Here is a 57,671-nt window from a genome sequence, read left to right as displayed (position 1 = left end):
GGAAATGGCACCATGGGATTCAGCAAAAAATACACTGAACCGCTCGGTGTGTGATGTCATTGCTTCCATGACAGACCGGTACGCACTTAAACTGTACGCGCGTCTGTTTTTCCCCAACCCACTGGTTTAAAAAGCGCCCGCCAACGACTGCCATGACACATATCCCGGAACATTTTTCACCCCTGATCCAGCTTTACCATGATATGGATAACGCATGGAATCAGGTTGCAGCACGATATGGATTTCAGTGCAACGGCTGTGAAGACAACTGCTGCCTGTCTCTTTTTTTTCACCACACCCATGCAGAAGCATCTTTTCTGCAATTCGGATTACAGACATTGCCCCGCATAGACCAGAAGCATGTGTTAACGCTTAGCCGGGATTATTGTCGTCAAACCTTTTCTGAAACTGCGGAAAACCCGGCCCAGCCGGTATCCCAAAAAATCCCCTGCCCCCTGCTCAAAACGGACAGATGCAGCCTTTACTACTTTCGTCCGATGATCTGCCGGTTGCACGGACTGCCCCATGAGCTTCACAAACCCGGATTTAATGTAATAAAAGGACCGGGTTGTGGTGCCGGAAAATTTGACAGCCGTACATATATTCCTTTTGACCGGACCCCGTTTTATAAGCAGATGGCTGTTATAGAAATGAATTTCAGGCAGCTGACAGGTAAAACCGGAAAAATAAAAAAACCCATTGCCCAGATTCTTCTGACACCATAAACCAAAACTGGATTGCCTACCGTGTTTGGACGAAAAGTTACCCAGATGCAAGGCGCAGGAAAATTTGTAACCGGAGCAACCTGGAAGGTTGTGAGGATTACAAATTTTTCTGCAACGCCGCAAGTGGGTGACTTATCATTCAAACACCATGTTAGTGGGCGTGGACCTGGTTTTCATATACAGCCTTGTAACGCTCTTTTGTATAATGAATAAATTCCTGAAGAACCGATGAGAAATATTTATCCTTATGCCAGATGGTGTAAAAGGAACGGGAAAATTTAAAATCTTTGATTTTGAGACGAAACAACTGCCCGGACAGAAGCTCGTTCATTACCGAAATTCTGGACAGGCAACTTACCGCCCCCTTGTTTCTAAGCACCGATTTCACAGCTTCTGTATGGCCCACTTCCAGGAAGGGTTTAAACCGTTTTTTGTACTTTTCTATATGATAAAGAAAGACATCCCGGGTACCGGATCCCTCCTCCCGGAAAATCCAGCGTTTTGACAAAAGCTCGTCTATACGGTAATCTTCGTTGCGAACAAGGTCCGGATCACCTGTCACCACATAAAGCTCATCAAGGCCAAGCACCTCCCGCTCGATCTCAATGCTGTTGTAGTCTGCCTCAACAAAACCGATATCCACGACACCATCTTCAATAAGCTTGCCGATCTCTATAGTATTGCCGGTTATTTTTTCCACACGGACCCCTTCATACAGTTCTGCAAACTCATAAATAATCTGGGGCAGGATATAGTTGGCAATGGATGAACTGGCACCCACTTTGATATCCCCCACCAGATCCTGATCCCTGAACATGGACTCGCTTTCCCGCAGGCCAAAAACAAGGGGTTCCACCATCCTGAAAAAATAGCGCCCGTTTTCATTGACCACCAGCCTTTTGTGGATGCGGTCGAACAATAATTTTCCTAAGGTTTCTTCAAGGGATTTTATGGCCATGGATACCGCCGACTGGGTCAGACCGAAATCCTTGGCCACCTGACTTAAAAGGGGTGTCTTCACAAGCGCAAGAAATAACTCAAGTTGCCTTAATGTCAATCGCATACCTCCACATAAATACTCAAACAATGCCCCGGGGTATCGCCGGCACAGGGGCTCCGCCCAGGGCAAACCCACCGTCTATACGCAGGGTGGCACCGGTCATATATGGGGCATCCCTGATAATAAAATTAACCGCTTTGACAACATCACAAATCCGGCCGGTCCGCCCTGCCAGGGTATGGTCTATCAGGGACTGTTTTTCCGCATCCGTCAGCACCTCCCGCCACCCACGGGTCCCCTGGGCATGGCGGGTTTCAAATATTCCCAGCATCAATTCGTTCACCCGCACAAAAGGCGCCCCCATCCGGGCCCATGTTTCGGTAAGCACACGAACCCCCCGGTTGGCGGCTGAATACCCCTCGTTGAAAACCAGGGCAGCGGGGCCGGATCTTCCGGTTATGGCCGCAACAGAAGATATATTAATGACAACGGCTTCGTCGCTGGCCTTAAGCAACGGAAACACCGCTTCAAAAACCCAGCGTTTGGCCTTAAGTGTGGTTTCAATCTCCAGATCCCACTGTTCTTCAACATAGACCCCGTGAACCGTAGGCCATCCGCCGCGTTCAATATTGTTCACCAGGATGTCCAGGCGTCCATACCGGTCTTTTATAAATTCTGCCAGACCGGATATATCAGCGGTTTTGCGCAAATCTGCATTTATTATGTGGTGCCGGGCCCCTGTCTTCTCAAATTCTGCTTCCATATCACAGAAGGCATCCGGCCAGTCATAGCGGGTAAGGACCAGACATGCCCCCTGCCGGGCAAGGTCCAGCCCAATGCCTTTGCCTATTCCCTTGACCGCCCCGAGAACCAGGGCCACCTTTCCCTTAATTTCCATGATCTTCAGCCTTCATTTCCATGATCTTCAACCTTCCAACGTCTTGCCAAACAGCTGGTATTTTACCCAGGCAATGCCGAAATCAAGCAGGCTTAGATCATCGGCCACAATCGTTTTCATATATTCCCCTGGCAGGTCCATTGACGCCAGCAGGCCTTTTTCTGTAATCTGAACCTTGAAATCATCCAGATCATATAAGGCCATATAAAAAAGATCTTCTTCGGTGGCTTCGAGTTTTCCGGGCCGAATCTGATTTTTAAGACTGATCAGTTCAAGAATTTTATCATTTTCTGTGTTGTGACAGGCCACATCCTGGGCGTTGAGCCACTGGGCCACGGTTCTTCCGCTCTGAACGCCAAAGCCCTTGCAATGCGCCTCTTCAATCAAAGCAAAATACTCGGCAATTTTCCCGGTGGCCCTGTCCTTTGCAATGGCCCGGGCCAGGGGGTACATGCGGCATGATGCGGGGCGGTCATTATATATGGAACATCCGGAATCCGTGACAAAGGGGCAGGCATGGCCGGTGGCGGGATTGGCCTTGAAGGTCAGCACCGGCAGTCCCGAGCCGGGTCCGGTATGCCGGGATGTATATTCCCGCAAAAACGTTTTGGATGATAAACTTACTGCATTCTTCATTCTCAAAATATCATAGGGCGTCAGTGCCTGATTCAAATCCCTGCAGCACTGATTAAAACAAGGGTTGTCCGGACTGCAGTTGAATTGCATGGGATCATCCAAGGCCACAGGCAGCATCTCATCGCTCATTTTTTTTCCTTTATTTTTTCTTAAGTCTCTGTTTCTTAAGTTTCTAAAGTTCAGCTAAAAACCGGTTTATTTAAAACAGGCTGGTAAACTACCAGGATCCGAATCGTTTTTCCAGATGATTTTAATGAATGAATTCACAAGATATGGTACTTTTCTCAATAAAAATGCATACATATTGTCAGGACGATAATCGTTCAAAAAAATTGAAGAACTCATTAAATCATTTTTTTTGAATTTTCTTGACACAGACCTTGTCAGGGTGTTATTCCCATATCATTTGTTCGGGGTAAAGAAGGCTTGCTGGATGAAATTTGAAACGGCTTCATCCTATCATCCCTAAAGCCCAACTGGTTTAAATTACAGGCCTTTCGAAAAGTATCGACCGGCCTTAATCTAGATAGATACAAATTGTCGCACAACGGTATTTGTGCAATTTTGATTAACCTACATTTTATGGAGGTATTTTAAATGCCATCTTTTGTAATCGCAGAAAAATGTGACGGCTGTAAAGGCGGGGACAAAACCGCATGCATGTACATCTGCCCCAATGACCTGATGGTTCTGGATGCCAATGCAATGAAAGCTTACAACCAAGAACCGGATCAGTGCTGGGAATGCTACTCTTGCGTAAAAATCTGCCCCTCCCAGGCCATCGAAGTAAGAGGTTACTCTGACTTCGTGCCCATGGGCGCTTCTGTACAGCCCATGATGGGTACTGAGGACATTATGTGGACCTGTAAGTTCAGAAACGGCGTTGTAAAACGCTTCAAGTTCCCCATCAGAACCACTCCCGAAGGCGAAGCCAACGCTTATGAAGCTCTGAAGGGTAAAGACCTGGCGTCAGGCCTGCTTTCCACTGAGGAAGCCGACGGTATGACACTGGTTGCGCCTACCGAACTGGCATAGGTTGCTTAAATTTAATTTCTGATACTTATAAAATTTTTGGAGGTATATAATGGCATTACCTAACAAACCTGCTGGTGAAATTAAAACCGTTAGAGAGCCAGAGGTAGAAAAAAGAGACGTTGATGTTCTGATCATCGGCGGTGGCATGGCTGCCTGCGGTACTGCATTTGAGATCAAAAAATGGGCTGATGACGACACCAAAATCCTGCTGGTCGATAAAGCTGCTCTTGAAAGATCCGGCGCTGTTGCCCAGGGTCTGTCCGCCATCAACACCTATATCGGTTCCAACAAACCTGAAGACTATGTCCGCATGGTCCGTAACGACCTGATGGGTATTGTTCGTGAAGACTTGATCTTTGACCTTGGCCGTCACGTTGACGATTCCGTACATCTGTTCGAAGAATGGGGACTTCCCATCTGGAAAAAAACCGACGACGGTAAAAACCTCGACGGTAAAAAAGGCATGAAATCCGGCACGCTTAAAGCCGGTGCTACACCGGTTCGTACCGGTAAATGGCAGATCATGATCAACGGTGAATCCTACAAGAGAATCGTTGCTGAAGCCGGTAAAAAAGCCCTTGGCGACGAAAACATCCTCGAAAGAGTTTTCATCGTTGAAATCCTCAACGACAAGAATGATCCCAAAAGAGCTGCCGGTGCGGTTGGTTTCTCCGTACGTGAGAACAAAATTTATATCATCAGCGCAAAAGTTATGATGGTTGCCTGCGGTGGCGCGGTTAACATTTACCAGCCCCGTTCCGTTGCCGAAGGTAAAGGCCGTGCCTGGTATCCCGTATGGAATGCCGGTTCCACCTACACCATGGCTCTTAGAGCCGGTGCTGAACTTTCCATGATGGAAAACCGTTTCACCCCGGCCCGTTTTAAAGACGGTTACGGCCCTGTTGGTGCCTGGTTCCTGCTGTTCAAAGCAAAAACCGTTAACGGCCTTGGTGAAAACTATGCCGGTTCCGATGATGCCAAAGCTGAGCTTGCAAAATATGCACCTTACGGAACTGCCGCCGTAACACCGACCTGTCTGCGTAACCACCTGATGATGAAAGAATACAAAGAAGGCCGCGGTCCTATCATCATGGAAACCACCAAAGCCCTTGCTGCTCTTGGCGAAACCATGGACAAAAAAGAGCTGAAACACCTTGAGTCAGAAGCTTGGGAAGATTTCCTTGACATGTCCGTTGGCCAGGCAGGCCTGTGGTGTGCAACCAACACCGAGCCCGAGAAAAAAGACTCAGAAATTATGCCCACCGAACCGTACCTGCTGGGTTCTCACTCCGGCTGCTGCGGCATCTGGTGCTCAGGCCCCGAAGAAGACTGGGTACCGGCTTCCTACAAATGGGGTTACAACAGAATGACCACCGTTAAAGGTCTGTTCACTGCTGGTGACGGCGTTGGCTGTTCAGGTCATAAATTCTCTTCTGGTTCCCACGCAGAAGGCCGTATCATTGCCAAGTCCATGATCCAGTACCTGAAAGCCGAAGGCGACAAAGTTTCCGGTTTTGCTGAAACCGATAAGGAACTGGTGGATATGGTTTACTATCCGGTATACAACTACCTGGATAACTGCGCATACACCACAGCAGAAAACGTGAACCCCAACTACTGCAAACCTGCCGGCATGGCCATGCGTCTGATGAAGATGACCAATGAGTATGGTGCTGGTACCGGTACTTTCTACATGACCAACGGCAAATCCCTTGAAGTTCTCATGGACCTGTTCGAAATGTTCCGTGAAGACCTTGAAAAAATTGCTGCTGGCGATCTGCATGAACTGCTCAGAGCATGGGAAATTATTCATCGTCTCTACACTGTTCAGGCCCACACCCGTCACATCCAGTTCCGTGAAGAATCCCGCTTCCCCGGTTTCTACTACAGAGGCGACTTCATGGGTCAGAATGACGCAGAATGGTTCTGCTTTGTCAACTCCTCATATGACAAAAAGACCAACGAGTGGACCCTGAAAAAAGAACCCTACGTTAAAATTATCTCCGACTAGTGCGGTAAGACGTTTTAACCTAAGGATGTCTTGATATGAACCTCCAGGTGCCGGCTTACCGGTGCCTGGGGGTTTTTTCAGATTATGCCTGCCCGGTCCTGTCTCCTTTTTTGCAAGCTTGCAAGTAAACGGTTTATAGGTTAATTTGCAATCTTGCGAATAAGGAGATCAGGATGCCGCCCCGGACTTAACCGGATATATTGGTTTTGCCGGGATCCGGCATACAAAGATTTGGAACTTATACACAACACAACTACACAACTTAAATGCACGGAGGGACAGCATGACTACAGAAAATTCAGCCCCGGTAAGTGGAAGCATTATGGTGGTTGGTGGTGGAATCAGCGGCCTGACAACCGCTTTGGAAGCTGCCGAAGTGGGCTACGAAGTCTTCCTGATTGAAAAGGAAGCTTCCCTTGGTGGAAGAGTCACCCAGCTCAAGCACTACTTCCCCAAACTCTGCCCGCCTACCTGCGGTCTTGAAATCAATTACAGACGCCTCAAAGACAACAAGAACATTAAGGTGTACACGCTTTCCGAGGTACAGAAGGTTGACGGCACGCCCGGAGATTACACCGTCTCTGTAAAAACCGCACCCCGGTATGTAAACAGCAGCTGCACCTGCTGTGGTGAATGTGAAAAAGTGTGCGAAACTGAAATCAGCAATGAATTCAATTTTGGCATGGATCGCCGCAAAGCCGCATATCTGCCCCACAACATGGCCTTCCCCCAGAGGTATGTCATGGATCCGGCCATGGGAAAGGATGACCGGGACAAGGTTAAAGAAGCCTGCAAATATAACGCCATTGACTTCAGCATGGAAGAAAGCACATTTGACCTGAAAGTCGGTGCCGTTGTATTCACCACCGGATGGCAGCCCTATGATGCCACCCGCATTGACAATCTTGGTTTTGGCCGGTATCCGAACATCATCACCAACATGATGCTGGAACGGTTAGCCTCTTCCAACGGCCCCACCCAAGGTAAAATCGTCCGTCCGTCCGACGACAAGGCACCGGAAACCATTGCCTTTGCCCAGTGTGCAGGGTCCAGGGACGAGAACCATCTGCCCTATTGCTCATATATCTGCTGCCTGGCATCCTTAAAACATGCCACATATATCAGGGCCCAGTATCCGGATGCAAAAATTTACATCTACTACATTGATCTGCGGACCCCCGGCAGAAAATACGAAAACTTCTATGCCAAACTCAAGGCAGACGAAAACGTATTTTTTATAAAAGGAAAGGTGGCCGAAGTCAGTGAAGAGAGCGGCACCGGCAACATCAATCTTGTGGCCGAAGACACCATCTCCGGAGAAAAAATCAGACAGACCGTTGATATGCTGGTGCTGGCCACCGGAATGCAGCCCACCTGCGCCATTGATAAGCCTGCAGCGGATCTGACCTTTGATGACGAAGGCTTTATTATCAATGACTTTTCCAAAGGCGGCCTGTTTGCAGCAGGATGTGCCAATAAACCGGCCGATGTTGTGACATCCAACCAGAATGCAACCGGCATGGCCCTTAAAGCCATTCAGACTCTGAGGAGGTAACGAACCATGGATAAAAAATACGGCGTATATATCTGTACAGGCTGTGGTATCGGCGACACACTTGACATGGAAGCGTTAACCGGTGTCCCCGGCGATGAGGGCATCAACTGCACCACCCACCCCTTCCTGTGCTCCAAAGCAGGTGTTGAACTTATTAAAAAGGATATTGACGAGGGCAAGGTAAACGCCATGGTTATCGGCGCCTGCTCCCGCCGGGTGAACTTTGATGTATTTAACTTCCCCGGGTGCATTATTGAACGGGCCAATTTAAGGGAAGGCGTAGTATGGCCCCATTCCCGGGAGACCTATCCGGCCCTGACCGAAGAGCAGAAAGATGATGGAGAAAGTTTTGACCGGATCCAGATGAAGGCTCAGGATTATATCAAAATGGGCATGATCCGCCTGGAAAAGGTTAAACTGCCCGAGCCTTACCAGACACAATCCTTTTCTAAAAAAGTCCTGGTCATCGGTGGCGGCGTAACCGGTATGTCCGCAGCCCTTGATGCTGCCAAAGCAGGTTATGAGGCGACCATCGTAGAAAAAGCAGCAACCCTTGGCGGGTATGCAGCCAAACTGCGCAGCCAGATGCCTGTTCAATCTCCTTTTGAAACCCTCCAGGCGCCGGTGGTGGACGCCCTGATCCAGGAAGTGGAAGGCAACGCCAACATTGATGTGCGCACGAACACCCTTGTGGCACGTATTGCGGGCCAGCCCGGAGAGTTCACCGTAACCATGAAAAAACCCGGTGAAAAGATCCCCTTTGACGTACCCTATCCCCTGCCTCCTGAAGAGCTGGTGGATGAAAACGGCAAGGAACTGGATGCCGACGCGGCCCATGAAAAATACCTGAAATACAATGAAGGCAAAGAAGACATCCTCAGTCTTGACCCCAACGGAGAGCTTTACGGCGCAGTTGTTCTGGCAGCCGGCTGGCGGCCCGATGTCCTTAAAGGCGAAACATACGCCCACCTGGCTGTGGACAATCCCGATGTGGTCACCAATGACGAATTTGAAATGATCGCGGCCAAGGGTAAAATCCTGCGTCCATCCAACGGCAAACCTGCCAAAAATGTGATATTTATCCAGTCTGCCGGCAAAGATGAAGATGACAGGGATTTTGAATATACCGGCGCCGTGACCTCCATGGTTGCCTTGAAACAAGCCCGTTATGTCCGGGAAGACTATGCTGACGGCAAGGCCTATGTCATTTACCAGCACATGAGAACCCCGGGCCTGCAGGAATATTTCTACAAAGCCATGCAGCAGGATGATGGCATTTTCCTGACCAAGGGTGCGGTTACCGATGTTACGGCCATGAGTTCAGAACTGATGGTGACAGCCAAAAACACACTGCTGGGTGACAGCATAGTGCTTAAAGCAGACATGGTTGTTGTGGCAAGCGGCATGGTTCCGGCCACCAAGGACAATCCGGTCATCAACCTGGCCTACCGCCAGGGTCCAGGCTTCCGGGACAATGATATTTTCGGCCAGTATGCGGATTCAAACTATATCTGCTTCCCCTATGAAACCCAGAGAACCGGTATTTACGCCGCCGGTACTGTCCGGCGGGCCATGACCATTGAAGAGTCCATGGAAGACGCCGCCGGCGCTGCACTGAAAGCCATCCAGTGTATTGAAAGCGCCAACCGCGGCATGGCGGTCCACCCCCGTTCCGGCGACATGACTTTCCCGGACTTCTTCTTCCAGAGATGCACCCAGTGCAAACGCTGCACGGTTGAATGCCCCTTCGGCGCCCTGGATGATGATGCCAGAGGAACCCCAAAAGCCAATCCCACCCGCTGCCGCCGCTGCGGTACCTGCATGGGTGCCTGCCCGGAACGTATTATCTCCTTTGCCGATTATACCATTGACAGTATCGGTTCCCAGGTCAAGGCCATCAGCGTTCCGTCCGAGGAAGATTATAGTGAACCGCCCCTGCGCTTTCTGGCCCTGGTATGTGAAAACGATGCATTCCCTGCATTGGATATGGTGGGGATGAACCGCGTGGATTATTCACCTGATGTCCGGATGATTCCGGTTCGCTGCCTGGGTTCTGTCAATACCATCTGGATCAAGGACGCTCTGGCCCAGGGCATTGACGGTGTTATTCTCATCGGCTGCAAGCATGGCGATGATTACCAGTGCCATTTTGTCAAAGGTTCCGAACTTGCTGAAATCCGGGTCAAAAAGATCGGCGATGCGCTTGCTTCACTGGCCCTTGAAAATGAGCGTGTAGCATTTGCGGAAGTCGCCATTGACGAATATGACAAACTGCCCCAGATCATCAACGATTTTGTTGAAGAAGTGGACGCACTTGGCCCGAACCCGTTCAAAGGTTTCTAACTGCGGCATATAAACTTAATGGAGGTATCTACTACTATGAGTGCCAATTATATCCCCCAACCAGATCTGGGATTCATTACCGAGATTAAAGGTCTTGGCGGAGAAACCCTGAAAAAATGTTACCAATGCGCCACATGTTCCGTGGCCTGCCCCATTGCACCTGAAGACAGCCCTTTCCCCAGAAAGGAAATGATCGCTGCCTCCTGGGGGCTTAAAGATAAACTGATCGGGAACGCAGATATCTGGTTGTGCCACCAATGCGGAGACTGCACAGATATGTGCCCCCGGGGCGCAGCCCCCGGTGATGTACTGGCAGCGATCCGTTCCGCAGCCATCACTGAATACGCAACCCCGAAATCCCTTGCCAAGGCCATAAATGATCCGTCCAAACTGCCGCTTCTGCTGGGTATCCCGGCAGCCTGGTTTGCGCTGCTTGCCATTATCACCACTGCCTTCGGCGGCATCATGGAAAAAATTTTCCATGCCCTGTTCGGCGATGCCCTTGGCGGCCGCCTTCACTGGTCCCATGCCCATGAAGGCGCAGAACATGTGATTGCCCATTCCAACTTTGTATCCACCTGGTTTGTGGATATGACCTTTGTTCCCACGGCTATTTTTGCAACGGTTGTTTTCTTTCTTGCCCTGAAGCGCTTCATTGTCGATATCCATGACAATGCGGTTCTCGAAGGCAAAACAGAGAATACCAGTCTGGATTACAAAGCCCTTTTACTGTCTATTAAAAATATCATCCCCATGGTATTGAAACATGACAAATTCAACCAGTGCGAAGCCAATAAAAATCGTTCCACCCCGCATATGATGGTGCTTTTTGCCTTTATCGGCCTGTTCATTGTCACTGCAGTATGCGGCATCATGCTCTATGTGGGCGGTTATGCCGGCCCCTATCCCCAGCTCAATCCCATCAAATGGCTGGCCAATATTGCAGGTGTTTCCCTGGTCATTGGTTCAGGCATGATGATCAAGAACAGACTGACCAACAAGAACCAGGTCACTGCGTATAAAGACTGGTTCATTCTTGGTGTTGTCTTCGCCCTGGGGCTTTCCGGCATGCTCACGGAAATGGCCCGCCTGGCTGAAATCGCATGGCTTTCCTACTTCTTTTACTGGATTCATCTGATTGCCATTTTTGAACTGTTTGCATTCCTGCCGTTTTCAAAAATGGCCCACATTGTTTACCGTACGGTTGCCATGGGCTATGCAGATTACGCCAACAGAAAATAGTTTTTAAGCTGCACAATTGGTGGAAAGGGGCTGGTTAAACCAGCCCCTTTTTTTTTATGTTCCTGTTCTTGTCTTATACTAAATATTCCAGTATAGATAAATTAAATTTATTATTTATAAACTCACAGGAGGCAAAAACATTGAACAAAATTGCTGTACTTGCCGGAGATGGTATTGGTCCGGAGGTCATGAGACAGGCAGTCAGGGTGCTTGATACGGCTGCTGATATTTTTGATTTTAAACTATCCTTCGAATACGCGGATGTAGGCGGTGCAGCCATTGATAATCATGGCAAAGCACTGCCGGACTCGACCCTGGCATTGTGCGAACAAAACGATGCCATTTTGTTTGGTTCTGTTGGCGGTCCTAAATGGGAAAAACTGCCACCGGAGGAACAGCCTGAACGTGCTTCGCTTCTGCGGTTACGCAAACACTTTGGCTTATACTGCAACCTAAGACCGGCCAAAGTATTCTCCTCCCTTGCATCAGCGTCTCCCCTGAAGCCGGAAATTGTAAAAAACGGATTTGACATTTTATGTGTCAGAGAACTGACTGGCGGGATCTATTTTGGCCAGCCCAGGGGGCGACGAGGCAGCGGCCCGGATGAAACCGCATTTGATACCATGGTCTACTCCCGATTCGAGATTGAGCGTATTGCCAGAATGGCTTTTGAGGCTGCCAGGAAAAGGCGCAGCATTGTAACGTCTGTGGACAAGGCCAATGTACTGACCTCCATGGTGCTGTGGCGGGAAACCGTCACAGAAATCGCTAAATCATATCCCGATGTCACCTTGAATCATATATACGTTGACAATGCCGCTATGCAGCTTGTCCGAGACCCCCACCAGTTTGATGTCCTTTTATGCGGAAATATGTTTGGAGATATCATATCTGACGAATGTGCCATGATCACAGGATCAATGGGACTGTTGCCCTCGGCAAGCCTGAATGAAAAAAAATTCGGCCTTTATGAGCCGGCTGGCGGCTCAGCACCGGATATTGCGGGCAAAGGCATAGCCAACCCCATTGCCCAGATCCTGTCCGCAGCCATGATGCTGAAATACACCTTTGAACAAACCCAGGCCGCTGATGCCATTGAGGCAGCAATTTCCAATGTTATTGACAGGGGAATTCTCACAGCAGACCTGACCGAAAAAAAAGAGAATGCAGTCAGTACCGAAGAAATGGGAACTACGATTATTAATGCCCTGAGAAACTAAAAGAACAAAGGGCTTTTGAGGTAACTCAAAAGCCCTTTTGTTTTATTGTGGCGGGAGTGACGAGACTTGAACTCGCGGCCTCTAGCGTGACAGGCTAGCGTTCTAACCAACTGAACTACACCCCCGTATCTTGCTTTTATGGTGGGCGATGCAGGGATCGAACCTGCGACTTCAAGCTTGTAAGGCTTGCACTCTCCCAGCTGAGTTAATCGCCCGAGACAGCGGCTTTATACCAAGTCCCCATATGGGTGTCAAGCAAAATTATTCTTTTTTTATTTTTTCTAAGCCTTCGCTTAGGATTTTAATCAAATCCTTGCAAAATCATGGAGACATTGTTATAGTTATTTCCTTTAATATATATACAGTTAAAATAATTTAATGCACAATCTTATCACCTCTTTTCCTGACAATGATCAAAATAAAACAGGGGACACCCCAAGACCAAAACCCCTGATTTATAATGTCAGCAACAAAAGTAAAATTTAGGAGTCGATAATGGAACCTGTTCAGGGATACCTGGAAATCATGGACAAGGGCTTTGGTTTTCTAAGGAATATTGAAGAAAATTTCCATCCCAAGCCTGAAAATCCATATGTACCCAACAGCTTGATACGCAAGCTCAATCTCAGAGAAGGCAGCTTTATTCAGGGTTATGGAGAAAAAAAGAGCCCGCAGAATGTAAATGCTGCACTCATACGCATTGAGACCATCAACAACCTTCCCTTTGACGAATTCATAAAAACGCCAATGCTTCAGGAACAGGTCAGCATCAACCCCTTTGAAAGATACCATCTTGCCCAGGGGCCTGATGACCTTACAGGAAAAGCTTTAGATCTGATTGTTCCCATCGGCATGGGGCAGCGTGGTCTGATCATCGCCCCGCCAAAATCCGGAAAAACGACAATTTTAAGACACATGGCCAATTCTGTGGTCACCAACCACCCTGATGCCAAAATATTTGTCCTGCTTGTGGATGAACGGCCTGAGGAGGTTACCGATTTCCAAAGAGGACTGACAGGGGCCCATGTGCTGTATTCCTCTGCTGACCAGCAAATTGGCCAGCACATGAGGATGACCCGCCTTGCGATGCACACGGCCATCCGATGCACGGAAATCGGTCAGGATGCCGTCGTTTTCATCGACTCTTTAACCCGGATGACCCGGGCGTTTAATAATGACACGGATTCCTATGGCAAAACCATGAGTGGCGGTCTTGGTGCAAACGCAATGGAGTTTCCCAGAAAAATTTTCGGAGGTGCCCGCAAGCTTGAGAACGGCGGTTCCCTGACAATCATTGCCACGATTCTGGTCGAGACAGGCAGCCGCATGGATGATGTTATTTTCCAGGAGTTCAAAGGTACCGGCAACATGGATCTTTACCTGTCCAGGGCGTGTGCCGAACAACGAATCTGGCCGGCCATTAATATCAACAAATCCGGGACCCGGAAAGAAGATCTGCTCATGGAAACTGAAGAGTATGAAAACATGGTTAATATTCGCCGCAGCATTGCGTCGTTAGATGAAGTCACGGCCATGTCACAGTTTTTGTCCATAGTCCAAGACAATTTTTAGAAGACAACTTATAAAATAACACGCCGGTTTTATTTTACAATAAGGATCTGAAGATCACATACATTGGTGTTGGTGGGGCCGGTTTTGAACAGATGTCCTGCCGCATCAAAGTAGGTGTATGAATCATTCCTGGCCAGGTATTCACTGATATTTATACCTGCCTTTTTTCCTGCCTCCAGAACAGCCCCGGATGCAAATGCCCCGGCCGCATCCGTGGGGCCGTCATTGCCGTCCGTGGCACCTGAAAGAAAAAATATATTTTCAATCCCGACAGGGTTGATGTCAAGCTCCTGAAGAAAGGACAGGGCCATTTCCTGGTTCCGTCCACCTTTACCGTTCCCCTGAATGGTGACCGTGGTTTCTCCACCGGCAAGTACGCAGGCTGGACGTTGTGGAGGCAGGTTGCCAAGGGCAATATCCCGGGCCATACCGGAAAAGACCCTGGCAATTTCCCGGGCTTCGCCGGTGATCCGGGAACTTAGCACCAGGGTGTTATATCCAAGACTTTCCGCCTTTTGCCGGGCCGCATTCAGGGCAGACAGGTTATTGCCTAAAAGAATGTTGTGAACCTTTGAAAAAATCTTGTCACCACTGACTTCGTCTTTATCTGTCTTTTGCAGCGCACCGGATTCCAGCATTTTTACCACCCTTGCCGGCAGTCTGGATGACAATTCGTATTTTTTTATAATGCCAAGGGCCTGGGTAAAGGTGGTAAAATCCTGTGCTGTGGGACCGGAGGCAATGGCACCAAGGTCATCGCCCACCACATCGGAAAGGATCAGGTTCACAGATGTGCCAGGGTACATGTGCCGGGCAAGTTTTCCGCCCTTGATGCCGGACAGCTGTTTTCGTACACTATTGATTTCATTGATTCCAGCCCCGCAGGCCAGCAGGAGTTCAGTGGTTTTCTGTTTGTCTGCAAGGGTAATGGATGTCCCCCCGCATTCCCCCGGACAAGTCAGAAGGGCGGAACCGCCCCCGGAAATCAAATTGATGAACAGGGTCATTTCACCCCCTTTTACCGCAATATCAATGATCTGCTTCGCTGCAAAAACGCTGTGCTTGTCCGGGACCGGGTGGCCTGCTTCGATGATTTCAATTTTTTCTAAAATGTCTGTGTGCCCTTTTTTGACTGAAATGAGTCCTCCAGAAAGTTTCGGCCCGAGAATCTCTTCCATTGCCCTTGCCATGGGCGCTGTGGCCTTTCCTGCGCCAAGCACATATATGTTTTCAAATTTGTCCAAAGACAGGCGATTCTCCTGGTTTTCAAGACGGATGTTAAGGGTGTTGCTGTCCAGGGTTACCCTTGACTGCACCATGGCGTAGGGATCCACCCGTTTGATTGCCGCCTGGTATATGGCTTTCAGATCAGAAAATGGTTGTGACGGGTTCATGATTTTTCCCTGAAACACTGGCTGATGGGTTAAGCGAATCTGTTGTTTATAACGCGATAGGTCAGGGTCTCAGACCGATGCCCTAGTTTTTTCCAGCAGATCATTCAGTAGCTGCCCTGCTTTTTCAATATAAGATCCAGGTAAAAGGTCTTTCATGGCCTTGTGATCTGCAAAGCGCATAAGCATGGCCTGGGCAAAAGACTTGTTGGTCATCAGAAACTGGGTGAAATGGGGGACCCGGGGCCTGGGCTTGGAAATGACATAGGTATCAAAAAATATCCGGTAAAATTCCCTTTGGGGCCGGTAATGGACGGCAAAGGCCTGGAGCCGTTTACTGATTTCGGGAATGGCGTCCCTGGGAAATACCTTTTTGCCGGCATATTCTTCAAGGATAAAAAAACTTTTTTCCATAAGTGCGGACCGTATCCTGATCATGATCTCCCGGTCCTTGTCATGGGTCACTTCACAGATCATGTCACAAAGACTCAAAACCGATTCTAAGGATTCAAAATCGGTTTTAAGAATCAATGCGATATACGCGATTTTTACATCTTCTTTTTCATCCGTAAGCCGGGACTCATCCGGATCAAGGTTTTCAATGGCCCGCCGGATTCCAAACAATGCCCTTTCCACCCGTCCCAGGCCGGCACTGCTGTTGCCCTCTTCCATAGACACCCGGTTAATTTTGTCTGCAAGCGCCTTGAACATCAGCTGGAAAAGATCATTCACCGGGGCCTGGAATGCCGGGTTATGGGTAAATTCCCGGCAGAACCGTGTAATGTGCGGTACGCTGAACAGGATATTCATCCTGTACCGCAGGGCGGAAACAGCAGTCTGGTGTGGCATTCCCCCCTGTTCAAGCGCTTTGGGCCATACATCGAAAAACAGCCACAGCATATTTTGCCTGAGTTTGGAAAATGTATCGCCGATGATGGATCTGGAAGGAAGGTCCAGAATCTGATGCAGCCGGTACGCCATGGTCAGGAATTGGTCTATTTTTTTTAACACACCATAGATGGCTGTATCCAGCCTTTCCATGGACTTTAAGTACTCTTTTTTGTTTTCCTGGCTGGATACGGTCCGGGCACGGGTATGAAGCAGCTTGGTGAATATATCATTGTAGCCGGCGATCTCCTGCCGGGATTTACTGGTGATGGAGCCCAGGGTTGTTTTTTCCATGCTCGGCAGTCTGGCGCCGGCCAGCCGGCAGATCAGGTATGCGTCATTGATATCCTGGAGGTATTCAAACCAGGGCTTGTCCTGGGCCAGGCTGAAAATAAGCCCTTTCAGGGTGTTGGATACAAGGCCTTTATAATCCCTGCCCGCTGTGCTTTGTTTGATAATGAACTGCATATCAGGGTTAAGCAGCCTGTCGTCCTGGTTTCCTATATTGGTTTTTGCCAGGTGAAAATAGGTAATGATGATATTGGTGGTGAGCAGTTCAATGATGGTTTTATTGTCTGCTTCCTGGATGTCATTCTGAGAAATGCTGACCCCCAGATCAAATGAGACAGCCGGCAGATCCAGGATCAATACCTTAAACAATGTAGAAAGTTCCTCGATATACTGGTCCGGCAGCACAAATTGGGCTTTTCCCATCTCTCCAAGAAAAAAACGGGTAATCCTTTTAATGGGGACCAGGGGATAGCCGCGCTCGTCTTCAGGGTATTTTTTTACAGGCGTCAGGCCTTCACCACCTTGGCGCATGATTTCCGGCATGTCATTGGTATACAGCCTGTCCCGGAAGGTTAGGATTTTATTTTCGGTCAGTATTGTCAACGATATCTATTCCCAAGGCAGTGTCACCATCTATGGTGAAACGGGTCTGAAAGATTTTTACATTATTTCTGATCTCAAGGATTTCCATTGATGCATCCGGACCGTTTATCATGGTTCCCGGGGTGACCCGGCCTGAGACAACGGCCTGGGCCACCCCCGGGTTGCATTGCTGCCACTGGGTAAAATTGCCCTGTTCGCTTCTCAGGTTTTCAAGGGTATTTTCCAGCTGGATCACTTCGGCCTTGAATTTTTCTCTCTGGCTTTTTTTCTCTTCAATGCGGTCAAGCATCTGGTTCAGCTCTCTGTCTAAACGCACCAGCAAGCGGTTGTTCACCTGGATCTGGGATTTAAGTCCGCGTGCAAAGGGATCTCCCGGGCTTTTTGACAACAAAAAGTTTTCCTGTCTTGCGTGATCAATTTTGTGAACCAGCCCCAATGTATTTGTTGTGTCACGAAAAATTTCTTTAGACAGGGAATCCAGCTCTTCATGGATCTCTTCCTGTCTTCCCATGCTGTGTTCAATTCGGTCCTGGATACGTTTCAGTTCCCGGTCAGTGAAAATGTCGACACCAAAGGTAACGGTGTTAGGTACGGATTTTTCAGTACCCAGGTGCTGAACAAAAAGCCCTTTGTTGCAGGTGACGTCAGACGAGATGATTTCTCCGTTTTTGATGATTACCGCGCCGGAGGTGACGATCCGGCTGTCCAGGATCTCTTTGTCCACGAAGAGGTTTCCCAGGCAGCAAATCGTGGAGTTCTGTACAAATCTTATGCTGACATTGCCCCGGGCATATACATTGCCGCCGATCATCCCGTTGAAAACCGTAACATCTCCTGTGGACTGGATTTCTCCGCCATCCACCGTGCCGACGTGGACCATATGGCCCATGGCTTTGAATCCGGCCTTGAGTGTACCTTTGATGACGATATCTCCGTTGTAATCAATGTTCCCGGTTTCGAAATTTACATCATTGGGCGCTGTAACGATACAGCTAACCTGAATTTTGCCAGATCGGTCAAGTGTCGGGGTGCCGCTGATTTCAGCATAGACTTCAAGGCCGTCTGGAGAGCATACAACCCCTGTACCGCATTTCAAGGCCATGTCAGTCACGGCAGGGACAGAAATAATCTGGTCAAAAATATTTCTGCCCTCACTGGCTTCAGTCATGGGGAATTTTTTTACCAGCAAACGCCCTTTTTTCACCCAGGGGATGGGGCCCCTGTCTTTGAAATCAATGTTCCCGTCTTCATTAATGCCCCCGGCCTTGAGATAATCTGTTTCGAAAAAATATTCGATCCTGGCATTCTTGCCCAGTACCGGATCAGTCCCCCGCGCCACCCGGAACGGATTGGTCCTGAATCCCGAGGAATCTATAAAGTTTTCCACCTCAAATGGTTCAACCAGACCGTAAACAATGCCCTTATCTTTCAGCTGTTCGGTGATTTTGGCGGCAGTCACCGTGTCTTTAAACTTATCGGTTTTTCTTATAAATGCCGTCATGCCAGGGGCATCAATTTCCAGCATCACGCCGCAGTCAAGTTCCCTGACCAGCGAGTGATCTGTCTGTTCAGGCTCAGGATCTGCCAAAGGCTTGGATGTCCGGCCAGTCTCCTGGTGGGGCTGCACTTTTTGAAGCTGCTGTATAATCTCCTGGTACTGTTCCCGGTCAAGTGTCTGGTCTTGTATCCATATTTTACCGATAAACTCGGGGTGTCTGTTTTCCACAATTTTGTTTTTCTGCCGGGTCATCTCCTGAAGGAATAGTTCTTTGCTGGCAAACCCTAAGTCAACGGCACAGTTTCCGAATACCTGACTTTTCTGGATGTTTTTTAACGCAGCATAGGTGGCCAGAAGCGCTTTCATTTGCTTGTCGGTAAGAATATTTTCCTTTTCAAAATAGTTCTTTAACGCAAGATCAAGGTTGTCTGCGCCGCGACATGATTCCAGGGCTTGTGAGCACTGGGCGTTTGTAATGAATTTTTTCTGTAGGGCAAGTTTTTCAAGCATATAGATCGTCTATTAGAGTAAATATTGCTATTGTGGCGCATCAAGGGTAAAACTTCAAGAAAAAACAAAATATCCCGTCAGCTTTGGATACATTCAGGTCTGTTTTTCCGGCACAACCGCCAAGGGCATGAAAAGCCAAAATCCCTGATATTTTTTTAGTGTCCTTGAGTATTTATTAATCTTTTTTACGAAAGCGTGTTTGACAATAAATATTTGACAAACTCAGGCAAATCTTCAAGGATGCATTCTAACTGACAACACCAAGGAGGTTTCTATATTGGAAAGCTACCGCATTGAATCAAACAAGAAAAAGAGCAGGCTTCCGGCCCGGCTGGATTTCCTCCAAAGTGCTACAGGTCTTGTTCTGGGGCTGTTCGTGTGGGTGCATATCGGTTTGGATGCCAGTATCATTATGGGCCCAGACGCCTTTAACTGGGTATCCAAAAACATGGAACTGGCATTTTTGTCCGACACCGGACATGGTTACCCTATTGCCGTCTTTTTCGCCGTATTCGTTGTGTTTACCTTGTTTATTATCCATGCCCTCCTGGGTATGAGGAAATTTCCCAATTCCTGGAAACAGCACCGTATCATGAAAGACCAGATGGCCATGATGAAGCATCAGGATACCAATTTATGGTATATCCAGGTCCTGACCGGTTTTATGATGATTTTTGCAGGTTCTGTTCATCTTTACACCATGCTTACCCATCCGGGTTCCATTGATCCCGACCTGTGCGCCGGCAGGGTAGTGTCCGACCATATGTGGTTTGTCTATCTGGTCCTGCTGGTGTGTGCGGCGCTTCACGGCAACATCGGCCTTTACCGGCTGTGCATGAAATGGGGCTGGTTCCAGGGGGCTGATTATCACCGCGGCAGGAAAGTCCGGGCAAAACTCAAAAATCTGAGAAACAAGCTGATCATTGTTTATCTGTCAGTGGGTCTTCTCGCTCTTCTGGTCTTTGTGATTTACGGCCTGCGCCACAAAGACGGTGAACCCGATCAGCCCGCCTACGCAACCCAGGCCCATGAGGCTGGGCCCGCAGCGATGGACGATGTACCCGAAGAGGCGCCTGAAACCGAATCCGTCCAGGAACAACCCGCATCCCTTATCGAAGAAACCCTGCCCCATGACAACGCACCTGCTGTCCAGGAATCTGAACCTGCCCATGAAGAAGCGGCAGATGATCAAGGCGACGTCCGGAAAGAAGCCGCAGGTGATGATGAAGCGACCCACCAGGAAGCCGGGCCTTCGGAATCCGAAGCACACGGCGCCCAGGAGGACGCCCTTCACATTGAAGGCGGTCATGGTCCGCAGGAAACACTCTAAGAAAGGAAAATCCCAATGAATATCATATATACGGATTCACTTATCATCGGCGGCGGCCTGGCAGGGCTTCGCGTGGCCATTGCAGCCAGGCAGAGGGGGTATGATGCCATTATCCTGTCCCTGATGCCTGCCAAACGGTCTCACTCTGCAGCGGCCCAGGGGGGCATGCAGGCAAGCCTTGGCGCCTGCATCAAAGGCGAAGGGGATGATGAAGATATCCACTTTGCAGATACGGTTAAAGGATCTGACTGGGGATGTGACCAGGATGTCGCCAGAATGTTTGTCAACACGGCCCCCAAAGCCATCCGCCAGCTCTCGGCCTGGGGCGTTCCCTGGTCCAGGGTCAGGGGCGGTGACAAGGAAGTCATTGTTAACGGCAAAAAGACGGCCATCACTGAAAAACATGAGGCCCACGGCCTGATCACAGCCCGGGATTTCGGCGGCACCCAAAAATGGCGCACCTGCTTTACCGCCGACGGTACCGGCCACGCCATGCTCTATGCCATGGGCAACAAGGCCATCCAGATGAACATCCCTGTCCATGAAAGAAAAGAGGCCATTTCCCTGATTCACGAACACGGCGTGTGCCACGGTGCCGTGGTCCGGGATATGATCACCGGCAAACTTATCGCCTATATTGCCAAGGCCACCACCATTGCCACGGGCGGCTTTGGCAGGCTTTATGCCGTTTCCACCAATGCCGTGATCTGCGAAGGTATTGGCTGCGCCATTGCCCTGGAAACCGGCATTGCCACCCTGGGGAATATGGAAGCGGTTCAGTTTCATCCCACCGGTATTTTGCCGGTGGGTATCCTGGCCTCCGAAGGGTGCCGGGGGGACGGGGGCCTGCTTCTGGATAAGGACGGTTACCGGTTCATGCCCGACTACGAGCCCGAGAAAAAAGAGCTGGCCTCCCGTGACGTTGTATCCCGGCGCATGACCGAGCACATGCGGAAGGACAAAGGGGTCCAGTCACCCTATGGTGAGCATCTCTGGCTGGACATCACCCTTCTGGGGCGCAAGCATATTGAAAAGAACCTGCGCGAGATCAAAGAGATCTGCGAATATTTCCTGGGCATTGATCCGGTCTCGGAATACATTCCTGTAAGACCCACCCAGCACTACTCCATGGGCGGGGTCAGAACCAGGGCCACGGGTGAAAGCCCGACCCTTAAGGGGCTGTTTTCGGCCGGTGAAGCCGCATGCTGGGACTTGCACGGGTTTAACCGACTGGGTGGCAACTCTGTTGCTGAAACCGTTGTGGCCGGCATGATCGTGGGTGAATTTGTGGCAGACTATTGTGCGGCCAGCAGCCTGAAGATCTCCACCACCACCATTGAACATTTTGTGAACCGCGAGGAAAAAATGATTGGAGGCCTGCTCACCCGGGCGCATGGAGAAAACCCCTTCGCGCTTAAAGCTGAGATGCAGAAAATTATGATGGACAAGGTGGGAATTTTTCGCAATGCATCGGATCTGGAGCAGGCTGTGGAAGCGCTCAAAAAGCTCAAGCAGCGGGCAAAAAATATTGCCTTGCGTAACAAGGCCTCCTCAGCCAGCCCCGAACTTGTGGAAGCCATCCGGGTGCCCAAAATGATCAAATTAGCCCAGTGTGTGGCCTATGGTGCCATGCTGAGAACCGAAAGCCGCGGGGCCCATGCCCGGGAAGATTTCCCGGAAAGAAACGACCGGGACTGGCTCAAGCGCACCCTGACCTCCTGGAAGGACGAGAATGCAGATCTGCCGGACGTCACCTATGAAATCCTGGATGTCATGAAGATGGAACTGCCGCCGGGCTCCAGGGGCTATGGTGTGGACAAGACCATTCTTCATCCGGATACGGAAAAACGCGTGGCCCGGATCCAGGAGATCAAAAAAGCCAACAAAAAGGCAGACCGTTTCGAAATACAGGAGCTGCTTAATCCCACGCCCATCCCGGAAAAATTCAAAGGCAAAAACGAGCGTATCGGCAGGGGGTATAACTAATGAGCCGGCAAGGAAGAATTTTAAAATTTGAGATATTTCGGTACACCCCTCAGAAAAGCGGCGACGCGCCGCGCATGGCAACCTATGAGGTCACCGAAGCCCCGGGGATGACCATTTTCATTGCATTAAACGAGATCAGAGAGATTCAGGATCCCTCTTTGCAGTTTGACTTCGTCTGCCGGGCCGGGATCTGCGGTTCATGCGGCATGGTGATCAACGGCAAACCGGATCTGGCCTGCCGGACCCTGACCTCAAAATTTGAGAATGGAGAGATTACCCTGCTGCCCCTGCCCGGATTTGAACTCATCGGTGATCTGTCCGTGAACACGGGCAAATTCATGCAGGCCATGAGCGAGCGGGTGGAATCCTGGATCCATGATATTGAAACTGACGATATGGATTTCAACAAACTGGAAGCGCGCATGGACCCCGATATCATGGATGAGATATATGAGCTGGAACGCTGCGTGGAGTGCGGGTGCTGCGTGTCTGCCTGCGCCACAAAACGTATGCGGCCGGATTTTCTGTCCGCCGTGGGTCTCATGCGCCTGGCCCGGTTTTATGTGGATCCCAGGGACAAGCGAACCGATGAAGAATTTTACGAAATCATCGGTGATGACGACGGGGTGTTTGGCTGCATGACCCTTCTGGGGTGCGAGGATCACTGCCCCAAGGATCTGCCTCTCCAGACCCAGATTGCATTCCTAAGACGCAGGATGGCTATGGTTAAATAGGGACGCAGAAAAACATAAAAGAAAATTGGACAATTTGTCCGGACTTTTATATTAAATATTTCAAATAATGTCGGCAGGCAACAGAAGTTTAAAATATGCTGCTTGTCAAATCTTCTAAAAAGAGGGACAAACTAAAAAGGGATACACTAATGGAATTTAATTATGCACCCATGTTTCCACTGAAAAAAGATGCAACGCAATACCGCCTGTTAACCAAGGATCATGTCCGGGTCAGGGAATTTGAAGGCCGGGATGTCGTCATGGTGGAGCCCGTTGCATTGACTCTGCTGGCCAATGCTGCGTTTAAGGATGTGGCTCATCTTTACCGGGCCGGACATCTGGAGCAGGTACGGGCTGTGATTGATGACCCTGAAAGTTCCGACAATGACCGCTATGTGGCCCTGGAACTTTTGAAAAACGCTGTAATTTCGGCTGAAAAGGTCTATCCCATGTGCCAGGACACCGGCACCGCCATTATTATGGGCAAAAAAGGCCAGCAGGTCTGGACCTGGTCCGATGACGAGTGTGAATTATCCAAAGGCGCCTTTGAAGCCTATACACAAAACAATTTGCGGTATTCCCAGAATGCGCCGCTCACCATGTACAAGGAAGTGAATACCAAAAATAATATGCCGGCCCAGGTGGAAATCGCTGCGGTCCAGGGTGATGAATACAACTTCCTGTTCATGGCAAAAGGCGGCGGTTCTGCCAATAAAACAGCCCTGTTCCAGATGACCAAGGCAGTACTCAATACCGAAGAGAGCCTGATTAACTTCATGCTGAAGGAAATGAAGCACTTAGGCACAGCAGCCTGTCCTCCCTATCACATCGCATTTGTCATTGGCGGAACCTCTGCGGAACTGAATCTCAAGGCTGTGAAACTGGCATCGGCCCGTTACCTGGATACCCTGCCCACCCAGGGCAGCGAAACCGGCCATGCGTTCAGGGACATTGACCTTGAGCAGAAAGTTCTGGATCGATCCAGGGGCTTAGGGCTTGGGGCACAATTCGGCGGCAAATACTTTGCCCTGGATATCCGGGTGGTAAGACTGCCCCGGCACGGGGCTTCCTGTCCCATCGGCATTGGCGTCTCATGTTCTGCTGACCGTCAGATCAAGGGTAAAATCACCCGGGACGGCGTGTTCCTGGAACAGCTGGTTGAAAACCCGGCGGAATATATGCCGGCCAGCGAACCTGAAATGGCGCCCGCTGTTGAAATAGATCTGAACCGGCCCATGGATGAAATCCGGGCTGAACTGACCAAGTATCCGGTATCCACGCGCCTCTCGTTGAGCGGAAAAATCATTGTGGCCAGGGACATTGCCCATGCCAAGTTCATGGAACGGTATGAAGCGGGCAAGGGGCTGCCCGATTACATTAAAAACCACATCATCTATTATGCAGGGCCTGCAAAAACGCCCGAAGGTGAAGCCTCAGGATCGTTCGGGCCCACCACGGCCGGCCGCATGGATCCCTATGTGCCTATTTTCCAGAAACAAGGGGCTTCCATGGTCATGCTGGCCAAGGGCAACCGGTCCCAGGTTGTCACCGATGCCTGCAAGACCTACGGCGGTTTTTACCTTGGATCCCCTGGCGGTCCGGCCGCGCGTCTGGGCAAGGACTTCATTAAAAAGGTCGAGTTGGTCGAATATGAAGAGCTGGGCATGGAAGCCGTATGGATGATCACGGTGGAAAAGTTCCCTGCGTTTATCATTGTTGATGATAAAGGAAATGATTTTTTTAAAGGGTTGGTATAAATATTAATCTGATATTTGACCTGTTTTTGTAGAAAAGTCTTTGTTTTTCTACGGAATCAAAAAAAATCAAACAGGACAGACAGCGGCTGCCGGATCTATTTGCGATGCCTGTCTGTCCTGTTTCCATCTGACAGGGAAATTATATGGAAGTCATTCTGCTGATGGCCTCAACTGTGGACGGTAAGATTGCCAGAAATTCCAGCCAGTTTGTGGACTGGACCGGCAAAGCCGATAAAAAATATTTCGTGGAACAGACCCAAAAGGCAGGTGTTATGATCATGGGATCAAAAACCTATGACACCATTGGAAAACCCCTGCCGGGCCGCCTTAATATTGTCATGACCCGGGATAAATCCAGGCAAAGTGATCAGGACAACCTGGTATTTACGGATCTGTCCCCGGCCCGGATTCTTGAAGACCTTGAGCTTGAGGGGTATACCAGTGCAGTCCTGGTTGGCGGAGCCACCGTCAATTCGTTGTTTGCCCGTGACAACCTGATCACCCAGGTGCACCTGACCATAGTGCCCCGGCTGTTTGGTTCAGGGCTGTCCATATTTGCCCCGCCCCTTGACCTTGACCTTGGCCTGACGCTTGAGTCCAGTCAGGCGTTCGGAGAGGGGAATATTCTGCTTATTTATCGCGTGGGGACACATGAAAAATAATGTAATCACAGAAAAGAAAAAAAACTTTATTGTCCGCTTTTTTGAATGGATCGCAAAGGGGACCCAAAGGGCCAATCAACAAGGGAATGGCCCTTGCAAATCCTGAACGCCGAGAAAATGACCGGCCCGGCGGGCTGGATATTCTTAGGAATTCAGAAAAAAGGAGTGTTCAATTATGCACAAAAAACAAAGAATACGGGTTGCAGCCGCCTGCTCCGTGCTTGCTTTACTGTGTATTGCACTGGTGTGGGTTCTACCCGCTGGTGCCTCTTCCAGTGAAAATGCCTTTAAACCGGATCAATTCATTGATCCTGAGACCTGCGGGGGGTGTCACGATGAGATTCTGGCCCAGTGGCAGGGTTCCATGCATAACCTTTCCCATAAAGACCCGGTTTATACCCGGGTGGCAAAGTTTTTTCGCCAGGGCCTGACTGATGCAGGACAGATTGAGGAGGCCGAGTCCTGCGTGAAGTGTCATACCCCTGTGGGATATGTTACAGGTTTTCCCCAAAAACTGTCCGATGATCTATCCCAGATCCAAAAAATCCCTGCCCAGGGCATCCAGTGCGACTATTGCCATGTGGCCGTAGACGTCACCCGGATGTACAATAACGGACTGGTTTTATCCCCCGGGCAGGGCGAGGATAATCCCGGTGTCAAGCACGGCCCCTTTGACGATGCTGAACCGGATTTTCACGATGCCGCTTTTTCACAACTGCATACAGATTCAAAAATCTGCGGTACCTGCCATAATGTCAAGCATATGGCCTTTGGCACCGACCTTGAAACCACATACACGGAATGGGAAAATAGTCCGTATAACAGCCCTGTTCCTGAAAAGCATGTTCCCTGCCAGGGGTGCCACATGTACCAGCGGCCCGGGGTGCCGGCCACAGGATCAACCCTGCGGCCTGACAATCCGGGCAGTGCCGCGGCCGGTGCAAAGCAGCGGCCGCATATCTTCACCCACAATCTTGTGGGCGCCAACTCAGGCGTGCCGGAAATGTTTTCTGCCAAAGATAAATCAGACATGGCTGTGGAACGTCTGAGGCATGCGGCAGATATTTTTCTGATCATGATAGATAATCACACAGCCCGGGTCGTTGTCACCAATACCGGTGCCGGCCACAGCCTGCCCACAGGGGTAGGAGACCTGCGCCAGGTATGGGTTGAAGTCACCTTGACGGACAGTGACGGAAATGCCGTTTTCCAGACCGGTGTTCCCGATAAAAACAATGAGCTGCCCGAAAACACTGTGATGTTTAAAACCATTTTTGGGGACGGCCTTGGCAACCCGGTCATAAACATGGCCAAAGCAAAGGAAATTTTATCCGACACCCGGATTCCTGCAGGGAAAAGTGCGGTCCGTTTATTTAATTTAAGGACCACGCCCCAAAAGGGGCACACACTGACCGCACGGCTGCTGTACCGGTCCATGCCCCAGAAAATTCTCAATCAAGTGCCCGGACCGCGCTTAGGGCCTTTGCCGGTGATTGAGATGGCTGCGGCACATAAAACATTTTGATAATTTTCATAATGGGTTAAATGACGGCGGCTTTTGCTGCCGTCATTTTATTACCGTCATTGGATAATAAAATCACAATGCATTTCTTTGATATCGTTATCATGGCCATCGGGCTGGCCATGGATGCCTCGGCCGTGTCCATGGCTGCTGCGGCCTCAGGATATGCGAAAGACCGGCGGGCCGTATTCCGCCTGGCCTTTCACTTTGGTCTGTTCCAGTTCATGATGCCGGTGATCGGATGGCTCCTGGGAACCGGGTTTGTTTCATACGTCCGGGCCGTGGACCACTGGATCGCCTTTGGTCTTCTGGCCTTTGTGGGCGGACGAATGGTCAGGGAGGGGTTTGCCGGCCCCGGCGACTCCCTTCACAGGGATCCCTCCAAAGGTCTGACCATGGTCATGCTCAGTTTGGCAACCAGCATTGATGCCCTGGCCATCGGCCTGGGGCTGGCCGTGATGGATGTCAATATCTGGTACCCGTCAGCGCTTATTGGTATCATTACCTGCGCCATGTCCGTGGCCGCCACAGGCATCGGGAAACGGGCGGGTGCAGCCTTCGGCAGCCGGATGGAAATTGTGGGCGGAATTGTATTAATTGGTCTTGGCCTAAAAATCCTGATTCCTTCACTTTTCTGGGGAGCCTGACTTTTAAAAATCTGCACACAGAAATCAGAATGGTGCTTTGATCGTCCACATGAAAACATCCCATAAACAGTATATCTGCAATGCCGCAAAGATGAATCAACTGGCAGACCAAAGTGTAAGTCTTGTGGTGACATCGCCGCCCTACCCCATGATTGACATGTGGGATGAACTCTTTAGTCGCCAGGACCGAAAAATAGAAAAAGCCCTTAAAACAACGGACGGGACCCTTGCCTTTGAACTCATGCACCAGGTGCTGGACCGGGTCTGGAAGGAGGTGTTCAGGGTACTTTCACCCGGCGGATTTGCCTGCATCAATATCGGCGATGCCACACGTACCCTGGGGGATGATTTCGCCCTTTATCCCAACCACGCCAGAATATTAAATGCTGCCCAGGCATTGGGATTTACAGCCTTGCCCTGCATATTATGGCGCAAGCAGACCAATGCACCCAACAAGTTCATGGGATCAGGCATGCTGCCGGCCGGGGCCTATGTCACGTTAGAGCATGAGTATATTCTTATCTTAAGAAAGGGGGGGAAACGCGAATTCACCTCTCCGGCAACCAAGGAAAACCGGCGGCAAAGCGCATTGTTCTGGGAAGAGCGCAACCAGTGGTTTTCAGACATCTGGACGGATCTTAAAGGCACCCGCCAGGCCATGGAAAAACAAAATAACCGTAACCGCAGCGGAGCCTTCCCCTTTGAACTGGCCTATCGCCTGATCAACATGTATTCCGTGAAAGGGGATCTTGTCCTGGATCCGTTTCTGGGTACAGGCACCACAACGCTTGCGGCCATGGCTGCCGGGCGCAATTGTGCCGGATATGAAATCGACCCAAGCCTTCTGGAAAATTTTTATGATAAATGCAATGATTCCCTTGGGCATTTCTCATCTGTCATCCAGCACCGCATAGAAGCCCATAAGGACTTTATCCGGGGGCGTCTGGAAGCCGGAAAACCCATCAAGCATGAAAATACGCACTATGGGTTTCCTGTGGTGACGCGCCAGGAAACAGAACTTATATTCAGTATCCCGGTATCTGTTGAACAACAGGGTGATGAAAATATTATGGTTGTCAATTACGACATTCCTTCCGGGGGGGCTTGGTCATAAGATGGGCCATGAGGCTTAACTTGCCAGTCTTAACTTTCTTCTCGGCCTCGCAGGCAAAGGCATTTTTTCAACAAGCCATTCGAACATGTTGGCCGGCTTGCTTTCAAAAAATCGTTCTGCCGCCGTCGTTCCATCAGATCTTTTTAAATGGCCGTATGATTTTCTTGTTTTTTTTTGACAGAAACTGAGGAGTAAGGCACTAAAAAAGGCTGCCTGGGCAGGGCAGCCTTTTTCAGAAAAGGAAAAAAAGATGAAAAAACTAACCGTGGTTAGTGATAATTGGTAAAAGCAAATTTCCTGCCATTTGATTCAAAATAATTTATAAAATATCTAATCCACTGAAAATCAAACATATATTTTGTTGTGTTATAAAAATTGCAATAACTGCTTATGTGGTAATGATCCAATTGAGTTCAAAATTTTGAACTTTAAATACCCTGTTTTCTCGAAAAAGAGGGCGTCATTTCGAAATAATGATCTTTCTCCAGGGTTCAAAATTTTGAACTCTGATCCGGTATCATTTCCCATCCTGGTTTAGTTCCTTGTCCAGATTGAATTTTTTTAGTTTCTGGTTTAATCCGCTTTTTCCGATGCCAAGGATCTGTGCGGCTTGGGTCTGGACATTTCCGGCCATCTTCATTGCCCGCAGAATCATTCTTTTTTCTACTGCGGCAAGGGTTTCTGAAAGGCCTACGCCATCAGGGATGCCGTCAAGTTGAAGTGTGCCGGATTTGGGATTGCGAATCTGGGCCGGCAGGTCCGAAACTGTGAGCATGCTGCCAGGGGCCAGGATGACGGCCCTTTCAATGACATTTTCCAGCTCCCTGACATTGCCTTTCCACTCATAGTCACACAGCCGCCGGATCGCTTCTTTGTCAATGCCTGTAACAACCCCTGCGGTCTCCGGGCCCTGGGTGTATTTGTCAATGAAATGGTTAATAAGCAAAGGAATGTCCTCCAGTCTGTCACGCAAAGGGGGGATATTGGCTTTGACCACGTTGAGACGATAGTACAGGTCTTCCCTAAAATTGCCTTTGTTCACTTCATCTTCCAGGATTTTGTTGGTAGCGGCAATGAGTCTGAAGTCCACAGGCAGGCTTGCGGTCCCGCCGACCCGCTCCAAAGTGCGTTCCTGGAGTACCCGTAACAGTTTCACCTGAAGCGGCATGGGAAGCTCCCCGATTTCATCCAGGAAAAGCGTGCCTTTATCAGCCATTTCAAACCGGCCTTTTTTCAACCCCGCCGCACCGGTGAACGCTCCTTTTTCATGGCCGAAAAGTTCGCTTTCCAAAAGAGATTCGGCAAAGGCAGAACAGTTCACCGCAATCAGGGGATGATCTTTGCGCATGCTGTTGTAATGAATTGATTTGGCCACAAGTTCCTTGCCGGTGCCGCTTTCCCCTTCAACGAGCACCGAGGCACTGGTCGGGGCCACTTTTTTAATGATTTCGTACAGTGCCTGCATGGGTTTGCTTTTACCGATGATGTTGTCAAATTGGTACCGGAATTGGATGGCATCCTTAAGAAGCGTGTTCTCCTGGACAATTTTGGACATGGACAGGGCTTTGGCAATGTGAGCAATGAGGGCTTCGTTTTCAAAAGGTTTTAAAATAAAGGTGTAGGCGCCCTTGTGCATGGCTTCCACCGCCTTTTCCACACTGCCGAATGCTGTCATGATGATCACCGGAAGATCCGGTTTTATCTGTTTGGCCTTTTCCAGGAGGTCAATGCCGGACATGCCCGGCATCTTGACATCGGATAAGACCAGGTCAATGGGCTGGGTATTTAGAATATCCAGTGCCTCCATCCCGCTTGATGCGGTGAACGGGGTATACCCTTCTTCGGACAGAACTTCCCCTATAATCATTGGGTAGTGTTTTTCGTCATCTACAATCAATATGTTTTCCATGATAACTCCTGGACAGTATAATTCCCGGATATTTTACTGCGCTGAGGGCAGGCGTATTTCCACCCTGGTCCCGCAGAGTTCGGCATTGGTTATGTTGATCTCCCCCCTGTGCGCCTGAATGATATTTTTAATGATACCAAGACCTAAACCGGTTCCCATTTCCTTGGTTGTGAAAAAGGGGGTCCAGATTTTTTTCAGCACATCTTCGTCAATGCCCGGGCCTGTATCTGTGAAGCTGGCATGGACAAACCCGGGCTCATGCCATGTGGCAATGGTGATGCTCCCATCCTTCCGGTCCATGGCCTGGAATGCATTTAGAAAAATATTTAAAAATGCCTGATAGAGCATGGCAGGATCACCAAGAATGTCCGGCAGGTTGCCCTGGTACTCCCGGATGATCCTAATATGTTTATGTTCATCTGAAGACGATAAAAAAGCGATGTTTTTTTCTATGATATCTTCCAGGCAGCAGGGCCGTAAGTCTGCGATTTTAGGTTTTGCAAAGTCCAGGAAATCTGTAATGATGCGGTCTAAGCGGGTGGATTCTTCAACAATGATTCCCGGAATACTGTTGGACGGGTCCAGTTTGGCCATCTTTTTCTGCATCAGCTGCGCAGAGCTTTTTATAATGCCCAAAGGATTGCGGATTTCGTGTGATACACCGGCGGTCATCTCACCGATTGCGGACAGGTGCTCTGCCTGACGCAGTTTTTCTTCCAGCTTAAGCCGTTCTTCAGCCCTGTGCTCAATAATATTTTCTCCATATTTCACCACAAATCTGAGAATAAGAAAAAGGATACCCATGATGGTGGCGCAACTGGCTACAATCAATCCCTGGAGTTTAAATACCTGCTGGTAATCGTCAGATACATCCCTGATAATTTCAATAACACCGATGACCATCCTGTCCTTTTCCCGGGTAAGTTGAACTTCCTGTATCAAAGGGGCAAAGGTGACAATTTTTGTCTCCTGGGGAAACCAGAATGTCAGTTCAATCCAGTTGCCCTGCTGAACGAGCTTGGAGATGATCTCATTTTTCATGGCTTTTTCATAATGGACCCCGCCGGCATTTTTTTTGCCGATTCGGACTTTATCCAGACTGTAGGCAATCACATTATCCGTTGCGTAGATATTGACCATTTCCACATGGAAACTGTGCAGGGTGCTTTTGACAACCGTATCAAGAAGCTGATACTGGCTTGGTTCCCGCAGTTTTATCTCTCCATGTTTGAAAACCACGGGCCAGACAAATCTTAAAAATATCTGGTGGTTGAGGTTTTCCACTAATAGTTGGTTATACTCTTTACTTTTTTCAAGCAGTATTTTTCTTACCCAGTGGGCATTCAAAGCGGCAATAACAATGGTGGCCGTAAGCATGACCACAAGGCTTGAAACAGTGAACGCTTTGACTAGAACAAAAGGCCGGGTGCCGGAATTGCCAGCCTCTTTCTGTTGTTTTTTTTTCACATTAATCCATTTTTATATCTTAACTTTATGACGTTGAATATATAGTCATATTAATATAGGATATCAACAAATATCTGCATTCTTAAGTCAGACCCTTTGCGACATCCACAATTGAGGACAGATGCGTATGAAATTCGGAAAAAAAGATCATCTTGCAGGCCTAGACATTGGGGCTGCCTTTGTTAAAGTGGCCGAACTGAAGACGACCAAGAAAGGACGGGTACTTCATAAATTCGGCATCGCAAAGGTCCCTGAAGGCATGATTCAAGAAGGCAGGATTGCCGATATGGAGGGGTTGGCCGAAATTATTCGCTTCTTGTTTAAGTCTCATAAAATTAAGGAAAAAAATGTGGCGCTTTCCACCAGCGGCCATTCCGTGGTTGTCAAGACCATCAGCACATCAAAGGTGTCTGATGAGGAACTGCATAGGAATATCCGGGCAGAAGCCGAGCAATATATTCCTTACGATATAGATGATGTCAATATCGATTACCAGATCTTGGGAGACAGCGAATACTCTGCAGAACAGATGAATGTGCTTCTTGTCGCGGTAAAACAGGATCTGGTGGATGAATATGTTGAGCTAATCCGCATGGCGGGCCTTAACCCCGTTATTATTGACGTGGATACGTTTGCCCTTCAAAATGTTTATGAAATCCTTCCAGATGTTGATCATGGGCGTATAACCCTGCTGCTTGATGTGGGGGCTTCCAAAACGAGTGTGAATATACTTCAGAATAACTATTCCATGATGATACGGGATATGACCAACGGATGCTACCAGCTGGTCTCCGTTGTCAGTGAACAACTTGGGATTGACCGGGAAAAGGCATTGCAGATTATCATGGGGCAGGTTGATTATCCGAAATCTGAGCAATCGTTGGAAGAGCTATATGACATGGTTGTCGGCAACTGGTGTTCAGATATCTGCGAGGTGGTTTATGCCTTTGAATCCGGTCCCGGCAAGGCCAGGGTGGAAAAGATTGTTGTCAGCGGCGGGGGAGGGTTCATAGACCTGCTGGCTGAAAAACTGACTGCGGCGTTGAAGGTAAGGGTGTCAAAGATTAATCCCTTTGCCGGGCTGATCTGCGATGCTAAAGACTTTGCCGAACTGGAAGCGTACCAGCTCCTGGCCCCCATTGCACTGGGGCTTGCCATGAGACGGGTGGATGACAAATGATACGAATCAATCTGTTGCCGTTCAGGCTTGCCAGGAAAAAGGAAAATATCCGCCGCCAGGTATCTGTATTTTTCCTTTCCCTTGTTTTTATTATTCTGGCACTGGTTTGGGTGTCTGTTCAACTGAATAATGAACTGTCCCGGACACAGAATGAGGTGACCCAGGTAAGGGCTGAAAGTCTCAAGTATAAGAAGGAGGCAGATAAGGTTTCCCGGATTAAAAAAAATCTGGCGATTCTGGAAGATAAACTGGCCATTGTTGAGACCCTGAAAAAAAGAAAGAATGAGCAGCAAATTTTATTGGAACAATTGGCCCAGCGGCTTGTAAAAACAAAAATGTGGTTGTCCAGTGTGGCCGCAGATGCCCAAACCGTTTCTTTAAAAGGGATTGCCTTTGATAACCCGACTATTGCGGAATTCATGAGAAATCTTGAAAATTCTCCGATGTTTGGGGCCGTAGATTTAAAGCTGTCAAGGACAAAGGAATTTGACAATAATATTCGGTTAAAGGAATTTGAAATATCCTGCACAAAGATATTGCCCGAACCCGCATCCGATGAGACCGGTATGGATGGGAAGTCCCAAAAGGGGAAAACATAATGGCCGGGAAAAAGAAAGACAGCATAGTGAAAACAAGTGGGAAGATGGACGCCCTGTTTAAAAAAGTAGGTGCGTTGACCAAAGTTCAACGTCTGCTTATCTGTCTGGGCTCATTGGGTTTAATCGGTGCCGGGTTTTATTTTCTGCTGCTTGGCCCAAAGCTTGATACCCTTACGGCAGCCAGGGAAGAGCTGGAAAATCAGAAAAATATTTTGTCAACGTACAAGATCAAAGCCAGCATCCTTGAAAAGGTGGAAGCCCAGATGGCCCAAGTCCGGGAACAGTTTAACATTGCCATGACCGCCTTGCCGGACAAAAGAGAACTGCCGTCGCTGCTGGATGAAATATCCAAGGCAGGAAGGGATGCCGGGCTTGAAGTCCAGTTATTCGCGCCCCAGAACATGGTGGAGAACGCATCCTACACAGAAATCCCAGTGTCCATGACGGTTGTGGGCCGTTACCACCAGATGGCCGAATTTTTTTACCGGGTTGCAGGGTTCAATCGTCTTGTCAATATGTCGGCCATTAATATGGACCAGGTTGCCGGAAAAGAGGCTGGGGACAGAAATAAAATCCAGATGAAATGCGTGGCCGTTACCTACATGTTTGTTGAACCCAGGGAAGATGGGGATACGGGCAACAAAGACAGGAAGAAACGCAAAAAGAGGTAGAAGGCGCCGGAGATGGAAAAATTAATTAAAATATGTTGGGTGGCCGGTTTGGGGATTTCATTACTGTTTGTATCAGGCTGTAATGAGGAGCAGGCCCCTGGGCCAGAACTGACAAAACACCCCCTGGTAGTTTCCAAATCCATTTCCAAATCAAATCCGCTTGCAACGGAAAAGGCTGTTCCCGGGGATGCCGGGAAAAAACAGGCATGGGTATCTGATTTGAAACCAGCCCGGGATTCTGTGAAAGCCAATAATACAGGGGACCACGGTGATGAAGCAGATACCTTGCAAAAAGCAGGTATTTCCATGCCCATGGAAAAATACGACAGCAAGGACCGGGTGGATCCCTTCATTCCTTTGATTGCTGAAAAAAACGCCCCTGTCGGGTCAGGTTCATCTGTGGATACAAAGCCCGAGAGAACATTGACACCCCTGGAAAAACTGGAATTAAGCCAGATTAAGCTGGTGGCGGTTGTTGAAATGAAGGGCAGGACCATTGCCATGGTGGAGGAAGCCAGCGGTAAAGGCTATGAAGTCTCCATTGGTACTTATATCGGGCCAAATAGCGGGAAGGTCACATCCGTCACCATGAAAGGCATTAAAATTGAAGAAAAAGTGAAAGATTATAACGGAAAGCTCCGTAAGCGGTATGAGGAGATTGAATTTCATAAAAGCGAGGATGGGGAATAAGATGATGGTTAATTATCGGTCTGCTGTGAGACTTTCTGTTATATGTCTTATCATGCCGGTTCTGCTGCTTTCCTTTACGGCAGGGTGTGTAACCCAAAAGACCGGAGCACCTGGAAGTGCAGCCAGGGTGCAGGAAAGCCGGACCTCACAGGACAATTCTGCGTCTTTGTCCGGAACGGTTGATAAAATATGGGTCAACCGGAAAGCAGATGCGTTTGAGGTATGGATCCAGGGTTCCGGGGCTTTGAATGATTATACAGCCATTAAGCAGTCTTTCCCCTTTGCCGTGAGCGTTTATCTGTCCAATGTCCGTCTTGCCCCCGGTGTGGATGCCGGATCCTTTTCCGACACCCGTATCAGCGGTGTAAAGGTGGGATTTGTTGATCAGGCCCAGACAACAGTCAGGGTGGATATCCTGCTTAAAGCGGACCTGCCGTATATTGTGGAGGAAAAACCGGACCGTTTGGGTATCATTCTAAAAGGCAGTCAGGCTGATTTTGAACAGACGGCTGTGGCAGATCCTGTGGCAGATGAACCCGGGCAGGGGGTGAACGCGGCTGAGGTGCTGCCCGAAGATGTTCCCATCCCTGGAACGACGGCCCACCTGACCCATATTGAATTTGATAATAATACGCTCGGCCAGTCTGATATTCGGATTCAGACGGACCATCCGGTTCGATACGAAACCGTTCAGAACAAAAATGATTCCCTGGGGCTGATATTGTATAACACTATGGTGCCCCGCCGTCATCAGCGGCCCCTTGTGACCCGCTATTTCAACTCTGCCGTGGAACAGGTCATGCCTCTGCCAAATCCCGCAGATCCCAATGATACGCTGGTGGATATCAAGATCAGGAAAAACGTGCCGTTCCAAGTGGTTCAAACCACCAAGGGCATTCATATGACCTTTGAAGCATCTACCGTCTCTGCCCCTGAATTTGAAAAAGCCAAAAAAAGTCCGGATTCCGGCCAAAAGTCCCATACCGGATTTAAAGAACCGGATCAGGGGCAGTCAACGGCCCGGAAAAAGAAGGCTTCCCTGGACCAGGATCCTTTGTTGAATCCTTCCTCGGTTCGTTACACCGGTGAAAAAATCAAACTGGATTTTTATGAAACAGATATTAAAAATGTGTTCAGGATATTGAAAAGTGTGGGGGGCGTGAACTTCGCCATTGATAAAGATGTGCAGGGCAAAGTGACAATGAGCATGGAGGATCCCGTACCCTGGGACCAGATCCTTGATCTTGTTTTGAAAATGAACAGCCTTGGTAAAAAGATGGAAGGCAATGTCATCCGCATTGCCACCACGGCAACCCTTGCCAGGGAGGAAAACGAACGCCAGGAAGCCATTGCTGCCCGGCAGAAATCCGAGGAACAGAAAAAGGCCCTGGAGCCCCTTGTCACCGAATATATTCCTGTCAATTATTCAGATGCAAAGGCTGATATTGAACCCCATGTATCCCAGATTCTGACCCCGGGCCGGGGCAAGATTTCAGTGGACACCCGTACCAATATGCTGATTGTTACCGATACCCAGGCCAAAATCGCCCAGGCCAATGAGCTGATCTACCGCCTGGACAAGGTGACGCCCCAGATTATGATTGAGGCCAAGGTGGTTGAGGTAACCAAGGAGTTTTCCAGAAGTTTCGGGGTCAAGTGGAACCTGTCCAATGCGTCTGATGTGACATCGGGCTTTGTTGATGATTACTCTGTGTCTGTTAACGGATCAACCGTGGGTGTTTCCGGTGATTTCTCCTTTTTCGGATTGTTCGGCTCTTCCGTTACGGCTTTGAATGCCAAACTGGAAGCCTCCGAGGAACAAGGGGATGTCCGGATCGTATCTTCACCCAGAATACTGACCCTGGATAACAAAAAGGCAATGATCAAACAGGGCCAGGAATATGCCTATCTGGAGCGTGATGATTCAGGCGGGTCTTCTGTGGCCTATAAAGACATTGACCTGTTGCTGGAAGTAACCCCCCATGTTACGCCGGACAACAGAATTTCCATGACCGTACGGTTGACCAAAAATGACGTTGCCAGCATCAGTTCCGATGGTGTACCGACCCTGGCGACAAATGAGGCGGAGACAGAGCTCCTGGTGAATAACAATGATACGGTTGTCATTGGCGGTGTTGTCAAGACGACCCGGAGCCAGGACAGCGATGGTATTCCTTTTCTGCAAGGCATTCCGGGGTTAGGCTATCTTTTTAGTTCAAAAGCCAAGGTTGACGATCGAAATGAACTGCTTATTTTCCTGACGCCTTCCATTGTCCAGCTTGAGCAGAAAAGGCATATTGTGCAATAGTATTTTACTGCAGGTCAAACAGACGCTGTTCTGCCCTGAGGTAGAGGCTGGCATTTTCAGGGACCAGCTGCATAACCATCTGCCAGGCTTTAATGGCCTGGCGGACCTGGCCGCAGGCTTCATATGCCTGGGCAAGGTCTGCATGGAATATGACAGTGCCCGGGTATCTTTTTATATTTTTATCCAGATAGGCCATGGCCCTGTCTGTCTGACCGGTTCGGATATATAGCTGGGCAAGACCATGGACAGCCGGAATGAATCCTGGCACTTCCCTTAATGCGTTAAGAAAATATTCCTGGGCCAGGGGGTAATTGTTCTGTTCCATCTGCGCCCACCCGATATTGGCCAAAGGGTAATGGGGGGTGGGGTAGGTGATATCTTCAAGTACCTTGTTGAATGTCTTTATGGCAATGTCCCATTTTTCATCCCGAAGATACGCTGCGCCAAGATTGTTCAGGGCCTCGGTGTAATCGGGTTTGAGCGCCAGGGCTTTATTAAAGGCCTGGATGGCCATATCATCTTTTTTTTTCCCCATATAGGCCAGTCCCAGGCTGTTTTGAATATATGGGTCGTCCGGTGCGATCTTTTCTGCGTCAAGCAGTTTGCTCAATGCTGCCGTATAGTTCCCCTGGGTCTGGAATACATCGCCCTCCTTCTTGATGGCCTGGGCGATTTTGTTCTGTTTTTGGGTCTGCAGCGTTGGGGTGCAGGATGCCATGACAGTACAGATACAAACCAGGATATACAGTTTTGTTTTCATCGGGCCTGCTCCTTATTTAAGCATAATCACATCTATATTTTCATTCTCCAGAAAGGTTGCGGCACTTTTGAAAAGGGGGGTCCTGGTCAAAAAAAGCTTCTCCATCCCTTTTTCAGCGTAAACGCCCGGAATATTTTTTACTTTCCGGTCTGCATTGAATGACGGGTCTTTCCATACCTGATACCCGAGCCAGAAAAAAAGGCGGGTACAGATATCTTCAAAGGTGAGATCCGAAGGCAGGTCCAGTATCCGGTATCCCTGGGTTTTTAAGACGTCAAGTGCCCTGCCGTAAACGCTTCCCGGATTGATTAAAATATCAGAGGTGTGGGCATGGGTGATTCTGCCTAAAGAGACTTTCATCTGTACATTGTTTAGGGATAAGGGGAAAACGGCCTGGTGCTCATAGGCATAGGGTGTGGCAGCCAGAAGAGTCCGGATTAATGATTCCTGGAATTTTGGCACATCTTTCATGGTCGGTGTGTTGAACCGTACCCTGGCATTGAGGACGTCACTGATTTTTTTAAACTGCAGATCCTTCCAATAGGCTTTCATGGCGGCAACAAGATCCGGATCCATGGAATCTTCAGTGGTATAGGGTCCGAGCAGCACGTTTTTTTTTCCTGCAGAGTCACTGATGACGGGTGTTTTTGACAAGTCAATAAATTTCGGCTCGCCGCCGTGGCTTCCGGACGGGAAAAACAGTTTTCCCTGGTGCATGAGGCGGCCCCGGATAAGCTGGGTATAGCGTTTTAGATATGCCAAATCCGCCATGGAAACAGGTTTTGCTGCATGGGGGGCTGTTCGTTTTTTTTCGGAAAGCAGTTCAGATATGGTGTCCCCGGGTTTGAGCCTGTGTTTGTGGGTGTGCCGGGATACAGTGGCCGGGTTAATCTCTGTGGAGAACGCCAGCACCGGCACAGCCACAGTGCTGTTGCTGTCCTGTTCGTAAGCATTTTTATCCACCTGCTTCAGGGGAATCAGAATCCGGCTGCCGGGAGAAATGGCATCGATTTTGTCAAGTTGCGGATTAATGGCTTTAAATATGTTTAAAAAGAGCGGGAAATCCGATGTGGATATTTCTCCTTTCCGGCGGAAAATTTTATACAGCCATTCATCTTTTTGGACCAGGTAAGGCTCGCACAGGTAAATCCGATTATCGTAAATGAAAAGGGAATACTTCTTAAAACTGGTTTTCACCCCCATTGCTGAAAAAGAGGCGCAAGGGGTGAGTGAAACCAGTATTACCGGGATAACACCGCATCGTATTATGATGGCCCGGAAAAAAGACATAAATCAAAGCCCTAGACGGGTGGCGATTTTTCCTGATACATCCTTTACGAATTCCTGGAACTGGGATGACCCAAGGGGTTTTTCCTGGGACGGAATCAATTCGGGGTCATCCGGGGAAATAAAATCCGGTAAATTAATAAACCGGCTGTCAGATGAAATACCGTATGCCTCGGCCAGTTCGCCTTTAAAATAAAGATCCTGGAAACCGGAAAATTTAATGGCATGGGCCGTGGCATCCAGAATCACGGTTTCGCTGTCATTCACGAGATCTAATGCCTTTGCCCGGACCATCCCGGCAAGGCACTCACCCCCCTGGGTGCAGGTGATATGGCCGTTCTGGTTGGCTGTAAGCTGCCAGTCCATGATCTGCTGTTCTTTTACCTGGACCACAAAAACATTTCTGTGGCCGCTGGCTGCATCATATTCCCGGGCGATCCGGATTACCCTTGGCATGGATACGGGATTCCCGATCATGGCTGCCTGGGCCACACTTGGCTGGGTCTGGACCGGCGTAAATTTACGTTTGCTCTCATCGGGTTCCAGATAATATCTGTACACCGGGTCTGCATGTTCGGACTGAACCCCGATAATCTTTGGCAGTGTATGGATGATGCCGGTGTTGTAAAATTTCAGGAATCCGTTCATGATCGCTGAAATATTGCCGGCATTGCCAATGGGAACCATGACCACTTTTTTATCCATATCCCAGTCAAAGTCCTGGGCAATTTCATATGAGTAGGACTCCTGTCCCAGGATACGCCAGGCGTTTTTGGAGTTGAGCAATACCACAGGATAGCTTGAGGACAGGTGCTCCACAATTTTCATGCAGTCGTCAAAAACCCCTGGGATTTCAAAAACCCTGGCACCGCTTCCCAAAGGCTGGGCCAGCTGGGCAGAGGTGACCTTTTTATGGGGCAGAAGCACGGCGGATTTGACTTTGGATCCCAGATAGGAGGCATAAAGGGCTGCCGATGCCGAGGTATCACCGGTGGATGCACATATCGAAATCACCTCGGATACAACTCCCTGGTCAATGAGATATTTTATGCTGGACAGGGCAGAGGCCATGCCCCTGTCTTTGAATGAAGCCGAAGGGTTCTGACCGTCGTTTTTGTAGTAGAACTTTAACCCGGTTTTTTCCTGGAGCCCGGCGTTGGCCTCCACCACCGGCGTGTGCCCTTCACCCAGATAAATAATGGACCCAAGGGGGATGCTGGGGCCGATGAATTCGTGGTACCGGTAAATCCCTTTAAGTGCCGGGATCTTAAGAATTTTCCGGTAATCAAAGATTCTCTGCCAGGTTTCGCCTGGAATGGCGTTGAGCTGATCTTTGTTCCGGTCATGGATCAGCAATACCTGGTTGCAGGCCGGGCACACGTATAAAAGTTTTTCAATGCCGTATTCAGCGCCGCAGCCAAGGCATTTATAGTACATTTCCCCCCTGGGCAAGGGAATGATATGCGGCCTGATATCCCCAGGAAACAGATTAAGATTCATAGTCAATTATTTCTATACCTCCCATATACGGTACCAGTGCCTTGGGCACCCTGACGGTTCCGTCTTCCATCTGATAGTTTTCAAGAATTGCAGCAAAGGTTCTTCCCACGGCCAGACCTGATCCGTTCAGGGTGTGGCAGAACTCCGGCTTTTTGGCGTTTTCCCGCCTGAACCGGATGTTTGCCCGCCTGGCCTGGAAATCAAGGCAGTTTGAACATGAGGAAATCTCTCTGTATTTATCCTGGCCGGGCATCCACACTTCAAGGTCATAGGTTTTAGTGGCGGAAAATCCCAAGTCCCCGGTGCACAAGGTGACCACCTGGTAGGGCAGTTCCAGGCGCTGGAGAATGTCTTCCGCATTGGTCAGCAATGATTCAAGCTCATCAAATGAAGTATCCGGAGAGGTGATTTTCACCATTTCCACTTTGTTGAACTGGTGCTGGCGAATCAGTCCTTTGGTGTCTTTGCCGTAGGAGCCTGCTTCGGACCTGAAACAGGGGGTAAATGCCGTGAATTTCATGGGCAGCCTGGACTCATCCAGGATTTCTCCGGCCGGGATGTTGGTCATGGGCACCTCTGATGTGGGAATCAGGTAGTAATCCCAGCCTTCAAGCTTAAAAAGATCTTCTTTAAATTTAGGCAGCTGACCCGTGCCGGTCATGGTTTCCCTGTTTACGACAAACGGCGGTAAAACTTCCTTATACCCGTGCTCTGTGATGTGAATATCCAGCATGAAGTTGATTAAAGCCCTTTCCAGGCGCGCACCTGCGCCCAGATACAAAGGAAATCTGGCCCCGGCAAGCTTTGCTGCACACCCAAGATTGAGAATGCCTAAGGCTTCGGCAATGTCAGCATGATCCTTGATCTGAAAATCAAAGGACCGGGGTGTTCCCCAGGTCTTTTCAAGCCGGTTTTCGGTGTCATCCTTTCCCATGGGAACATCTTCATGGGGCAGATTGGGAAGATGAATAAGGAATTCCTTGATCCAGATCTCCAGATCATTGAGTGCTTTGTCCATTTCCTTAATTTGTTCAGAAACGCCTTTCATTTTATTTATGCTTGGCTGGGCGTCCTGTCCGGATTTCTTCATTTTGGCAATTTCATCGGAAACAGTATTTCTTAGATGGCGTAACTCTTCAATATCAATTAAAAGTGCCTTTCTTTTTTCCTCATTTTGAAGAAACGGGGAAAAATCAATGTTCGCCCTGCGTTTTTTCATGCCCTGAACAACTATGTCCAGGTCATTCTTAATCAATTTGATATCAAGCATTTTTGATTTTTGTCCTGCATGATTATAGGGTTGAAAGGTGACTGATTATAATATTTTTATAATTGTATCCAGATAACACGGGCCATGTAAACAGTCAACGATTATTGCCCGTTGACAATTGTCCGACAGTGTATAATATTGCTCAAAAACTTTATTTTGAAATAATAAGGAATACCATAATGGATGAGACCAAAAGCGGTAAAAACAGTGTGTTAAGCCAGGTGGCTGAACGCATGAACGCCCTGTCCCCGGAACAGATTGAAGAAAAATATAATATCGTTGAAAATAAATTGTTTGAATTTGCAAACTTTTTAGAATCCCAGCAGGTGTTCCTGTACCCGCCCGGAAGTAAGGAAATTCCTACGGAAAACATTATCCGCAAAGCCATGGAAATCGGAAAAAGTATTATTCTGCCGGTATTTACGGATGTTAAAAATACGTTTCTTTTGTACAAGATCAGTCATTTTGACAGGGATCTGGTGCCCAACGCCCGTGACATGCTTGAGCCCAATCCGGAGCGATGCAAGAAAATCGCCCTGGATGAGGTGGATATTGCCATTATTCCGGGCCTGGCATTTGATGACAAGGGCGGGCGTATGGGGTTCGGCAACAACTACTATTCAAAGCTGATTACAAAACTACCTGAAACCTGCCGAAGGGTCTCTTTGGCTTATGAAGAGCAGATTGTTGACCAGATTCAGATGGAATCAAGAAAATATACGGTGGACATTATTATTACCGATACCCGGGTAATTTATAAAATTTAGGGAGTTGGAAACATCAAGGCAGACGCAGGGTAACTGCAATCCATATGAAATCTACTGATTATAACGAATTTGGGGGACTGGGTCGGGGAGCGATGAAATAGACTGGAAAAATTCATTTCCTGAGTTATGGTTGAAGCGCTAACATCATCTCCAAACAGGAGATATGTTTTTTGTTTCTGTGCCTGAGCGACAATGTCAGGTAATGTCTGCTCTATCCATATTTTGCGTTTAAGAGTGTTTTCAGGATTTTTCCCGCCTACAGCAAAACGGGCTTTCTGGTAGGAGAATCCCAGGTTTTTGAGAAATTCACTGAGGTATTTGACACTGTAAAGAACACCGAATTTTTGATAAATAAGCTCCTGAATCATTGGGGTGCTCCAACATGCCCCCGGGAAACCAACACTTTGTGGTCCATCCGTGAGCCATTGTTTTAATTGTTTTTTTTGTGTTCCGGCAAGCTTGTTGGAACGCCCTGATCTTTTTTGGACGGCAAGCAATTCATTTTATATGGCAAACGCTGGGACATTGAGGTTTTTTCAAAATGTGCAAACAGCACTTAAAATTAACGAAAGAAATACAAATTCGAAATTACGATGGCCTTGTGGCACATACATCCCTGGTTATTGCCAGGTATAATATTCTCAGCCTTTATCAGCGGCAATGTATAGATCAGAGATCATTCGAAGAACTCTCAGGGCCTGTAACGACGAAATGGCCAATTTGTCTTTTATGGTTTCTTTGGAACGGATCATGCGTTTAGCTTTGGCAAGTATTCGGCAACTATTTGATTTCACTGAATGTATGGTTCAGATGATGCTTGATCAGGTAATGGGGCAAGCTCTCAAGTATTTCGGCTTTTCAAGTGAGCCTGAGGAATTATTGGGGGTGTAAATTTACTCCTCCGAAAGTTGAATTGAATATGAAACCAAACAAATTTTAAAAATCGGCCAGGATAAAAATTCTTCCGACCAGTGAGGGGCAAAATAGTTTTTTATAAGAAACTATAGACAAGATACAGAAAACAAGAGGGCGAAGCGCCTGGGGCGCCCATTTCAGCCCCGCATGGGCTCAGCCCCGGTGATCATTATCGGGGCGGACTTTCAGACCATACGAAATGTGGGTGTTGGGAATTTCCTATGAAGCCCGGCAGAGCCTTTTCCCAGGGATACCCTTCCCGGGCCATTTGATAGCCCAGATCAAACAGGTTTTCCATATATACCGGATCAGAACTTTCCGTGGGTTCTGCCGTGAAAATCAGGGCTGCAAAAATCGTTTTTTTCTTGACAAGTTGCCCGTGGTTTTAAATAAAAAAACAGATTCGGGTGCGACATGGCTTAACAGGGAATCTTGTGTAATTCAAAAGCGGGCCCGCCGCTGTGACTGGGGACACAGCCGCAGATACACACTGCGGCGATATGTCATGGGAAGGTGCCGCCTAATGAAGCTATCGGAGTCAGAAGACCTGCCCGGGTATATATCTTGTCTCTTCCGTGGTAAGGGGATACATAAAGAATTCAGGAAAAAAAAAGGTATCCCCGGATCAGGACGCATTGATCCCGGGGATTTTTTGTCGGGCCAAGCCAAAGAATTTCAATGAGTACCGATTAACGCAGGGCTTTCATGGCCCCCATATACCCGCGCAGTTTTTTGCCCACAATTTCTACGGGATGGTTCCGGATGGCATCGTTGACCTGGATCAGGCGGATGTTGTCCACGCCGTTGTCTTCAAGGGCCAGACCCTTGCCGATCACATCGGTATCAAGGCCTGCCATGAAGTCTTTAAGCAGGGGAACCGCGGTATGGGCAAACAGGTAACAGCCGTATTCCGCAGTATCTGAGATCACCACGTTCATTTCATACAGTTTTTTCCTGGCAATGAGGTTGGAGATCAGGGGCACCTCATGCAGGGATTCATAATAAGCGGACTCCGCAATAATGCCGGCTGACACCATGGTATCAAAGGCCAATTCCACGCCTGCCTTGATCATGGCCACCATGAGAATGCCGTTGTCAAAATATTCCTGCTCCGGGATGTCTGCGTCCTGGGAAGTCGATTTTTCAAACGCCGTGTCCTGGGTCTGGGCCCGCCATTTGAGCAGATTGGCGTCATCATTGGCCCAGTCTTCCATCATGGTCTTTGAGAAAAATCCAGTCATGATGTCGTCCATGTGCTTGTTGTACAAAGGTGCCCAGATCTGCTTGATCTGCTCGCTTAATTCAAAGGCCTTGATTTTAGCCGGATTGGACAGCCTGTCCATCATGTTGGTGATGCCGCCGTGTTTCAGGGCTTCGGTCACAGTTTCCCAGCCATACTGGACCAGTTTGGATGCATATCCTTCATCCATGCCGTTTTCAATCATCTTGTCATAGCACAGCAGCGCGCCTGTCTGCAGAACCCCGCATAAAATGGTCTGCTCGCCCATGAGATCCGATTTCACTTCAGCCACAAATGAGGACTGCAAAACACCTGCCTTGTGACCGCCTGTGCCGGCTGCATAGGCTTTGGCAAGTTCAAAGCCTTCTCCCCGGGGATCGTTTTCCCGGTGCACGGCAATCAGGGTGGGCACGCCAAAGCCTCTTTTATACTCTTCTCTTACTTCGGTTCCCGGGGATTTGGGAGCCACCATGATAACGGTGAGGTCCTTTCTGATCTGCATGCCCTCTTCAACAATATTGAACCCGTGAGAATAGGAAAGGCAGGCATCCTTTTTCATCAAAGGCATGATGGATTCAATCACATTGGAGTGCTGTTTATCCGGGGTCAGGTTGATGACCATATCTGCCGTCGGCAGCATCTGGTCATAGGTACCTACGGAAAAACCGTTCTCCGTGGCATTTTTCCAGGACTGCCGTTTCCCGGAAAAGGCGGCTTCCCTTAATGCATAGGACACATCCAGGCCGCTGTCCCTTAAATTCAGACCCTGGTGCAGGCCCTGGGATCCGCATCCCACAATCACAATTTTTTTCCCCTTGAGCGCGTCAACCCCGTTAAATTCCGAAGGGTCCATGAACCGGCACTGGGACAGTTCTTCAAGTTGCAGCCGTAATGGCAGGGTGTTAAAATAATTGGTACCCATATCTTATCTCCTTAATTTTAGTGTTGTGAATAAAATGGCTTAAAACTCTCGTTGCGTCAAATGAATCATTTGCAATTTTATGTTGCAAATACTGGAATATACTTTTAAAATATTCAAAATAACAATATGTTACCCTGTTGAGGCAAAAAAAATGGATATACGCACCCTTGAATTATTTCACCACCTGGCCGGTTCCCTGCATTTCTCCCGGACAAGCCAGGTATGCAATATTTCCTCTTCCGCCCTTACCCGGGTGATCCAGCGCCTGGAAACAGATGTGGGAAAACAGCTTTTTATCCGGGGCAACCGCTGTGTGGAGCTGACCTATGCCGGACAGGTCTTTAAAAAATATGCCGAGGATGTGCTTGGCCGGTTTGAACGGCTCCAGGGGGAATTAGCAAAGGGGGCTGTCTTGTCCGGCCAGCTTTCCCTTTACTGCTCGGTAACGGCAGCTTACAGTATCCTGCCCAGATTTATCCCCCGGTACCGGGCCCTGCACCCCGGGGTGCAGATCCACCTTGAAACAGGAGACCCTGCCCAGGCGTTAGACCAGCTGATGAACCGGGGTGCAGATGCTGTAATTGCAGCCCTGCCGGCAAAACCCGGGGTCCAGATCAGTTTTTTAAACATGGCTGTCAGTCCCCTGGTTTTTATCGGGGCCAGGCACTATCCCGATGTCCTGGTAACAGACGGCAGGGGGGGCCCGGACTGGGAAAAATTCCCCTTGATTCTTGCGGACAAAGGCCTAAGCCGGGAGCGTATTGACCAGTGGTTTGCTGAAAGTGCCGTGGTCCCGCGCATTTACTCCCAGGTCACGGGCCATGAAGCCATTATCGCCCTGGTGAACCTGGGATTCGGTATCGGCCTTGTGCCCCGGCTGGTTCTTGAAAAAAGTCAACTTTACCGGGATATTGTTGCACTGGACAACATGCCGGAACTGCCCCCGTATGAAATAGCTCTTTGCACACGCAATACAAATCTGTCCAATCCCCGGGTCCGGGCTCTGTGGGATATCGCTGCAGGGGCCTCTTGACTTTGATTTTAAATGAAAGCGCCCTTTGGCAGGCTTTATTTTCGCTTAAACGAGAGAAAAATTGCCATGGGATTGACCATATCATAATAGATCAAAGTGGCTTTATCCCTGGCTGTCTGTATTTTTATGGCGAATGCATCTGTGTTTTCCATATCCAAAGGCGCCTTGTCCGGAAAATAGATATCTGAATAATATTCAGGGTCATAGGGCGACAAAACAATCTGCTTAGGCGTTTCCAGGGCTGTGATATGGCAGGGTATGAAAAATTCATAATTGACAATGCCGTTGTCAAGCCACGCGTTGAATTCGTTGATGAACTTTACCTCAAAAGGCGTCCCGTCAATTTTGACATGGATGTAATAGTTGTACGGGGCAATATAACCAAAGGCCTTTTCTTTGATCTCTGCCACTTCTTTTGAATCCAATGCCTTATTATGGTCTGCGTCAAAATCCTCACTGATCATAACAGAAAACATCTCGTCAAAGGTCCAGGTCACCCGGAAACCGGCCAGCCCCTGATCGTCAAAAACAAACCCGGTGCGCTGGGAAATGAACACATGGGGATGGGGCATCCCGGGAAGGGGAAACAGGATAATCAAAAAAGCAGACAGCAGCCGAAAAAACCAGTTTGGTCGGGGCATGGGTGTAACCGCGGTTATGTGTATCAATATTTCAGATACGGGTTTTCCGTTCAAGCAATAGTGCATTGTTTGTTGTGGCCCTGGGGCCCATGTGGGTTATATATGTATCAGCCTATATTTTCAAGGCAACGGCAGCACACGTGACCGCTGAAACAGACTTGCACATTCTTCTGCTGCCTTTGATTCTGCCGGGTCCGGATCAAATGGTAAACTGCGCCATCATTTCATGAAGTTCTTCAGCCAGTCCGGACAGCGATTCAGCACTGGTCCGTATCTCATGGCTGCCCGATGTCACGGATTCCGTGGCCCGGCTCACATCTGTGATATCCTGGGTAACTTCCATTGATACAGTCGATGCCTGGTTAATATTGTTATTGACCTCATCAAGGCCGCTGACCGCTTCGCTGACGTTATTGGATATCTCTCGGGTTGTGGCGGACTGCTCTTCAATGGCCGAGGCAACCGTGCTGACAATGTGGTTAATCTCATTGATCACCTCCACAATGCTGTTAATGGCCCCCACGGATTCGGTTGCAGTGGCCTGGATCGAGCTGATTTTGACACTGATATCCTGGGTGGCACAGGCTGTCTGCTGGGCCAGGGCCTTTATTTCAGCGGCAACCACGGCAAATCCCTTGCCTGCCGCGCCTGCCCGGGCTGCTTCAATGGTTGCGTTTAAGGCAAGCAGGTTTGTCTGCTCTGAAATTTCTGCAATGGTTTCCGTGACTTTGTTGATCTCTTCTGCTGCCCGGTCAAGTTTCTTGACTTGAACGGACACCTCTTTGGCTGTAGCAACGGCCCGGCATGTGGTTTCACTGCCTTTTCCCGTATGATGAGAAACCTCCTGGATGGTGGCGGCCATCTCTTCAATGGCTGTGGCAATCATTTGCAGGTTCATGGTAGTCTGCTCCGTGGCTGCGGCAACACTGCCCATGGTGGCACTCATTGTTTCGGCGGATGCGGATACATGACTTGTTTTTTCCGAGGTCTGGCCTGCGTTGGCCTCGATTTGCCGCGATACACTTGACAATTGTGCGGAGGACGCTGTCAACGTGTCAACCCCGGCCACAACATCTGAAAACATCAGTCGTAAGTTTTCAGACATGTCATTCAATGCTGATGCCAGGGTACCGACCTCATCGGTCTGATTGATATTCAGCCGTTGGGTTAAGTCTTTGCCGGCAATGGTTCTGGCAAAGGCAACGCCCTGGATAACAGGACGGCTGATGCTTCTGGAGATAAAAAAAGTCAATCCAATACCGATAAGGATCGCTGCAATCCCCATAAAGAGGACACGGTTTCTGACTGCCCTGGCCTGGCTTAGCATCTGTTCATCTGTCAGGACAGCTTGTCTGATTTTTGTTTGTATCTCAGCCAGAATGCGTTTCAGCTGCGCCATGGCCGGTATGGTGCGGGTGGTGAATATGTCCTGGGCAGTCACTCTGCTCTGGGTCAATCTGGTCTCGGCACTTATTGCCTGGTGAAACAGGCTGTATACCTTAGCCAGGCATGGCTGGGTTTTATTTACCAGCACATTGATGGCCCAGGGCATATCCATGTCATTAATGGCTGTTTCAATTTCCCAGGCGGTTTGGTGCAGTTTCCTATGGTCTTCAGCCAGTTGTGTTAACACGGGCCCAAGTTCAGGAAAGGAAGAAATGAGCGCGCGGGTTTCAGGCGCAGATAAAAATTTGCCGAAACTGCACTGGTCAGGATTCAGCTCTATATTCAGTTTAAATGGGTTTCCCTGGGCAACATCTCTTACCCGATCCATAAGTTTTTGATTGGCGGCATCAACGTGAAGGCAGGTACAGACCACCCAGTCCCACAGCGCAAACTTTTTGGCAAAAACCAGCATGGGGGCAGGCTTAAGGCTGTTAAAAAGGCTTTGATCAAAGGCCACAAAGCCCTGGCCTGCATTGAACGGTGTCCGGAGTATTTCATCAAAGGGTTTCCGGCCGTTTTTATCTTCTGTATTACGCAAATTTTTCCCGGCCAGGGACGAATTTAAAGGATGCATGACAACGACGCCGCTGGTATCAAGCACAAAAAAATAATCATCTTCCAGGCTGCCGAAACGCATCTTTCTCAGGCTGTTGAGAACCGCTTGTTTCTGATCCAGTCCAGGTGTATCAATCCCACGTATGGACTGAATCAGGTCAATGGCCTTTTCGGATGCGGCCTGCAGCCGGTTCTGGCTGGTGTACATCCCGCCGGCTTCTTCGGCCACTGCCCTGTTGAGTTGTCCCACCCAGTTAATATGGTCTGCCAGATGGTTTGATAAAACCTGGGCCAGATCCCCGTGATTTTTTTTTAATGCCTTATTTATGGCAATAGCGGATGCGTGCAGTTCCCTGTGGGGTGTTTCAATGGCCTTGAACAAAGGCGCCAGTCCAGGAATCAGGTCCTGGGCGTGCTTTCGACTGTCGCTGTACAGCCACTTGCCAAAGCTGCACACATGGTCATTGGTTTCCACATCCAGGGTTGTGAGGCTTTCATCGGTAAACAAACGGCTGACATCAGCAACCCAGTTCAGGTGATCCACCTCCTTTTGCGCCATAATACCGGACAGCCGGTTGCCGGCAATCACTTCCCGGGCGTCCTGAACAATTCCCTCCACCCCGAAATAACTGATGATGCTCATTACGCCTAACAGAAAGACAACGGTGCCGATACCGATGCCGATTTTGTTTGTAATCTTAATATTTTTCCAGTTCAATGCCTTCTCCCCAAATAAAATATGCTTTAAATTTTAAACAGGCAGGTATACTTAAACCGCCATCTATATATAGATGATGATTATTAGAATTGTATTTTGGAATAAATTAACAAACCGGGAAATATGAAAGAGAAAACAGCTCAGTTAAAAGATATTTACGCAGCCTTTGATGCGGATACCCGTGACCTGGTCCAGGATGGAAAGAAAACCATGGGCGTAAGGCGGGTTGTTACAGCAACACCTATACCACCTGTCCGGCGGCCCAGGCCGAAGACCATGCCCACTGGAAATTGTATCCGCCCAGCCACCCGGTGACATCCAGCACTTCGCCGATGGCGTAAAATCCCGGAACATCCCGGGATTCCATTGTTTTTGAAGAGAACCTGCGGCAGTCAATGCCGCCGACGGTCACCTCGGCGGTTCTGTATCCTTCGGTGCCGCCGGGCTGGATGTTCCAGGCATGGATCTCGTCTGCCGCACGTTTGAGCCCCTGGCGGGAAATGGCGTGAACAGGGCTGTTCAACAGCTTTTCATCCAGACGGGCCTGGACCAGACGGGTTGGAAGATGCCCGGCCAGGACAGATTTCACATGGCGTTTGGGCCGGGTCTGCTGTTCTGTTTCCAGAAGTTTTTCCAGATTTCCATCCGGGAGAAGGTCGATGGTCAGCGGGGTTCCGGGCTGCCAGAAGGATGAGGCCTGCAGGATCACAGGGCCGCTCAGCCCCCGGTGAGTAAACAGAAGCTGCTCTTTAAAAGAGGCTGAGCCGGTGCGAACCAGGGCCGTGACTGAAATCCCGGCCAGGGGCGCCAGAACCGTTTTATCCCCGGGCTGAAGTGTAAAGGGAACAAGGCCGGGCCTGGGCCCTACCACAGGAATGCCGAACTGCCCGGCGACCTTGTATCCGAACGAAGTGGCCCCGGCTGAAGGCATTGATGCCCCTCCGGTGGCAATGACAAGGGATGGGGCCTCCATGCTTTCCCCGGCTGTGCAGATCCGGAACCCCCGGGTCGAAGCCTGTCTCTCAATGCTGCTGACGCTTGTTTTAAATGCCAGGCAGACACCGGCGCTGCGGCACTCGGCCAGCAGCATGTCAAGGATCTGCCCGGCACTGCCCGTGCAGAACAACTGGCCGTGTTCCCGTTCGCTGAAGCGGATCCCGTACTGCCGGACAAGGGCGATAAAATCCTGGGGCCGGTACCGGCTGAGCGCGGATTTTACAAAGTGGGGATTGGATGAAATATAATGTTGCGCACTGACCCTGCGGTTTGTAAAGTTGCACCTGCCGCCGCCGGACATGAGAATCTTGCGCCCGGGCCTGGGGCCGTGGTCCAGAACTTTTACACGTCTCCCGCGTTTTCCGGCCTGGGCTGCGCACATCAGCCCTGAGGCCCCTGCCCCGATAATCACCACATCGTATTGGGTTTTCATACTCTTTTTTTGCCTGCCTGTCCGTTCGGCCGTCTGTCCGGGCCGCCCTATCCTTTTGTCTACGCGCTCATTTTTTCCCGCACCCGGTCAATCTCCGGGCTTTCAATGTACTCGTCATAGGACATAAGGACCCGCACTTTCTCACCGCCTTCAAGCTCTTTCTCATGTGCAAGAATTTTTAAAAAGGTGCTTTTCCCGGCACCGTTGGCCCCGATGAGGCCGTAACAGTTACCGGGCTTAAACATGATGTTGACATCTTTGAACAGGATCCGCTTGCCATAGGCAAGAGATATGTTATCTGCAAAAATCATTAATATGGTATTTCCTAAATGGTAAGATCGGGGCAATGCCCGACTGCTCTGGCAAAAATTACATACCCTGCCGTTTTTTCAGAAAAAGATCAAGTTTTTTCGATTAATGCCGGCAACCCGGTCTGGATAGAGATATTCAAAGGTATTTACAAAAATAAAGTTAACAAAGTAGAATTAACTTCGATATTTTTAATTTTTTTAGAAGAGTGCGATATTGGCATAGGGTCCAGAATGGCACTGTCGTCCGGAAATTCAATTTTATGCAATAATTTAAGAAGGCTCATGCTTTTTGGATTCTTCAGGTATGCCGGATTGGCATATTTTCCCCAGCAGTTTTTAACCTTCCTTTTTTAAACGTTCTCTTTTTTGGCACATAGTCATTAATTTCCTAAATGGATATAACTAACTAATTTATTTATTTAGAAATATTTTATTTCGTGTGCTTTCCGTTGAACTTTAATTAGTTTTAAGTTAGTTGGTACGGTAAATGCTAGTTTGTGCTGATAGAGAATAAAAATTACCCCAAAAGGTTGTTGTCAATGGAAGAGTCTATCATATCCCTTATACCCGACACCATGAAGAACCTGGATAAAGTTGTTGAAGCCTCTGAAGAACAGTTTCTCCTCCTAGGGCAACGGCTCCAGTCCATCTATGAAAAGGCCGGAGGCCTGACAGACCAGACTATAGCCTCGGCTGAGGCGGTCCAGAAAAAGGAAGGCAGCCGCCTTGACCAAATCTCAGATCTGGCTGAAAAAGATATTGCCAGGCTTAAATTCATCCAAAAAACCATTCAGGAAAACACCCAGGTTTTCCCACGGGCTCTGGCGCACCTGGGAAACCTGGCCATTTTTTTGGCGGATATTGACAGGGCCGCCAGGATAGTCAGCACCATTGCATTGGAATTTATGGCCGAAACCGCCAGGATCGGCAACCTGGATAAGAATTTCACCGTCCTGGCAAATGAAATAAAAGAATTGTCCAGGAAAACCTTTGGAATATCAGATCAAATTAAACTGGAGTCCCGGGAGGTAAAAGAGACCTTTGAGGGGTCACAAACGTTAGTTATCCGCGAAATTGAACATTTGGCCGGACTGGCACAAAAGGCAGAAACCTCAGTGGAAGAGGCAATGAACAAAATCCGGGAACTGGCTGCCCTTTCCGTCACCTCTCTTGAGTCGGCCACCGGTATATCAAAAACCATCAATGACCAGATCGGACAGATCATTGTGTCCTTGCAAATGCAGGACAATATCAGTCAGCGGATCAGCCACATTAACCAGGGGTTCTCAGATATCCAGACCCTTGTTCTTTCCGACCGGCCCATTGGAAGTTCCCCTTACACCCCTGAACAAAGAACGCGTATGGCCTTCACCATTTACAGGCTCCAGGTGTCGCAGTTGAATTTGGTTATCACGGACTTGAACCAGGCCTGCCAAAACAATTTTGAGGCGTTTGACCGGATAGCCGGTCAGATCGGGGGATTAAGGCAGATGTTTGAAAACACCGGCACCCGGGAAAATTATGCCCGGATTTTTGACGGTCTTTCAGCAGGCATGGCGCAGCTGGCTGCCATTCGGGAGCAGGGCCTGTCCATTTTGGCACAGTTTAAAATCATTGCAGATAAATCCGTTAGTGCCGGCGAAAATCTTTCCCGGCAGGTCTCCCTGGTCAGGGATATCAGTGAGGATGCCCATATCAAGGCGCTGAATGCCATTATTGCCGCCCATAAGCTGAGACGGGACGGATCGGTTTACAACGTTCTGGCCATGGAACTTAAGGACCGGGTCACCCAGATATCCGGGCTGGCTGAAAATACAGAGCAGACCATTGCAAGGATCGCGGATGCCGCAGGAGAAATCTCCACAGAACCTTCGGGCGGATCGACAAAAGCATCCTTTGATAAACACCGTCCCCAAGACCTGCTGGCGTTTTTGTATCAGAGCCTGGCAGGACAAATGGATGCTGTGGTTTCCGGATGTGCCCTGCTCACGGGGTCTATCAAAGAGACGGTTCTGGGGCTTGAGGCCATGGGCTTGTTGTCAAAATCCCTTGAAGATGCCCGGGCTGAACTGGGTCCACTGGAAGAGTATTTTTCATCCCTTGGTGAACCTGCTGACGAATTTCTTTTCAATGATCCTTATTTTTATGAGCGATACACCATGGCCTCGGAACGACTTGTCCACAGGGACGTGCTTGAACAGGACGGCTCTGACTCATTGGATACTGACGCATTGGAACAGAGCGGTTCCGGGGATGGTCTGGGGGATAATATAGAATTTTTCTAACTTTTCTGGAAAGGAGCGGAAGAAATTGAGTAAAACGATTCTCATAGTCGATGATTCGGCCAGCATGCGGCAGGTTGTAAGTCTCACCCTGGAAAATGCGGGGTTTAACGTCATCCAGGCCAAGGACGGAAAAGATGGATTGAACAATTTTTTCCGGGACAAAATGGACCTTGTGATCACGGATTTGAATATGCCGGTGATGGACGGAATCGAAATGATCCGGCAGATCCGGTCCGGGAACAGCCATCAGTTTGTCCCGATTATCCTTTTGACCACCGAATCCCAGGAGGAAAAGAAAAAACAGGGGAAACAGGCAGGTGCCACCGGGTGGATCGTCAAGCCCTTTAAACCGGAACAACTGGTTGCCGTTGCCAAAAAAGTGCTGGGGTGATGGCACCCCGGGGAGACAGGAATGGATATTTCAGCAGACACATTTAAAGAAGAGGCTTGTGACCTTTTAGAAGAGCTGGAGACTGCCCTGCTGGAACTTGAGGAAAATCCCGAAGATATGGATCTTGTGGGCAGGGTTTTCAGGGCCATGCACACCATTAAAGGTTCCGGCGCCATGTTTGGATTTGATGCGGCTTCAGCCTTCACCCATCATGTGGAATCTGCCTTTGACCTGGTCAGGGACGGGAAGGTTGCGGTGAGCAAACCCCTGATCAACCTGACCCTGACCGCACGGGATCATATCTCAACGCTGCTTGACCTGGAAGGTCCTGCCGATGACGGACTTTTGGCCCAAGGGGAGGCATTAATCAAAAGCCTTAGGGAAATCATGACCGGTGCCGGCAAAAACAGCACAGGGCAAGACGCCTCCCCCCCAGGGGAACCCAATAATGCCCGGGACATCCCTGCCGTGGTGACATACCGGATACGGTTTAAGCCCTTTGCCCACCTGTTGTCCACGGGCAATAATCCTCTGTTGCTCTTGAATGAATTGCGTGGACTGGGCCAATGCCGTGTGGCGGCCCATACCGGGGATGTCCCTGATCTGGAATCCTTTGACCCCAGGTCCTGTTATCTGTTCTGGGATATTTTACTGACAACGGACAAGAGGGAAAACGCAATTAAAGATATTTTTATCTTTGTGGAAGAAGATTGTGAACTGGTCATTGAACCGGTTTATGATGACCAACTGGACGAGGAGGAGCCAGCCAGGATGGAGGCGCGCAAGGCCCCACCAAGTGATGCCAGGGCGGCCTTGACAGAACAGGAACAGATAAAGCAGCCGGTCAGGCAGAAAAGGGAAAAAACGGCCGCTGCCAGTCTCAGGGTCCCGGCAGACAAACTAGACCAGTTGGTGGCCCTGGTGGGAGAACTGGTCACGGTCCAGGCCCGTCTGAGCAGACATGCGGCAGACCATAAGCACCCTGAACTGGTTTCCATTGCAGAGGATGTGGAGATGCTGTCATCGGATCTTCGGGACAACGCCATGAGCTTAAGAATGCTTGAGATCGGTTCCACATTCTCTACGTTCAGGCGTCTGGTCAGGGATCTGTCCAGTGAACTGGGCAAGGCAATCGAACTGACCACCTCGGGCGGTGAAACAGAGCTGGACAAAACCGTGATCGAACAGCTCAAAGACCCCCTGGTCCATATTATCCGAAACAGTATTGACCACGGCATTGAAGCCCCCGGGATCAGAAAAGAGCAGGGCAAGCCGCCTTGCGGCAGCATCCATCTGAGTGCCGAGCACTCAGGGGCCAATGTTCTGATCCGTATAAAGGATGACGGCAGGGGAATGGATCCTGAAATCATCCGGGAAAAAGCATTGCAAAATGAGCTGATTTTACCCGGAGATAACCTTACCCGAAAACAGATCCTTCAACTGGTTTTTGCCCCGGGATTTTCAACTGCGGCCCAGGTGACTGACCTTTCGGGCAGAGGCGTGGGCATGGACGTAGTAAAAAGAAAGATCGCAAACCTCAACGGTGAGGTGGAGCTTGAAAGTGCCAAGGGAAAGGGCACCACCCTGACCCTGAAGCTGCCCCTGACCCTGGCCATCATTGACGGCCTTTTGGTTACCCTGGCTGACAATTATTTTATCCTTCCCCTGTCATCGGTGGAGGAGTGCGTGGAACTGCCTCTCAGTGAACAGGATAAAAACAGGAAAAAAAACCGTCAGATACTTAACATCAGAGGCGATATGGTCCCCTATATCCGGCTTCGGGACGAATACGGGATCACCCGGGATGAACCCGAACTCCAGCAGGTTGTGGTCATGAGGGTTAACGGCGGCCGAACCGGCTTTGTGGTGGACAACGTCATCGGCAGCCACCAGACCGTGATCAAGAACATCGGCAACGCATTCAGGCAGGCCCGTGATATTTCCGGTGCCACTATCCTGGGAGACGGGCGGGTGGCCCTGATTATAGATGTCAACAAGGTACTTGAAGTGTAAAAGCACCCTAAAATAAAATCAACCGCCTTTCGGCCATGTCCGGAAGGAAGATTAAAGGAATTCAAGTGATTATGAACAGGTGTTGTTTTAAAAATTGGAATCTTTTTTCAAAAATCGGGCTCATCAGCCTGCTGATTATCCTCATTATGATGGTAAGCCTTTTTTTCATCATCCTGCCTGACATGAAAAAGCAG

Annotated in this window: 46 protein-coding genes, 2 tRNA genes, 1 pseudogene and 1 riboswitch (1 of these 50 running past the window's edge); of the genes and pseudogenes, 28 read left to right on the top strand and 21 right to left on the bottom strand. The window is 49.2% G+C overall.

Going from position 1 to position 57,671, the window contains the following annotated elements; genetic code table 11:
• Window positions 1-130, top strand: partial view of a deoxyguanosinetriphosphate triphosphohydrolase gene (locus tag AB7U36_RS00535; RefSeq protein ID WP_428157844.1) — the 3' portion only. Its footprint begins 959 nt before the window's first position; 130 of the gene's 1,089 nt are visible here — the last part of the coding sequence; the start codon falls outside the window, past its left edge; it ends in the stop codon at window positions 128-130.
• 22 nt (window positions 131-152) lie between these two features.
• Window positions 153-725, top strand: coding sequence for a YkgJ family cysteine cluster protein (locus AB7U36_RS00530; protein WP_428157843.1), 573 nt, complete (start codon window positions 153-155; stop codon window positions 723-725).
• A 151-nt stretch (window positions 726-876) separates the two neighbouring features.
• On the opposite strand, the gene AB7U36_RS00525 is transcribed toward AB7U36_RS00530, so the two are convergent.
• Genes AB7U36_RS00525 through AB7U36_RS00515 form a run of 3 tightly spaced genes read right to left on the bottom strand, consistent with a single transcriptional unit; the run spans window position 877 to window position 3,388 of the window.
• On the bottom strand, window positions 877-1,788 hold the full coding sequence (locus AB7U36_RS00525) for a LysR substrate-binding domain-containing protein (RefSeq protein ID WP_428157842.1): 912 nt from the start codon (window positions 1,786-1,788) through the stop codon (window positions 877-879).
• 16 nt (window positions 1,789-1,804) lie between these two features.
• Complete coding sequence (locus AB7U36_RS00520) at window positions 1,805-2,623, bottom strand: SDR family NAD(P)-dependent oxidoreductase (protein ID WP_428157841.1); 819 nt, start codon at window positions 2,621-2,623, stop codon at window positions 1,805-1,807.
• Window positions 2,624-2,650: 27 nt separating this feature from the next.
• Window positions 2,651-3,388, bottom strand: a complete 738-nt coding sequence (locus AB7U36_RS00515; RefSeq protein WP_428157840.1) for a YkgJ family cysteine cluster protein — start codon at window positions 3,386-3,388, stop codon at window positions 2,651-2,653.
• A gap of 468 nt (window positions 3,389-3,856) precedes the next feature.
• Between AB7U36_RS00515 and aprB the strand changes: the two genes are divergently transcribed.
• The 6 genes from aprB (at window position 3,857) to leuB (ending at window position 12,665) form a co-directional block, all read left to right on the top strand.
• Window positions 3,857-4,294 carry an adenylyl-sulfate reductase subunit beta gene (gene aprB / locus AB7U36_RS00510; protein WP_428157839.1) on the top strand — a complete coding sequence of 146 codons (438 nt, stop codon included), beginning with the start codon at window positions 3,857-3,859 and terminating at the stop codon, window positions 4,292-4,294.
• A 49-nt stretch (window positions 4,295-4,343) separates the two neighbouring features.
• Complete coding sequence (gene aprA / locus AB7U36_RS00505; protein ID WP_428157838.1) at window positions 4,344-6,305, top strand: adenylyl-sulfate reductase subunit alpha; 1,962 nt, start codon at window positions 4,344-4,346, stop codon at window positions 6,303-6,305.
• Window positions 6,306-6,588: 283 nt separating this feature from the next.
• Window positions 6,589-7,860: a CoB--CoM heterodisulfide reductase iron-sulfur subunit A family protein gene (locus tag AB7U36_RS00500; protein WP_428157837.1), complete on the top strand. Its 1,272-nt coding sequence runs from the start codon at window positions 6,589-6,591 to the stop codon at window positions 7,858-7,860.
• A gap of 6 nt (window positions 7,861-7,866) precedes the next feature.
• Window positions 7,867-10,203, top strand: a complete 2,337-nt coding sequence (locus tag AB7U36_RS00495; RefSeq protein WP_428157836.1) for an FAD-dependent oxidoreductase — start codon at window positions 7,867-7,869, stop codon at window positions 10,201-10,203.
• 36 nt (window positions 10,204-10,239) lie between these two features.
• Window positions 10,240-11,445, top strand: coding sequence for a quinone-interacting membrane-bound oxidoreductase complex subunit QmoC (gene qmoC / locus AB7U36_RS00490; protein WP_428157835.1), 1,206 nt, complete (start codon window positions 10,240-10,242; stop codon window positions 11,443-11,445).
• A gap of 140 nt (window positions 11,446-11,585) precedes the next feature.
• On the top strand, window positions 11,586-12,665 hold the full coding sequence (leuB, locus tag AB7U36_RS00485; RefSeq protein ID WP_428157834.1) for a 3-isopropylmalate dehydrogenase: 1,080 nt from the start codon (window positions 11,586-11,588) through the stop codon (window positions 12,663-12,665).
• 48 nt (window positions 12,666-12,713) lie between these two features.
• Here leuB and AB7U36_RS00480 read toward each other — a convergent pair.
• Together AB7U36_RS00480 and AB7U36_RS00475 are read right to left on the bottom strand one after the other, a co-directional pair.
• Window positions 12,714-12,790, bottom strand: a tRNA-Asp gene (locus AB7U36_RS00480).
• A 14-nt stretch (window positions 12,791-12,804) separates the two neighbouring features.
• A tRNA-Val gene (locus tag AB7U36_RS00475) sits at window positions 12,805-12,880 on the bottom strand.
• Between the two features lie 280 nt (window positions 12,881-13,160).
• Between AB7U36_RS00475 and rho the strand changes: the two genes are divergently transcribed.
• Window positions 13,161-14,237, top strand: a complete 1,077-nt coding sequence (gene rho / locus AB7U36_RS00470; protein WP_428157833.1) for a transcription termination factor Rho — start codon at window positions 13,161-13,163, stop codon at window positions 14,235-14,237.
• 29 nt (window positions 14,238-14,266) lie between these two features.
• Here rho and AB7U36_RS00465 read toward each other — a convergent pair whose 3' ends face one another.
• The 3 genes from AB7U36_RS00465 to AB7U36_RS00455 form a co-directional block, all read right to left on the bottom strand.
• On the bottom strand, window positions 14,267-15,631 hold the full coding sequence (locus AB7U36_RS00465) for a glycerate kinase type-2 family protein (RefSeq protein WP_428157832.1): 1,365 nt from the start codon (window positions 15,629-15,631) through the stop codon (window positions 14,267-14,269).
• A 69-nt stretch (window positions 15,632-15,700) separates the two neighbouring features.
• Complete coding sequence (locus tag AB7U36_RS00460; RefSeq protein WP_428157831.1) at window positions 15,701-17,410, bottom strand: hypothetical protein; 1,710 nt, start codon at window positions 17,408-17,410, stop codon at window positions 15,701-15,703.
• Complete coding sequence (locus AB7U36_RS00455) at window positions 17,388-19,418, bottom strand: FapA family protein (RefSeq protein ID WP_428157830.1); 2,031 nt, start codon at window positions 19,416-19,418, stop codon at window positions 17,388-17,390. The genes AB7U36_RS00460 and AB7U36_RS00455 overlap by 23 nt, the downstream gene beginning before the upstream one ends.
• A 277-nt stretch (window positions 19,419-19,695) precedes the next feature.
• Between AB7U36_RS00455 and AB7U36_RS00450 the strand changes: the two genes are divergently transcribed.
• The 8 genes from AB7U36_RS00450 (at window position 19,696) to AB7U36_RS00415 (ending at window position 29,170) form a co-directional block, all read left to right on the top strand.
• Window positions 19,696-20,748 (top strand): fumarate reductase cytochrome b subunit, encoded by a 1,053-nt coding sequence (locus AB7U36_RS00450; RefSeq protein WP_428157829.1) that lies wholly within the window; start codon window positions 19,696-19,698, stop codon window positions 20,746-20,748.
• Between the two features lie 15 nt (window positions 20,749-20,763).
• Window positions 20,764-22,734 (top strand): fumarate reductase flavoprotein subunit, encoded by a 1,971-nt coding sequence (locus tag AB7U36_RS00445; protein ID WP_428157828.1) that lies wholly within the window; start codon window positions 20,764-20,766, stop codon window positions 22,732-22,734.
• The gene (locus tag AB7U36_RS00440) at window positions 22,734-23,468 is read left to right on the top strand and encodes a fumarate reductase iron-sulfur subunit (protein ID WP_428157827.1); all 735 of its coding nucleotides are present in this window, start codon (window positions 22,734-22,736) and stop codon (window positions 23,466-23,468) included. Before AB7U36_RS00445 ends, AB7U36_RS00440 begins: the two co-directional genes overlap by 1 nt.
• A gap of 149 nt (window positions 23,469-23,617) precedes the next feature.
• Window positions 23,618-25,225 (top strand): fumarate hydratase, encoded by a 1,608-nt coding sequence (locus tag AB7U36_RS00435; RefSeq protein ID WP_428157826.1) that lies wholly within the window; start codon window positions 23,618-23,620, stop codon window positions 25,223-25,225.
• Window positions 25,226-25,368: 143 nt separating this feature from the next.
• A complete protein-coding gene (locus AB7U36_RS00430; protein ID WP_428157825.1) occupies window positions 25,369-25,887 on the top strand; it encodes a dihydrofolate reductase family protein in 519 nt (172 codons plus the stop codon).
• Window positions 25,888-26,062: 175 nt separating this feature from the next.
• A complete protein-coding gene (locus AB7U36_RS00425) occupies window positions 26,063-27,412 on the top strand; it encodes a multiheme c-type cytochrome (RefSeq protein WP_428157824.1) in 1,350 nt (449 codons plus the stop codon).
• A gap of 77 nt (window positions 27,413-27,489) precedes the next feature.
• Window positions 27,490-28,056 (top strand): manganese efflux pump MntP family protein, encoded by a 567-nt coding sequence (locus AB7U36_RS00420; protein WP_428157823.1) that lies wholly within the window; start codon window positions 27,490-27,492, stop codon window positions 28,054-28,056.
• Window positions 28,057-28,105: 49 nt separating this feature from the next.
• Window positions 28,106-29,170, top strand: a complete 1,065-nt coding sequence (locus AB7U36_RS00415) for a DNA-methyltransferase (RefSeq protein WP_428157822.1) — start codon at window positions 28,106-28,108, stop codon at window positions 29,168-29,170.
• A 15-nt stretch (window positions 29,171-29,185) separates the two neighbouring features.
• On the opposite strand, the gene AB7U36_RS00410 is transcribed toward AB7U36_RS00415, so the two are convergent.
• From AB7U36_RS00410 to AB7U36_RS00400, 3 genes are all read right to left on the bottom strand, one after another.
• Window positions 29,186-29,422, bottom strand: a complete 237-nt coding sequence (locus AB7U36_RS00410; protein ID WP_428157854.1) for a DUF6399 domain-containing protein — start codon at window positions 29,420-29,422, stop codon at window positions 29,186-29,188.
• 265 nt (window positions 29,423-29,687) lie between these two features.
• A complete protein-coding gene (locus tag AB7U36_RS00405) occupies window positions 29,688-31,079 on the bottom strand; it encodes a sigma-54-dependent transcriptional regulator (RefSeq protein ID WP_428157821.1) in 1,392 nt (463 codons plus the stop codon).
• A gap of 33 nt (window positions 31,080-31,112) precedes the next feature.
• Complete coding sequence (locus AB7U36_RS00400; RefSeq protein ID WP_428157820.1) at window positions 31,113-32,546, bottom strand: two-component system sensor histidine kinase NtrB; 1,434 nt, start codon at window positions 32,544-32,546, stop codon at window positions 31,113-31,115.
• Between the two features lie 127 nt (window positions 32,547-32,673).
• Between AB7U36_RS00400 and pilM the strand changes: the two genes are divergently transcribed.
• From pilM to AB7U36_RS00375, 5 genes are read left to right on the top strand one after another with little or no spacing between them, the layout of a single operon-like run.
• The gene (gene pilM / locus AB7U36_RS00395) at window positions 32,674-33,726 is read left to right on the top strand and encodes a type IV pilus biogenesis protein PilM (protein WP_428157819.1); all 1,053 of its coding nucleotides are present in this window, start codon (window positions 32,674-32,676) and stop codon (window positions 33,724-33,726) included.
• Entirely contained in the window at window positions 33,723-34,325 is a 603-nt protein-coding gene (locus tag AB7U36_RS00390) for a PilN domain-containing protein (protein WP_428157818.1), read from the top strand. Before pilM ends, AB7U36_RS00390 begins: the two co-directional genes overlap by 4 nt.
• A complete protein-coding gene (locus AB7U36_RS00385) occupies window positions 34,325-34,996 on the top strand; it encodes a type 4a pilus biogenesis protein PilO (RefSeq protein WP_428157817.1) in 672 nt (223 codons plus the stop codon). The genes AB7U36_RS00390 and AB7U36_RS00385 overlap by 1 nt, the downstream gene beginning before the upstream one ends.
• Before the next feature lie 39 nt (window positions 34,997-35,035).
• Window positions 35,036-35,686: a pilus assembly protein PilP gene (locus AB7U36_RS00380; protein ID WP_428157853.1), complete on the top strand. Its 651-nt coding sequence runs from the start codon at window positions 35,036-35,038 to the stop codon at window positions 35,684-35,686.
• Between the two features lies 1 nt (window position 35,687).
• Entirely contained in the window at window positions 35,688-37,994 is a 2,307-nt protein-coding gene (locus AB7U36_RS00375) for a type IV pilus secretin PilQ (RefSeq protein ID WP_428157816.1), read from the top strand.
• Window positions 37,995-37,998: 4 nt separating this feature from the next.
• Here AB7U36_RS00375 and AB7U36_RS00370 read toward each other — a convergent pair whose 3' ends face one another.
• Genes AB7U36_RS00370 through serS form a run of 4 tightly spaced genes read right to left on the bottom strand, consistent with a single transcriptional unit; the run spans window position 37,999 to window position 42,811 of the window.
• Window positions 37,999-38,754 (bottom strand): tetratricopeptide repeat protein, encoded by a 756-nt coding sequence (locus tag AB7U36_RS00370; RefSeq protein WP_428157815.1) that lies wholly within the window; start codon window positions 38,752-38,754, stop codon window positions 37,999-38,001.
• 12 nt (window positions 38,755-38,766) lie between these two features.
• Window positions 38,767-40,044, bottom strand: a complete 1,278-nt coding sequence (locus AB7U36_RS00365; RefSeq protein ID WP_428157814.1) for a hypothetical protein — start codon at window positions 40,042-40,044, stop codon at window positions 38,767-38,769.
• A 3-nt stretch (window positions 40,045-40,047) separates the two neighbouring features.
• Window positions 40,048-41,541 carry a threonine synthase gene (gene thrC / locus AB7U36_RS00360; protein ID WP_428157852.1) on the bottom strand — a complete coding sequence of 498 codons (1,494 nt, stop codon included), beginning with the start codon at window positions 41,539-41,541 and terminating at the stop codon, window positions 40,048-40,050.
• Window positions 41,531-42,811: a serine--tRNA ligase gene (gene serS, locus AB7U36_RS00355; protein WP_428157813.1), complete on the bottom strand. Its 1,281-nt coding sequence runs from the start codon at window positions 42,809-42,811 to the stop codon at window positions 41,531-41,533. The genes thrC and serS overlap by 11 nt, the downstream gene beginning before the upstream one ends.
• Window positions 42,812-42,990: 179 nt before the next feature.
• On the opposite strand from serS, the gene AB7U36_RS00350 reads away from it, so the two are divergent.
• A complete protein-coding gene (locus tag AB7U36_RS00350) occupies window positions 42,991-43,578 on the top strand; it encodes a 5-formyltetrahydrofolate cyclo-ligase (protein ID WP_428157812.1) in 588 nt (195 codons plus the stop codon).
• Here the strand turns inward: AB7U36_RS00350 and AB7U36_RS00345 are convergent.
• Window positions 43,575-44,075 (bottom strand): winged helix-turn-helix domain-containing protein, encoded by a 501-nt coding sequence (locus tag AB7U36_RS00345; protein WP_428157811.1) that lies wholly within the window; start codon window positions 44,073-44,075, stop codon window positions 43,575-43,577. The genes AB7U36_RS00350 and AB7U36_RS00345 overlap by 4 nt on opposite strands.
• Window positions 44,076-44,081: 6 nt before the next feature.
• Between AB7U36_RS00345 and AB7U36_RS00340 the strand changes: the two are divergent.
• Window positions 44,082-44,469, top strand: a pseudogene (locus AB7U36_RS00340) (IS4 family transposase); the annotation flags it as partial.
• A gap of 412 nt (window positions 44,470-44,881) precedes the next feature.
• A riboswitch (cobalamin riboswitch) is annotated at window positions 44,882-45,062 on the top strand.
• Window positions 45,063-45,182: 120 nt separating this feature from the next.
• On the opposite strand, the gene ilvC reads toward AB7U36_RS00340, so the two are convergent.
• The gene (ilvC, locus tag AB7U36_RS00335; RefSeq protein WP_428157810.1) at window positions 45,183-46,655 is read right to left on the bottom strand and encodes a ketol-acid reductoisomerase; all 1,473 of its coding nucleotides are present in this window, start codon (window positions 46,653-46,655) and stop codon (window positions 45,183-45,185) included.
• Between the two features lie 151 nt (window positions 46,656-46,806).
• On the opposite strand from ilvC, the gene ilvY reads away from it, so the two are divergent.
• Entirely contained in the window at window positions 46,807-47,688 is an 882-nt protein-coding gene (ilvY, locus tag AB7U36_RS00330) for an HTH-type transcriptional activator IlvY (protein ID WP_428157809.1), read from the top strand.
• Window positions 47,689-47,723: 35 nt separating this feature from the next.
• Here ilvY and AB7U36_RS00325 read toward each other — a convergent pair whose 3' ends face one another.
• From AB7U36_RS00325 to AB7U36_RS00310, 4 genes are all read right to left on the bottom strand, one after another.
• Entirely contained in the window at window positions 47,724-48,356 is a 633-nt protein-coding gene (locus tag AB7U36_RS00325) for a DUF1007 family protein (protein WP_428157808.1), read from the bottom strand.
• A 172-nt stretch (window positions 48,357-48,528) separates the two neighbouring features.
• Complete coding sequence (locus AB7U36_RS00320) at window positions 48,529-51,048, bottom strand: methyl-accepting chemotaxis protein (protein ID WP_428157807.1); 2,520 nt, start codon at window positions 51,046-51,048, stop codon at window positions 48,529-48,531.
• Window positions 51,049-51,289: 241 nt separating this feature from the next.
• Entirely contained in the window at window positions 51,290-52,477 is a 1,188-nt protein-coding gene (locus tag AB7U36_RS00315; protein ID WP_428157806.1) for an NAD(P)/FAD-dependent oxidoreductase, read from the bottom strand.
• A gap of 59 nt (window positions 52,478-52,536) precedes the next feature.
• Window positions 52,537-52,788, bottom strand: a complete 252-nt coding sequence (locus tag AB7U36_RS00310) for an ATP-binding cassette domain-containing protein (protein WP_428157805.1) — start codon at window positions 52,786-52,788, stop codon at window positions 52,537-52,539.
• A 539-nt stretch (window positions 52,789-53,327) separates the two neighbouring features.
• Here AB7U36_RS00310 and AB7U36_RS00305 point away from each other — a divergent pair.
• The 3 genes from AB7U36_RS00305 to AB7U36_RS00295 are packed head-to-tail and all read left to right on the top strand — an operon-like array spanning window position 53,328 to window position 57,477.
• Window positions 53,328-55,073 carry a hypothetical protein gene (locus tag AB7U36_RS00305; RefSeq protein WP_428157804.1) on the top strand — a complete coding sequence of 582 codons (1,746 nt, stop codon included), beginning with the start codon at window positions 53,328-53,330 and terminating at the stop codon, window positions 55,071-55,073.
• A 25-nt stretch (window positions 55,074-55,098) separates the two neighbouring features.
• The gene (locus AB7U36_RS00300; RefSeq protein ID WP_428157803.1) at window positions 55,099-55,464 is read left to right on the top strand and encodes a response regulator; all 366 of its coding nucleotides are present in this window, start codon (window positions 55,099-55,101) and stop codon (window positions 55,462-55,464) included.
• Between the two features lie 21 nt (window positions 55,465-55,485).
• The gene (locus AB7U36_RS00295; RefSeq protein ID WP_428157802.1) at window positions 55,486-57,477 is read left to right on the top strand and encodes a chemotaxis protein CheA; all 1,992 of its coding nucleotides are present in this window, start codon (window positions 55,486-55,488) and stop codon (window positions 57,475-57,477) included.
• The last annotated feature ends 194 nt before the right edge of the window (window positions 57,478-57,671 follow it).

The organism is Desulfobacter sp. (assembly GCF_050177295.1).
Note: the sequence above shows the minus strand (reverse complement) of the source record. Positions and strands in the feature narration are given on the sequence as shown.

Excerpts from the sequence above, each read along its gene's own strand:
- ilvY (WP_428157809.1), top strand. The coding sequence starts at position 46,807 with ATGGATATACGCACCCTTGAATTATTTCACCACCTGGCCGGTTCCCTG.
- AB7U36_RS00455 (WP_428157830.1), bottom strand. The coding sequence starts at position 19,418 with ATGCTTGAAAAACTTGCCCTACAGAAAAAATTCATTACAAACGCCCAG.
- pilM (WP_428157819.1), top strand. The coding sequence starts at position 32,674 with ATGAAATTCGGAAAAAAAGATCATCTTGCAGGCCTAGACATTGGGGCT.
- AB7U36_RS00295 (WP_428157802.1), top strand. The coding sequence starts at position 55,486 with ATGGATATTTCAGCAGACACATTTAAAGAAGAGGCTTGTGACCTTTTA.
- AB7U36_RS00495 (WP_428157836.1), top strand. The coding sequence starts at position 7,867 with ATGGATAAAAAATACGGCGTATATATCTGTACAGGCTGTGGTATCGGC.
- AB7U36_RS00315 (WP_428157806.1), bottom strand. The coding sequence starts at position 52,477 with ATGAAAACCCAATACGATGTGGTGATTATCGGGGCAGGGGCCTCAGGG.
- rho (WP_428157833.1), top strand. The coding sequence starts at position 13,161 with ATGGAACCTGTTCAGGGATACCTGGAAATCATGGACAAGGGCTTTGGT.
- AB7U36_RS00420 (WP_428157823.1), top strand. The coding sequence starts at position 27,490 with ATGCATTTCTTTGATATCGTTATCATGGCCATCGGGCTGGCCATGGAT.
- serS (WP_428157813.1), bottom strand. The coding sequence starts at position 42,811 with ATGCTTGATATCAAATTGATTAAGAATGACCTGGACATAGTTGTTCAG.
- AB7U36_RS00465 (WP_428157832.1), bottom strand. The coding sequence starts at position 15,631 with ATGAACCCGTCACAACCATTTTCTGATCTGAAAGCCATATACCAGGCG.
- aprB (WP_428157839.1), top strand. The coding sequence starts at position 3,857 with ATGCCATCTTTTGTAATCGCAGAAAAATGTGACGGCTGTAAAGGCGGG.
- AB7U36_RS00310 (WP_428157805.1), bottom strand. The coding sequence starts at position 52,788 with ATGATTTTTGCAGATAACATATCTCTTGCCTATGGCAAGCGGATCCTG.
- thrC (WP_428157852.1), bottom strand. The coding sequence starts at position 41,541 with ATGAATCTTAATCTGTTTCCTGGGGATATCAGGCCGCATATCATTCCC.
- AB7U36_RS00435 (WP_428157826.1), top strand. The coding sequence starts at position 23,618 with ATGGAATTTAATTATGCACCCATGTTTCCACTGAAAAAAGATGCAACG.
- AB7U36_RS00385 (WP_428157817.1), top strand. The coding sequence starts at position 34,325 with ATGGCCGGGAAAAAGAAAGACAGCATAGTGAAAACAAGTGGGAAGATG.
- AB7U36_RS00350 (WP_428157812.1), top strand. The coding sequence starts at position 42,991 with ATGGATGAGACCAAAAGCGGTAAAAACAGTGTGTTAAGCCAGGTGGCT.
- AB7U36_RS00415 (WP_428157822.1), top strand. The coding sequence starts at position 28,106 with ATGAAAACATCCCATAAACAGTATATCTGCAATGCCGCAAAGATGAAT.
- AB7U36_RS00500 (WP_428157837.1), top strand. The coding sequence starts at position 6,589 with ATGACTACAGAAAATTCAGCCCCGGTAAGTGGAAGCATTATGGTGGTT.
- AB7U36_RS00515 (WP_428157840.1), bottom strand. The coding sequence starts at position 3,388 with ATGAGCGATGAGATGCTGCCTGTGGCCTTGGATGATCCCATGCAATTC.
- aprA (WP_428157838.1), top strand. The coding sequence starts at position 4,344 with ATGGCATTACCTAACAAACCTGCTGGTGAAATTAAAACCGTTAGAGAG.
- AB7U36_RS00365 (WP_428157814.1), bottom strand. The coding sequence starts at position 40,044 with ATGTCTTTTTTCCGGGCCATCATAATACGATGCGGTGTTATCCCGGTA.
- AB7U36_RS00525 (WP_428157842.1), bottom strand. The coding sequence starts at position 1,788 with ATGCGATTGACATTAAGGCAACTTGAGTTATTTCTTGCGCTTGTGAAG.
- AB7U36_RS00425 (WP_428157824.1), top strand. The coding sequence starts at position 26,063 with ATGCACAAAAAACAAAGAATACGGGTTGCAGCCGCCTGCTCCGTGCTT.
- AB7U36_RS00375 (WP_428157816.1), top strand. The coding sequence starts at position 35,688 with ATGATGGTTAATTATCGGTCTGCTGTGAGACTTTCTGTTATATGTCTT.
- AB7U36_RS00370 (WP_428157815.1), bottom strand. The coding sequence starts at position 38,754 with ATGAAAACAAAACTGTATATCCTGGTTTGTATCTGTACTGTCATGGCA.
- AB7U36_RS00305 (WP_428157804.1), top strand. The coding sequence starts at position 53,328 with ATGGAAGAGTCTATCATATCCCTTATACCCGACACCATGAAGAACCTG.
- AB7U36_RS00390 (WP_428157818.1), top strand. The coding sequence starts at position 33,723 with ATGATACGAATCAATCTGTTGCCGTTCAGGCTTGCCAGGAAAAAGGAA.
- AB7U36_RS00440 (WP_428157827.1), top strand. The coding sequence starts at position 22,734 with ATGAGCCGGCAAGGAAGAATTTTAAAATTTGAGATATTTCGGTACACC.
- qmoC (WP_428157835.1), top strand. The coding sequence starts at position 10,240 with ATGAGTGCCAATTATATCCCCCAACCAGATCTGGGATTCATTACCGAG.
- AB7U36_RS00520 (WP_428157841.1), bottom strand. The coding sequence starts at position 2,623 with ATGGAAATTAAGGGAAAGGTGGCCCTGGTTCTCGGGGCGGTCAAGGGA.
- AB7U36_RS00405 (WP_428157821.1), bottom strand. The coding sequence starts at position 31,079 with ATGGAAAACATATTGATTGTAGATGACGAAAAACACTACCCAATGATT.
- AB7U36_RS00445 (WP_428157828.1), top strand. The coding sequence starts at position 20,764 with ATGAATATCATATATACGGATTCACTTATCATCGGCGGCGGCCTGGCA.
- ilvC (WP_428157810.1), bottom strand. The coding sequence starts at position 46,655 with ATGGGTACCAATTATTTTAACACCCTGCCATTACGGCTGCAACTTGAA.
- AB7U36_RS00430 (WP_428157825.1), top strand. The coding sequence starts at position 25,369 with ATGGAAGTCATTCTGCTGATGGCCTCAACTGTGGACGGTAAGATTGCC.
- AB7U36_RS00530 (WP_428157843.1), top strand. The coding sequence starts at position 153 with ATGACACATATCCCGGAACATTTTTCACCCCTGATCCAGCTTTACCAT.